This is a genomic window from Acidovorax sp. Root402 (genome assembly GCF_001425125.1).
GTDB classification, from domain to species: domain Bacteria; phylum Pseudomonadota; class Gammaproteobacteria; order Burkholderiales; family Burkholderiaceae_C; genus Acidovorax; species Acidovorax delafieldii.
In genome coordinates this window covers 113,127-168,666 of sequence record NZ_LMDQ01000019.1, presented here as the reverse complement: position 1 = coordinate 168,666, position 55,540 = coordinate 113,127, and the positions used below count along the sequence as shown (strand labels likewise).

The 55,540-nt window shown below is 66.1% G+C and carries 53 protein-coding genes (1 of these 53 running past the window's edge); 18 read left to right on the top strand and 35 right to left on the bottom strand.

The window, feature by feature from the left end:
- Together trkA and ASC83_RS23235 are read right to left on the bottom strand one after the other, a co-directional pair.
- Positions 1-1,127: the 5' portion of a Trk system potassium transporter TrkA gene (gene trkA, locus ASC83_RS23240; protein ID WP_056068090.1), read on the bottom strand. It extends 337 nt beyond the left edge of the window; only the first 1,127 of its 1,464 coding nucleotides appear in the window; it begins with the start codon at positions 1,125-1,127; the stop codon falls past the left edge of the window.
- Between the two features lie 60 nt (positions 1,128-1,187).
- Positions 1,188-2,468 carry a glutamate-5-semialdehyde dehydrogenase gene (locus ASC83_RS23235; protein WP_056068089.1) on the bottom strand — a complete coding sequence of 427 codons (1,281 nt, stop codon included), beginning with the start codon at positions 2,466-2,468 and terminating at the stop codon, positions 1,188-1,190.
- A gap of 46 nt (positions 2,469-2,514) precedes the next feature.
- Between ASC83_RS23235 and ASC83_RS23230 the strand changes: the two genes are divergently transcribed.
- A complete protein-coding gene (locus ASC83_RS23230) occupies positions 2,515-2,853 on the top strand; it encodes a hypothetical protein (RefSeq protein ID WP_082522581.1) in 339 nt (112 codons plus the stop codon).
- Between the two features lie 377 nt (positions 2,854-3,230).
- Here the strand turns inward: ASC83_RS23230 and ASC83_RS23225 are convergent, their stop codons facing one another.
- Positions 3,231-4,625: an FAD-binding oxidoreductase gene (locus tag ASC83_RS23225; protein WP_235509451.1), complete on the bottom strand. Its 1,395-nt coding sequence runs from the start codon at positions 4,623-4,625 to the stop codon at positions 3,231-3,233.
- On the bottom strand, positions 4,598-5,653 hold the full coding sequence (holA, locus tag ASC83_RS23220) for a DNA polymerase III subunit delta (protein ID WP_056068083.1): 1,056 nt from the start codon (positions 5,651-5,653) through the stop codon (positions 4,598-4,600). The genes ASC83_RS23225 and holA overlap by 28 nt, the downstream gene beginning before the upstream one ends.
- 187 nt (positions 5,654-5,840) lie before the next feature.
- On the opposite strand from holA, the gene rocF reads away from it, so the two are divergent.
- The gene (gene rocF, locus ASC83_RS23215; protein ID WP_056068081.1) at positions 5,841-6,818 is read left to right on the top strand and encodes an arginase; all 978 of its coding nucleotides are present in this window, start codon (positions 5,841-5,843) and stop codon (positions 6,816-6,818) included.
- A 127-nt stretch (positions 6,819-6,945) separates the two neighbouring features.
- Here rocF and lptE read toward each other — a convergent pair whose 3' ends face one another.
- The 6 genes from lptE to ASC83_RS23185 all read right to left on the bottom strand — a co-directional run bounded on the left by lptE (position 6,946) and on the right by ASC83_RS23185 (position 13,044).
- On the bottom strand, positions 6,946-7,443 hold the full coding sequence (gene lptE / locus ASC83_RS23210; RefSeq protein ID WP_056068079.1) for an LPS assembly lipoprotein LptE: 498 nt from the start codon (positions 7,441-7,443) through the stop codon (positions 6,946-6,948).
- A 4-nt stretch (positions 7,444-7,447) separates the two neighbouring features.
- Positions 7,448-10,141 carry a leucine--tRNA ligase gene (gene leuS / locus ASC83_RS23205; protein ID WP_056068077.1) on the bottom strand — a complete coding sequence of 898 codons (2,694 nt, stop codon included), beginning with the start codon at positions 10,139-10,141 and terminating at the stop codon, positions 7,448-7,450.
- A 99-nt stretch (positions 10,142-10,240) separates the two neighbouring features.
- A complete protein-coding gene (locus ASC83_RS23200; protein WP_056068075.1) occupies positions 10,241-10,693 on the bottom strand; it encodes a biopolymer transporter ExbD in 453 nt (150 codons plus the stop codon).
- A gap of 82 nt (positions 10,694-10,775) precedes the next feature.
- A complete protein-coding gene (locus ASC83_RS23195) occupies positions 10,776-11,564 on the bottom strand; it encodes a MotA/TolQ/ExbB proton channel family protein (RefSeq protein WP_082522579.1) in 789 nt (262 codons plus the stop codon).
- Between the two features lie 13 nt (positions 11,565-11,577).
- Complete coding sequence (dapB, locus tag ASC83_RS23190; protein ID WP_082522578.1) at positions 11,578-12,417, bottom strand: 4-hydroxy-tetrahydrodipicolinate reductase; 840 nt, start codon at positions 12,415-12,417, stop codon at positions 11,578-11,580.
- A gap of 63 nt (positions 12,418-12,480) precedes the next feature.
- Positions 12,481-13,044: an outer membrane protein assembly factor BamE gene (locus ASC83_RS23185; protein WP_056068072.1), complete on the bottom strand. Its 564-nt coding sequence runs from the start codon at positions 13,042-13,044 to the stop codon at positions 12,481-12,483.
- Positions 13,045-13,133: 89 nt separating this feature from the next.
- Here ASC83_RS23185 and fur point away from each other — a divergent pair, with 89 nt between their 5' ends.
- Positions 13,134-13,550: a ferric iron uptake transcriptional regulator gene (fur, locus tag ASC83_RS23180; RefSeq protein WP_056068069.1), complete on the top strand. Its 417-nt coding sequence runs from the start codon at positions 13,134-13,136 to the stop codon at positions 13,548-13,550.
- A gap of 118 nt (positions 13,551-13,668) precedes the next feature.
- On the opposite strand, the gene hprK is transcribed toward fur, so the two are convergent.
- From hprK to ASC83_RS23160, 4 genes are all read right to left on the bottom strand, one after another.
- The gene (gene hprK / locus ASC83_RS23175; RefSeq protein WP_056068067.1) at positions 13,669-14,625 is read right to left on the bottom strand and encodes an HPr(Ser) kinase/phosphatase; all 957 of its coding nucleotides are present in this window, start codon (positions 14,623-14,625) and stop codon (positions 13,669-13,671) included.
- Between the two features lie 44 nt (positions 14,626-14,669).
- The gene (locus tag ASC83_RS23170) at positions 14,670-15,137 is read right to left on the bottom strand and encodes a PTS sugar transporter subunit IIA (RefSeq protein ID WP_056068066.1); all 468 of its coding nucleotides are present in this window, start codon (positions 15,135-15,137) and stop codon (positions 14,670-14,672) included.
- Between the two features lie 113 nt (positions 15,138-15,250).
- A complete protein-coding gene (hpf, locus tag ASC83_RS23165) occupies positions 15,251-15,586 on the bottom strand; it encodes a ribosome hibernation-promoting factor, HPF/YfiA family (RefSeq protein WP_015016131.1) in 336 nt (111 codons plus the stop codon).
- A gap of 243 nt (positions 15,587-15,829) precedes the next feature.
- A complete protein-coding gene (locus tag ASC83_RS23160) occupies positions 15,830-17,059 on the bottom strand; it encodes an MFS transporter (protein ID WP_056068064.1) in 1,230 nt (409 codons plus the stop codon).
- A 220-nt stretch (positions 17,060-17,279) separates the two neighbouring features.
- Between ASC83_RS23160 and ASC83_RS23155 the strand changes: the two genes are divergently transcribed.
- On the top strand, positions 17,280-18,203 hold the full coding sequence (locus ASC83_RS23155; protein ID WP_056068061.1) for a phosphoribosylaminoimidazolesuccinocarboxamide synthase: 924 nt from the start codon (positions 17,280-17,282) through the stop codon (positions 18,201-18,203).
- Between the two features lie 43 nt (positions 18,204-18,246).
- Here the strand turns inward: ASC83_RS23155 and ASC83_RS23150 are convergent, their stop codons facing one another.
- Together ASC83_RS23150 and trxA are read right to left on the bottom strand one after the other, a co-directional pair.
- Positions 18,247-19,110, bottom strand: a complete 864-nt coding sequence (locus ASC83_RS23150; protein ID WP_369817022.1) for an META domain-containing protein — start codon at positions 19,108-19,110, stop codon at positions 18,247-18,249.
- Between the two features lie 20 nt (positions 19,111-19,130).
- Positions 19,131-20,039: a thioredoxin gene (gene trxA, locus ASC83_RS23145; protein ID WP_056068060.1), complete on the bottom strand. Its 909-nt coding sequence runs from the start codon at positions 20,037-20,039 to the stop codon at positions 19,131-19,133.
- A gap of 156 nt (positions 20,040-20,195) precedes the next feature.
- Between trxA and purE the strand changes: the two genes are divergently transcribed.
- From purE to ASC83_RS23125, 4 genes are all read left to right on the top strand, one after another.
- Positions 20,196-20,690, top strand: coding sequence for a 5-(carboxyamino)imidazole ribonucleotide mutase (purE, locus tag ASC83_RS23140; RefSeq protein ID WP_055395445.1), 495 nt, complete (start codon positions 20,196-20,198; stop codon positions 20,688-20,690).
- Positions 20,687-21,856 carry a 5-(carboxyamino)imidazole ribonucleotide synthase gene (locus ASC83_RS23135; protein WP_056068058.1) on the top strand — a complete coding sequence of 390 codons (1,170 nt, stop codon included), beginning with the start codon at positions 20,687-20,689 and terminating at the stop codon, positions 21,854-21,856. The genes purE and ASC83_RS23135 overlap by 4 nt, the downstream gene beginning before the upstream one ends.
- Before the next feature lie 14 nt (positions 21,857-21,870).
- Positions 21,871-22,887, top strand: a complete 1,017-nt coding sequence (locus ASC83_RS23130; RefSeq protein ID WP_056068056.1) for an L-threonylcarbamoyladenylate synthase — start codon at positions 21,871-21,873, stop codon at positions 22,885-22,887.
- A 75-nt stretch (positions 22,888-22,962) separates the two neighbouring features.
- Positions 22,963-23,916, top strand: a complete 954-nt coding sequence (locus ASC83_RS23125) for an SGNH/GDSL hydrolase family protein (RefSeq protein ID WP_056068055.1) — start codon at positions 22,963-22,965, stop codon at positions 23,914-23,916.
- A gap of 85 nt (positions 23,917-24,001) precedes the next feature.
- Here ASC83_RS23125 and ASC83_RS23120 read toward each other — a convergent pair whose 3' ends face one another.
- The 5 genes from ASC83_RS23120 to dacB form a co-directional block, all read right to left on the bottom strand.
- The gene (locus ASC83_RS23120; RefSeq protein ID WP_056068053.1) at positions 24,002-24,688 is read right to left on the bottom strand and encodes an OmpW family protein; all 687 of its coding nucleotides are present in this window, start codon (positions 24,686-24,688) and stop codon (positions 24,002-24,004) included.
- 25 nt (positions 24,689-24,713) lie between these two features.
- Positions 24,714-25,856, bottom strand: coding sequence for an SGNH/GDSL hydrolase family protein (locus ASC83_RS23115; protein ID WP_056068051.1), 1,143 nt, complete (start codon positions 25,854-25,856; stop codon positions 24,714-24,716).
- 163 nt (positions 25,857-26,019) lie between these two features.
- Complete coding sequence (locus ASC83_RS23110) at positions 26,020-27,318, bottom strand: lipase family protein (RefSeq protein ID WP_056068049.1); 1,299 nt, start codon at positions 27,316-27,318, stop codon at positions 26,020-26,022.
- Between the two features lie 133 nt (positions 27,319-27,451).
- Complete coding sequence (locus tag ASC83_RS23105; protein WP_056068048.1) at positions 27,452-27,721, bottom strand: SemiSWEET transporter; 270 nt, start codon at positions 27,719-27,721, stop codon at positions 27,452-27,454.
- A 31-nt stretch (positions 27,722-27,752) separates the two neighbouring features.
- Positions 27,753-29,228, bottom strand: coding sequence for a D-alanyl-D-alanine carboxypeptidase/D-alanyl-D-alanine-endopeptidase (dacB, locus tag ASC83_RS23100; RefSeq protein WP_056068046.1), 1,476 nt, complete (start codon positions 29,226-29,228; stop codon positions 27,753-27,755).
- A 78-nt stretch (positions 29,229-29,306) separates the two neighbouring features.
- On the opposite strand from dacB, the gene ASC83_RS23095 reads away from it, so the two are divergent.
- From ASC83_RS23095 to corA, 5 genes are all read left to right on the top strand, one after another.
- Positions 29,307-30,287, top strand: coding sequence for a DMT family transporter (locus ASC83_RS23095; protein ID WP_056068044.1), 981 nt, complete (start codon positions 29,307-29,309; stop codon positions 30,285-30,287).
- A gap of 46 nt (positions 30,288-30,333) precedes the next feature.
- Positions 30,334-31,047 (top strand): tRNA (adenosine(37)-N6)-threonylcarbamoyltransferase complex dimerization subunit type 1 TsaB, encoded by a 714-nt coding sequence (gene tsaB / locus ASC83_RS23090; RefSeq protein ID WP_056068042.1) that lies wholly within the window; start codon positions 30,334-30,336, stop codon positions 31,045-31,047.
- Between the two features lie 22 nt (positions 31,048-31,069).
- On the top strand, positions 31,070-31,570 hold the full coding sequence (gene rimI / locus ASC83_RS23085) for a ribosomal protein S18-alanine N-acetyltransferase (RefSeq protein WP_056068154.1): 501 nt from the start codon (positions 31,070-31,072) through the stop codon (positions 31,568-31,570).
- Between the two features lie 54 nt (positions 31,571-31,624).
- Positions 31,625-32,413, top strand: a complete 789-nt coding sequence (locus ASC83_RS23080; protein WP_056068040.1) for a uracil-DNA glycosylase family protein — start codon at positions 31,625-31,627, stop codon at positions 32,411-32,413.
- Between the two features lie 221 nt (positions 32,414-32,634).
- On the top strand, positions 32,635-33,621 hold the full coding sequence (corA, locus tag ASC83_RS23075; RefSeq protein WP_015016148.1) for a magnesium/cobalt transporter CorA: 987 nt from the start codon (positions 32,635-32,637) through the stop codon (positions 33,619-33,621).
- A 202-nt stretch (positions 33,622-33,823) separates the two neighbouring features.
- Here the strand turns inward: corA and ASC83_RS23070 are convergent, their stop codons facing one another.
- From ASC83_RS23070 to ASC83_RS23035, 8 genes are all read right to left on the bottom strand, one after another.
- Positions 33,824-34,576: a 5'-methylthioadenosine/adenosylhomocysteine nucleosidase gene (locus tag ASC83_RS23070; RefSeq protein WP_056068038.1), complete on the bottom strand. Its 753-nt coding sequence runs from the start codon at positions 34,574-34,576 to the stop codon at positions 33,824-33,826.
- 118 nt (positions 34,577-34,694) lie between these two features.
- A complete protein-coding gene (locus ASC83_RS23065; RefSeq protein ID WP_056068036.1) occupies positions 34,695-36,374 on the bottom strand; it encodes a long-chain-fatty-acid--CoA ligase in 1,680 nt (559 codons plus the stop codon).
- Positions 36,375-36,468: 94 nt separating this feature from the next.
- Positions 36,469-37,881 carry a Re/Si-specific NAD(P)(+) transhydrogenase subunit beta gene (gene pntB / locus ASC83_RS23060; protein WP_056068035.1) on the bottom strand — a complete coding sequence of 471 codons (1,413 nt, stop codon included), beginning with the start codon at positions 37,879-37,881 and terminating at the stop codon, positions 36,469-36,471.
- Between the two features lie 35 nt (positions 37,882-37,916).
- Positions 37,917-39,515 carry a Re/Si-specific NAD(P)(+) transhydrogenase subunit alpha gene (locus ASC83_RS23055; protein WP_056068033.1) on the bottom strand — a complete coding sequence of 533 codons (1,599 nt, stop codon included), beginning with the start codon at positions 39,513-39,515 and terminating at the stop codon, positions 37,917-37,919.
- A gap of 63 nt (positions 39,516-39,578) precedes the next feature.
- Positions 39,579-40,313: a hypothetical protein gene (locus ASC83_RS23050; RefSeq protein WP_056068032.1), complete on the bottom strand. Its 735-nt coding sequence runs from the start codon at positions 40,311-40,313 to the stop codon at positions 39,579-39,581.
- Between the two features lie 317 nt (positions 40,314-40,630).
- Positions 40,631-41,695, bottom strand: a complete 1,065-nt coding sequence (gene fba, locus ASC83_RS23045) for a class II fructose-bisphosphate aldolase (protein WP_056068030.1) — start codon at positions 41,693-41,695, stop codon at positions 40,631-40,633.
- A gap of 91 nt (positions 41,696-41,786) precedes the next feature.
- Positions 41,787-43,178: a histidine kinase dimerization/phospho-acceptor domain-containing protein gene (locus tag ASC83_RS23040; protein ID WP_056068028.1), complete on the bottom strand. Its 1,392-nt coding sequence runs from the start codon at positions 43,176-43,178 to the stop codon at positions 41,787-41,789.
- Entirely contained in the window at positions 43,175-43,879 is a 705-nt protein-coding gene (locus ASC83_RS23035) for a response regulator transcription factor (protein ID WP_056068151.1), read from the bottom strand. Before ASC83_RS23035 ends, ASC83_RS23040 begins: the two co-directional genes overlap by 4 nt.
- Before the next feature lie 92 nt (positions 43,880-43,971).
- Here ASC83_RS23035 and ASC83_RS23030 point away from each other — a divergent pair, with 92 nt between their 5' ends.
- Entirely contained in the window at positions 43,972-44,733 is a 762-nt protein-coding gene (locus tag ASC83_RS23030; protein WP_082522577.1) for a phosphatase PAP2 family protein, read from the top strand.
- Positions 44,726-45,289, top strand: coding sequence for a phosphatase PAP2 family protein (locus tag ASC83_RS23025; protein ID WP_056068027.1), 564 nt, complete (start codon positions 44,726-44,728; stop codon positions 45,287-45,289). The genes ASC83_RS23030 and ASC83_RS23025 overlap by 8 nt, the downstream gene beginning before the upstream one ends.
- Positions 45,290-45,362: 73 nt before the next feature.
- Here the strand turns inward: ASC83_RS23025 and pyk are convergent, their stop codons facing one another.
- The 5 genes from pyk to speD form a co-directional block, all read right to left on the bottom strand.
- Positions 45,363-46,799, bottom strand: coding sequence for a pyruvate kinase (pyk, locus tag ASC83_RS23020; protein ID WP_056068145.1), 1,437 nt, complete (start codon positions 46,797-46,799; stop codon positions 45,363-45,365).
- A gap of 108 nt (positions 46,800-46,907) precedes the next feature.
- A complete protein-coding gene (locus ASC83_RS23015) occupies positions 46,908-47,705 on the bottom strand; it encodes a type II CAAX prenyl endopeptidase Rce1 family protein (protein ID WP_235509450.1) in 798 nt (265 codons plus the stop codon).
- A 2-nt stretch (positions 47,706-47,707) separates the two neighbouring features.
- Positions 47,708-49,105 carry an aminopeptidase P N-terminal domain-containing protein gene (locus ASC83_RS23010; RefSeq protein WP_056068025.1) on the bottom strand — a complete coding sequence of 466 codons (1,398 nt, stop codon included), beginning with the start codon at positions 49,103-49,105 and terminating at the stop codon, positions 47,708-47,710.
- Positions 49,102-49,878, bottom strand: a complete 777-nt coding sequence (locus ASC83_RS23005; protein ID WP_056068023.1) for a nucleotidyltransferase family protein — start codon at positions 49,876-49,878, stop codon at positions 49,102-49,104. Before ASC83_RS23005 ends, ASC83_RS23010 begins: the two co-directional genes overlap by 4 nt.
- Positions 49,875-50,264, bottom strand: coding sequence for an adenosylmethionine decarboxylase (gene speD / locus ASC83_RS23000; RefSeq protein WP_056068022.1), 390 nt, complete (start codon positions 50,262-50,264; stop codon positions 49,875-49,877). Before speD ends, ASC83_RS23005 begins: the two co-directional genes overlap by 4 nt.
- A gap of 123 nt (positions 50,265-50,387) precedes the next feature.
- Here speD and tkt point away from each other — a divergent pair, with 123 nt between their 5' ends.
- On the top strand, positions 50,388-52,469 hold the full coding sequence (gene tkt, locus ASC83_RS22995) for a transketolase (RefSeq protein WP_056068020.1): 2,082 nt from the start codon (positions 50,388-50,390) through the stop codon (positions 52,467-52,469).
- A gap of 88 nt (positions 52,470-52,557) precedes the next feature.
- Positions 52,558-53,556: a type I glyceraldehyde-3-phosphate dehydrogenase gene (gap, locus tag ASC83_RS22990; protein ID WP_056068017.1), complete on the top strand. Its 999-nt coding sequence runs from the start codon at positions 52,558-52,560 to the stop codon at positions 53,554-53,556.
- Between the two features lie 112 nt (positions 53,557-53,668).
- Here the strand turns inward: gap and ASC83_RS22985 are convergent, their stop codons facing one another.
- Positions 53,669-54,772 (bottom strand): mechanosensitive ion channel family protein, encoded by a 1,104-nt coding sequence (locus ASC83_RS22985; RefSeq protein WP_056068015.1) that lies wholly within the window; start codon positions 54,770-54,772, stop codon positions 53,669-53,671.
- Positions 54,773-55,145: 373 nt separating this feature from the next.
- Here ASC83_RS22985 and ASC83_RS22980 point away from each other — a divergent pair, with 373 nt between their 5' ends.
- Positions 55,146-55,523, top strand: a complete 378-nt coding sequence (locus ASC83_RS22980) for a DUF4398 domain-containing protein (protein ID WP_056068013.1) — start codon at positions 55,146-55,148, stop codon at positions 55,521-55,523.
- The last annotated feature ends 17 nt before the right edge of the window (positions 55,524-55,540 follow it).

Here is a 55,540-nt window from a genome sequence, read left to right as displayed (position 1 = left end):
TGGCGCACATAGGCCAGCAGCTCACCCAGCATGGCCTGCGCGGGCGACAGCGCGATATCGATCTGCGTTCCGTGCATCAGGTCGGCATAACTGCGCCGGTTGATGAGGGCCAGCACCCGGCTTGCGCCCATGCGCTTGGCCAGCAGGCACGACATGATGTTGTCCTCGTCGTCGTCGGTGAGCGCGAGGAACAGGTCCACCTCCTCGATGCCTTCGTCACCCAGCAGGTCTTCGTCGGTGGTGTCGCCCTGCAGCACCAGCACCTCAGGCGGCAGGGCCGACGCCAGCTCCACGCAGCGGTCCGCGTGGTCCTCGATGATCTTGATATGAAAACGCCCGCCCGCCTGGCTGAGCTGCCGCGCCAGCCGCAGACCCAGCCGGCCGCCGCCCGCAATCATGATGCGGCGCACAGGCTGGAGCTGCTGGGATGCCGGGCGGTGCAGAGCGGCCAGCACGTTGGCGATGTGCTCGTGCGCGGCCAGCACGAACACCTCGTCCCCCGGCTCGACGCGCGTGCGGCCGTCGCAGGCGATAAAGCGGTCAGGCTCGTCGGGGAAGCGCCGGTAGATGGCCACCATGCGCATCGCCAGCTCCGGCGCACTCTCGCGCAGCGCGCCGATGGAGTGCCCCACCATCGGAGCCCCCGCACGCGCCCGCACCGACACCAGGCATGCGCGACCTCCGGCAAATTCGCGCACCTGCATGGCCTCGGGGTACTCGATGAGCTTGCCGATATAGCGGGTCAGCGATTCTTCGGGGCAGATGATGCGGTCCACCGCAAACCCCTCGGGGCCCACCAGCCGCTCATGGGCCTCGAAGCCTGTGGTCCGCACCCGCGCAATGCGCTTGGGGATGTTGAACAGCAGCTGCGCGATCTTGCAGCACACCAGGTTGGTCTCGTCCTGCGCGGCGCAGGCAATCAGCAGGTCGGTGTCCTCGGCCCCCGCCTCGGCCAGCACGGCAGGCTCGATGCCGTTGCCCACCACCCCGCGCAGATCAAACCGCGACTCCAGGTCGCGCAGGCGCGCGGCGTCGGTGTCGATGACGGTGATGTCGTTGCGCTCGGACACCAGGCTGTCTGCCACGCTCTGGCCCACGCGGCCGGCGCCGAGGATGATGATTTTCATATGAAATAGGCCGCAAGCGCTAGTCGAACATGCGCCAGCAGCTATTGTTTCAGGAGCACATCAGGCCCGCACCTCACCTTCGCCCAGCACCACGTACTTGAGCGAAGTGAGGCCTTCGATGCCCACCGGGCCCCGCGCATGGAACTTGTCGGTGCTGATGCCGATTTCGGCGCCCAGGCCGTACTCGAAGCCGTCGGCAAACCGCGTGCTGGCGTTCACCATCACGCTGGCCGAATCCACCTCGCGCAGGAACTGCTGGGCATGCATGTGGTCGCGCGTCAGGATGGCATCGGTGTGGTGGCTGGAATAGTGGTTGATGTGCGCAATGGCCTCATCCACGCCCGCCACCACCTTCACGCTGATGATGGGGGCTAGGTATTCCTCGCTCCAGTCCTGCTCGGTGGCGGGCACCAGATTGGCACCTGGCACCGACTGCAAAATCGCCAGCGACTCGGGGCAACCCCGCATCTCCACGCCCTTGGCGGCGTACACCGCGCCGATCTGGGGCAGAAAATCTGCCGCCACGCCACGCGCCACCAGCAGGCCTTCGCTCGCGTTGCAGGGGCTGTACTTGTTGGTCTTGGCGTTGTCAGCCACCTTGACGGCCATCGCGATGTCGCAGGGGTCGTCCACATAGGTGTGGCAGTTGCCATCCAGGTGCTTGATGACGGGCACCTTGGCATCGCGGCTGATGCGCTCGATCAGGCCCTTGCCGCCGCGCGGGATGATCACGTCCACAAACTGCGGCATGGCGATCAGCTGGCCCACGGCCTCGCGGTCGGTGGTCTGCACCAGTTGCACCGCGTCTTGCGGCAGACCCGCCTCGGCCAGCGCCTGCTGCACCAGCTTGGCCAGCGCCTTGTTCGAGTCAATCGCCTCGGAGCCGCCGCGCAAGATGCAGGCGTTGCCGCTCTTGATCGACAACGACGCGGCTTCGATGGTGACGTTGGGACGGCTCTCGTAGATCATGCCGAACACGCCAATCGGCACCCGCATCTGCCCGACGCGAATGCCGCTGGGCTGCTGCTTCATGCCCAGGATCTCGCCAATGATGTCGGGCATAGCGGCCAGCTGCTCGCAGCCCTCGGCACAAGTCTCCAGCACCTTGGGGGTGAGCTTGAGCCGGTCCACCATCGGGCCCGCCAGCCCATTGGCCACGGCGCGTTCCAGGTCTTTGGCATTGTCGACCTGCAGCGCAGCCACGTTCTCGCGCAGCAACCGGGCCAGCGCCTTGAGCGCTTTGTTTTTGATAGCTGCTGGCGCTTTGGCCATCAGCGCAGAGGCCGTTTTTGCCTGGAGACCGAGGGAGTGCGTATATTCAGCGACGTTGAGGGCGTTCATCCGGCGATTTTGCCGCACTTGGTATCGGCCCGGTGGGCGCGGGCCCATGGCTGCTTTACCCTCGGGCCTGTCACTCTCCATCGACCCGCCCGGCTACGCCATGACCGACACCGCCCACACCCAGCTCACCACCTTCACCCAGGCCCTGCAAGCCTTTGAACGCGGCGACCACACCGCCGCCACCCTCAGCACCCTGGCCCGCCAGCAAACCACCCTACTCGCCGCCCTGCCCCCGCGCTACAGCGATGTGCTGCTGAACCTGCTGGACCGACTGGAATCGAGCGCGCTGTTTTCGGAAGAAAGCTGCTCGTTCAGCCAAAAGGATCTGGTGGCGAACTTGACGATGTGGGCTGAAAAAGCACAGGGCACATTGAACGCTGGCTGACCACTCCGGGGCCGAGCAACGCGACGGCCCGAGTGGCTGTTCGTTTCCCATCCCCTCTGTATGCGCCGAGGAGCGCAGCGGCCAGCGGGTCAGGGCTCGCGACTGTCTGAGCGCAGCGAGTTTGAGCGAGACCCCGCTGGACGCGAGCACCGCAGGTTGCCCGAAGCGAAGCGCAGGGACGCAGACAGTTGGGGCCGCCTTTCTTTTGGGTACTTTTCTTTGGCGAAGCAAAGAAAAGTACCTCGCCCGCCGGGGCGACAACCCGGCTCCCGCCGTGCGCACAGGCATGCCACCAAATCAGCGAGCAAGCCCCGACAACCACTCCTAATTTAATAGCTTTCAGTGCTTATCTCACAGGCACTAGAAGCCAAAAATAATCAAACCTCCGCCCGCCCCAACCACTTCTCCCGCGCAATATAAGCCCGCACCCCCAGCCCCATGAACGGCTGCGGCGGCATGCGCGTCGGCCCACCCAAGGCCAAGGCATGCGCCAGCAACGGGTGGTCCTGCCCCAGCGCCAAATCCGCTGCCAGAGCCCCCAGGGCCGTGAACTTCACCACCCCCGCCCCATTGCACCCAGCCACCCCATGCACCTGCGGGGCCAGCCGCCCCCAGCGCGGTGCGCCATTGCGGGTGATGGCGATCGAGCCTTCCCAGAAATGCTCCAACGCCACATCGGCCAGCTGCGGAAAACGCGCCGCAAACACGGCCGCATGCTCGCGCCGCAGGCGCTCGCGCACCGCAGGGCTGACGCGGAACTGCGGCGCATATTCAAAGCCCTGGCGCACCAGAATGCGGTGGTCGTCCGTGTAGCGCAACGTGGCCCCCGTGACGGCGCTGGCGGGCGTCACGCCCCAGCCCTCGGGCGCGCCCAGGCGGCTGCGCTGCTCGGGCGTGAGCGGGGCTGTGAGCGAGCCAAAGGTGACCAGCGGAAACGTCTCCGCTCCCCAGGCGCTGCCGAACAGCCCCAGCTGCTGCGCAAACCCATTGGCCGCCAGCAACAGTTGCGGCGCACGCACACGGCCCTGCGGGGTGTGCGCCACCACCTTGCTGCCTGACAGGTCCAGCCGCTGCACCGGCGTTTGCTCGTGCAGGGAGACGTTGGCAGGCAGCACATCGGCCAAGCCCCGGCACAGCGCGGCGGGGTTGAGCAGCACGGTGCCTGGCGTGTAGAGCCCGGCGGCAAAGTAGCTGGTGCCCAGGCGCGCGGCCAGGGCGTTGCGGTCCAGCAGCTCGTGCGCAGCCCCCAGGGCGCGCAGCTCATCCACATGGTGCTGCAGCGTGCGCTCGGCGGCGGGCGAGACGGCGCAGTGGTACTTGCCTGCGCGGCGCCATTGGCAGTCGATGCGGTGCTGCGCCACCAGCAGTTCCAGGTCGTTCATGCCCGCCGTGAGCAACGCCTGGTAGTGCGCGGCCTGGCGCAGTTCTTCGAGCGAGCTGCCGATGTTGTGCGGCACATCAATAGCAAAGCCCGAGTTGCGGCCCGAGGCGTTGTTGCCCACGGTGCCTGCGTCCACCACCACGATGTGGGCGTGGGGGCGCAGCTCGGCCAGGCGGCGCGCGGCGGCCAGGCCCGCAAAGCCCGCGCCCAGCACCAGCCAGTCGGCCAGCACATCGCCCTGCAACGCAGGGCGCGGCGTGCGCGGGGGCAGGATGGCGGACCAGCCGTTGGAGGAGTCGTCGTTGGGGAGGCGCAGGGGCCGAGAACCCTGCGAGGGCCGCAGGGTGGCATCCACATGCGCCATCACCGCGCCGCGCTGGTCAGGCGGCACAGCTGCAAGGCCAGGCGCTGCAGGGCCTGCCAGCCGTCTTGCGGCCAGTCGGGCTGCTTGAGGCCTTTGACAATGCCATCCACCGTGTGGGCCGACTGCAGCAGGCGAGCCAAAGCGGCGTCGCTGGCCTTGGGCAGGATGCGTTCAAACAGCCGCTCCTTGGGGCCCCAGATGCGGTTCTCGCGCAGCGCCATGGGCAAGGGGCGCCCGGCGTTCATCGCGTCTTTCACGCGCTTGAGGGCGCGGATGTCTTCGGCCAGCGCCCAGTGCACCAGCACCTCGGCCTCACCCTCGGCCTGCAGGCCGTCGAGCATGCGCTGCACGCGGGCCGTCTGCCCGGCCAGCACCGATTCGGACAGCTTGAACACGTCATAGCGCGCCACGTTGAGCACGGCGGCTTCGACCTGCGCCTGCGTCAGCTCGCCTGCCGGGTGCAGCAGGGCCAGCTTCTGGATTTCCTGGTGCGCGGCCAGCAGGTTGCCTTCCACACGATCGGCAAAAAACTGCAGGGTGCGCTGGCCTTCCTCCCCCGCGACCACACGCTGGCCCTGCGCGGCCAGGCGCGCTGCGATCCACTGCGGCAGTTGGCCGCGCTCGATGGGGTCGATCTGAATCGACGTGCCGTTACCCTCCAGCGCGGCAAACCAGGCACCGGTTTTGGTGGCTTTATCGAGGCGCGGCAGCATGACCATGGTGAGGGTGCTGTCGTTACCCCGGGCCGATTCGGCGATCTGCTGCAGCGCCACGCTGCCGTCCTTGCCGGGCTTGCCCGACGGAATGCGGATCTCGACGATCTGCTTGTCGGCAAACAGGCTGAGTGACCCGCCGGCCGCCAGCACCGCACTCCAGTCGAAGTGGGCACCGGCCACGGTGTAGCTGCTGCGCTCGGTGTAGCCCTGGGTGCGGGCGGTGGCGCGGATGGCGTCGGCCGCCTCTTGCTGGAGCAAGGGCTCATCGCCATGCAGGACATAAAGCGGCGACAGGCCCCGTTGAAGATGCTGAGAGAGTTGGGCCAGGGCGACTTGCATGCGGCAAAGTTTATCGCCTGGGCAGGCCCGGCATTGCGCAAATTGCCAGCGTATGCCCTCACAGTGCACAAGAGAGGTCACGAACCGATCAGCTACGGCGCTGTTCATTGGCGCCCAAAGCCCTGAGAATTCCCCCGGGCGCCCGCGCCCTTCCCGCTCACTGCCATACCCAGAAAGTCAGACCGCCATGCCCCCCACCGCCCTGCGCAGCGCCCAGCCCACCAGCCTGATCGGCGCCCCCACCGACATCGGCGCCGGCGCGCGCGGCGCCTCCATGGGGCCCGAGGCCTTGCGTGTGGCCGGCCTGCAGGCGGCGCTGGAGTCCCACGGGCTGCAGGTGTTTGACCGGGGCAACCTGAGTGGCCCCGCCAACCCGTGGCAGCCACCCGTAGACGGCTACCGCCACCTGCCCGAGGTGGTGGAATGGAACCAGCGCGTGTTCGACGCCGTGTATGCAGAACTGCAGTTGGGCCACCTGCCCATCCTGCTGGGCGGCGACCACTGCCTGGGCCTGGGCAGCATCAGCGCCGTGGCCCGCCATTGCGCGGAGGTGGGAAAAAAACTGCGGGTGCTGTGGCTCGATGCCCATGCCGACTTCAACACCAGTGCACTGACCCCCAGCGGCAATGTGCATGGCATGCCCGTGGCCTGCCTGTGCGGGTTTGGCCCCGAGGCGCTGACCGGGCTGGCCCGCATGCCGGGCGGTGGCCCGGCGCTGCACCCTTCACAGATCCGGCAGATCGGCATCCGCAGCGTGGACGCGGGCGAAAAGCGTTTTGTGCACGAGCAGGGCCTGGAGGTGTTCGACATGCGCTACATCGACGAGGTGGGCATGCGCCAGACCATGCAGCAGGCGCTGGCCGGGCTGGATGCACACACCCACCTGCATGTGAGCTTTGATGTGGACTTTCTGGACCCCGACATCGCGCCCGGCGTTGGCACCACGGTGCCCGGTGGCCCCACTTACCGCGAGGCGCAGTTGTGCATGGAGATGATTGCCGACAGCGGGCGCCTGGCCTCGCTGGACATTGTGGAGCTCAACCCCGCGCTCGATGTGCGCAACCGCACGGCCGTGCTGGCGGTGGACCTGGTGGAGTCGCTGTTTGGCAAGAGCACGCTCATGCGCGTGCCCTCGCACGGCCAGGGGCCGACGCTGAGCGCCTGAGCGCGAACATTCTTAGAGCAGCTCACAAAACTCAGTGAAGCGGCCATGGCCAGGCGTTCCGCCGCAGGCAGTACGACTAGTACGACAAGGCGAGGCAACAACGCCAGGGGAGTTCTGTGAGCTGCTCTTAGCGCTTGGCCGCCGCGAGCCGGCGCATGAGCTGCTGCACCAGGTCGGTCCGCATGTCGCGGTAGAGCAGCGCCTCTTCGGCCTCCTTGGCCAGCGCAATGGTTTCGTTGTAGCTGATGTCGCGCTGCTGCAGCAGCTCGGTGTCCGGGATCAGCTCCACGCCGGTGGGCGTGCGCAGGCGGAACTTGATGCGCAGGCGCAGCTGCAGTTCGCGCACCTGTCCCGACGCGTTGAGGCCCACCACCACACGCTCCTGCTGCTCCTGCAGCAGATCGAAGATGGCCTCTGCCGTCGGCATGCTGGCCGGGTCGCGCAGCAGTTTGAGCTGGCTGCCCGATCCGTCGAGTGTGCGCTGCAGCTCACGCGCCAGCGGCGAGCTGGCAGGGGCCGCGATGTAGAGCGAGCCAAACCCGAACTCCGGCACGCCACGCAGCCGGAATCCGCAGGCAGACAACAGGGCCACCGGGGCCAGACTGAGCAGTGTGCGTTTGTTCATGGGGTCAGACCACCACGTTCACCAGGCGACCTGGCACCACGATCACGCGTTTCGGATGAGCACCTGCGGCCTGGGCCACAAAGGCCTCGCTGGCCAGCGCAATGCGCTCGATCTCGGCCTTGTCGGCCTGGGCGGGTACATGGATGGATCCGCGCAGCTTGCCGTTGACCTGCAGCATGAGTTCGATCTCGTCCTGCACCAGCGCACCGGCATCCACCTGCGGCCAGGGCGCATCGAGCAGGTCGCCCAGCGCACCGGCGTAGCCCAGGCCCGTCCACAGGCTGTGGGCGATGTGGGGTGTGGCGGGGTACAGGCAGCGCAGCAGGATGCCAAAGCCTTCGATCAGCGCCACCTGGGCACCGGCCGAGTCCATGGCCTTGAAATCTTCGAGCGCGTTGATCATCTTCATCGCGCCGGAGACCACGGTGTTGTACTGCATGCGCTGGTAGTCGTAGTCCACCTGCTTGAGCACGTTGTGGATCTCCAGGCGCAGGGCCTTGGCGTCCTTGCCAAACTGCACGTCCTGCAGGCTGCTGGCACCGGCCACGCTGGCCATGGCAGCCTCGCGGTCGATGGCCGAGAGCTTGAGGCCGAAGTTCCACACGCGGCGCAGGAAGCGGTAGCTGCCTTCCACCGCAGCGTCGTTCCACTCCAGCGTGGCTTCGGGCGGCGCGGTGAACATGGTGTACAGGCGGGCCGTGTCGGCGCCGTACTTCTCGATCAGGTCCTGCGGGTCCACGCCGTTGTTCTTGGACTTGGACATGGTGCCCACGCCCTCGTAGTCGATGGGCGTGCCCACGGGCAACATGCCGTCGCCGCTGGTGGCTTCGTTCTTGAGCTTGGCACCGATGATCTTGCCGCCTTCATCGAGCACATGCTCCACGTCGTGCGGCCAGAAGTAGTCCTTGCCGCCCTTGGCAGTGCGGCGGCTGTAGATGTGGTTGAGCACCATGCCCTGCGTGAGCAGCTTGGTAAAGGGCTCATCGACCTTGACCAGGCCCAGGTCGCGCATGACCTTGGTCCAGAAGCGGGCGTACAGCAGGTGCAGGATGGCGTGTTCGATACCACCGATGTACTGGTCCATCGGCATCCAGTAGTCGGCACCACAGGCCACCATGGCGTCCGCATTCTTGGGGTCGCAGTACCGCATGAAGTACCACGAGCTGTCCACGAACGTGTCCATGGTGTCAGTCTCGCGGCGGGCAGCCTTGCCACACACGGGGCAGGTCACGCCCGCGTGGAAGCCTTCGTGCTTGTGCAGCGGGTTGCCCGAGCCGTCGGGGATGCAGTCTTGCGGCAGCACCACGGGCAGGTCTTTTTCGGGCACGGGTACGGCGCCGTGCTCGTCGCAGTGGATGATCGGGATCGGCGTGCCCCAGTAGCGCTGGCGGCTCACGCCCCAGTCGCGCAGTCGCCAGGTGGTCTTCTTCTCGCCCAGGCCATTTTGCTCCAGTGCATGGGCCACGGCGTTCACGGCTTCCTTGTACGACAGGCCGCTGAAGCTGTCGGAGTTGATGGTGACGCCGCGCTGCTTGTCGCCGTACCAGTCGTTCCACTGGTGGTAGTCAAAGTGTTCGCCATCGACCAGCACAACCTGCTTGATCTCGATGCCGTACTTGAGGGCGAACGCGAAGTCGCGCTCATCATGGGCGGGCACGCCCATCACGGCGCCGTCGCCATAGCCCATCAGCACGTAGTTGCCGACCCAGACCTGCACCTTTTCGTCGGTGAGCGGGTGGGTGACGAACAGGCCCGTGGGCACGCCCTTCTTCTCTTGCGTGGCCAACTCGGCCTCGGTGGTGCCGCCGCTCTTGCACTCTTCGATGAAGGCTTGGAGCGCAGGGTTGGTCTTGGCGGCATGGGCGGCCAGCGGGTGCTCGGGCGCCACGGCGCAGAAGGTCACACCCATGATGGTGTCGGCGCGCGTGGTGAACACGTACATCTTGCCGTCGCCGATCAGCGCGCCGTCATCACCCCGGATGTCGTGCGGGAAGGCGAAGCGCACGCCTTCGCTCTTGCCGATCCAGTTCTCCTGCATCAGCTTCACGCGCTCGGGCCAGCCGGGCAGCTTGTCGCCCGTCACAAAGCCCAGCAGCTCTTCGGCGTAGTCGGTGATCTTGAGGTAGTAGCCAGGGATTTCGCGCTTTTCCACGGTGGCACCGGTGCGCCAGCCCTTGCCGTCAATCACCTGCTCGTTGGCCAGCACGGTCTGGTCCACCGGGTCCCAGTTCACGACCTGGGTCTTGCGGTAGGCAATGCCCTTTTCCAGCATCTTCAAAAACAGCCACTGGTTCCACTTGTAGTACTCGGGGTCGCAGGTGGCCACCTCGCGGCTCCAGTCGATGGCCAGGCCCATGGCCTGCATCTGCTTTTTCATGTACGCGATGTTTTCGTACGTCCACTTGGCCGGTGGCACGCCGTTCTTCAGCGCCGCGTTTTCGGCGGGCAGGCCGAACGCGTCCCAGCCCATGGGCATCAAGACGTTGTGGCCGTTCATGCGCAGGTAGCGCGTGAGCATGTCGTTGATGGTGTAGTTGCGCACGTGGCCCATGTGCAGCTTGCCGCTGGGGTAGGGCAGCATGGAGCAGGCGTAGAACTTCTTCTTGCTCGTGTCTTCCGTCACGCGGTAGGCGTCGGTGGCGGTCCAGTGGTCGTGCGCCGCGCGTTCGACGTCTTGGGGAGAGTATTTGTCTTGCATGGGAGCTCGGGGGTGAGAGAAGAGTGCAGCCGCAGGGCCGCGCTGCAGGGATTTTAGGCGGTCAGGGACTGGCACCGGCGTGCCAGCAGCCGGGGCGGGTCAGCGGGACGGGGCTGGAGACGCAGGCGACACAGGATTCGCTGCAGGTTCGGCCACAAATCCGATGCGCTGCAGCCCGGCCAGGTGGGCCGCGCCCATGACTTCGACCACGCGGCCGTAGGGCACGGCAGCGTCGGCGCGCAGTTGCACCTCGGTGTCGGGGCGCTCGGCGCCAATGCGGCGCAGGCGCTCTGCCAGCGCGGTTTGCGACAGGGGCTGGTCATCCAGAAAGGCCTGGCCCGAGGCGTCGACCACCAGCGTGACAAATTGCGGGGCCGTGCCGGGCGTGGCGCCCTCGGTGCGCGGCAGGTCCAGCCGGATGGAGCTGGCCAGCAGCGGTGCCGTGAGGATGAAAATGACCACCAGCACCAGCATCACGTCCACCAGCGGCGTCATGTTGATGTCGCTCATGGGCTGCGGCCCGGTGGTACGTTCGAGTCGTCCGAAACTCATGCCCCCACGCTCCCCGCTGCGCGTGGTTCGCTGCCCCCCAAGGGGGCTGACCTGCCTTGGGGCGGCCCGGCGGCGGGTCGGCTCATGCCCCCACACTCCCCGCTGCGCGTGGTTCGCTGCCCCCAAGGGGGGCTGACCTACCTTGGGGCGGCCCGGCGGCGGGTCGGCTCGCATTGCTCAGGTCTTCTGTGGTGCCAGCCAAACTGTGGACGGGGGCCGTGTCGATGAGCAGTTCTCGCAGATCGCGCGCAAATCCTTCCAGGTCGGCCTCGATGCGGCCGATCAGGCGGCCAAACACGTTGTAGGCCAGCACGGCAGGGATGGCCACAGCCAGTCCGGCCGCCGTCATGACCAGGGCCTCGCCCACCGGCCCGGAGACGCGATCAATGGTGATCTGCCCCGCGCCTGCCATGGCGGTGAGCGCGTGGTAGATGCCCCACACGGTGCCCAGCAGCCCCACAAAAGGCGCCGTGGAGCCCACCGTGGCCAGCAGCACCTGGCCAAACTGCAGGCGTCCCAGCACATCGTGCAGGGCATCGCGCAGCACCCGCGTGAGCCGCTGCGACAGGCTGCCTGCCGTGGCCAGCGTGGACTGGGCCATGCTGTCGTGATTTGCTATCAAATTTGCAGCAACCACCAAAGGAAGCACTAGCGCATCCCGGTCAAAAGACTGCAAACGTTGCTGCGCGAGGGCCAGCGAGGGCGCCTGCCAGAACGCGGCCGTGCAGCGGGCCACGTCGGCACTGGCGCGGCGCATGAGCCGCAGCTTCCACACAATGACCACCCAGCTTGCCACCGACATGGCCAGCAAGACCAGTGCCGCACTTTGCGTCACGGCATCGCCCTGGCGCCACCAGTGGAGCGCGTCCATGGGAGTCGGCGGATCAGTGCAAGCCCAGCACGTCGAACATGTCGAACATGCCAGTCTTGTGGGCCGCCAGGAAGCGCACGGCGCGCAAGGCGCCCTGCGCGTACGTGGCGCGGCTGGAGGACTTGTGCGTGACCTCGATGCGCTCGCCGATGCCCGCAAACAGCACGGTGTGGTCGCCCACGATGTCGCCACCACGGATGGCAGCAAAGCCGATGCTGGAGGGGTCGCGCTCGCCCGTCACGCCTTCGCGGGCGTACACGGCGCAGTCCTTGAGGTCGCGGCCCAGGGCCTCGGCAATCACCTCGCCCATCTTGAGCGCGGTGCCCGAGGGTGCATCGACCTTGTGGCGGTGGTGGGCTTCGATGATTTCGATGTCGTACCCCGTGGCCATGGCCTTGGCGGCCATTTGCAGCAGCTTGAGCGTGACGTTCACACCCACGCTCATGTTGGGTGAGAACATGATGGCGGTGCGCTGTGCGTAGGCGTCGAGTTCGGCCTTTTGCGCATCGGTGAAGCCGGTGGTGCCGATGACGGCCTTCACGCCCAGCCGGCTGCACACGGCCAGGTGGGCCAGCGTGCCCTCGGGGCGGGTGAAGTCAATGAGCACCTCGGCGTTCTTCAGGCCGGCCGCCACGTCGGCCGTGATGGCCACCCCGCTGGCGTAGCCCAGAAAGGCCGTGGCGTCCGAGCCGATGGCCGGGCTGGCGGCCACATCCAGTGCACCGGCCAGCACGCAGTCGTCGCTGGCGCGGATGGCCTCGATCAGCATGCGGCCCATGCGGCCCGAAGCCCCGGCGACGGCTACACGGAGGGGGGATGCCGCGGGAGCCGCAGGCGAAGAAGTCGCGGTCATGAAAAGGTCCTGTTCATTGATAGGGCAGCCAGCGCACCGGGCTCACTGCCAGGGCCGCAAGGTTCAGCGCGCGGGCGCTTCAAGCGGCGGGTAACTGGTGGCGGCAGGCAATGCCGGCGGCGTGGCCGCTGCTGGCGCGGGGCGCTCCTTGACCGGGTACTTGGCCAGTTGCTCCGGCGTGGCTTCCAACGCCGGCACCTTGCCCTTGGCACCGTCGCGCGCACCCAGCGTGGCGACGAACTCGGTCTCGGTCGGCATTTCATCGCCTTCGGAGCGCTCCAGGGCATCGCCCTTGAAGAACACGGTCAGTTTGCGGGTCTGAATCTCTTCGCCAGGGCGTTTGAGCGTGAACACGTACTCCCAGCGGTCCGCATGGAACAGGCTGGTGACCAGCGGCGTCCCGAGAATCTCGCGCACTTGCTGGCGGCTCATGCCGGGCTGCAGGGCTTCGACCTGCTCGCGGGACACGAAATTGCCCTGCACCACGTCCACCCGGTAGGGCTTGACGATGTTGGCGATGCGGCTGCTGGCGCCATCCAGACTGCCGCAACCGGTCAGGGCAGCCATGCTGGCACCGATCAACACAACCAGGCCCAGACGGGCGCTGTAACGGGCTTGGACGGGCATGGGTAAAAGGCCAAAGGATATGATCGTCCCATTGTAGCGGCAGCCCCTCCAGACCCTGAGCCGGTTGCCCTCCCCCGAAAGAGCCAGCCATGACCAATATCGACGAACTCAAAAGCACGGGACTCAAGGCCACACTGCCCCGACTGAAGATTCTGGAGATTTTCCAGAAGGGTGCGCAGCGCCACATGACGGCCGAAGACGTGTTCCGCGTGCTGCTGGAAGAGCGCTCGGACATCGGCCTGGCCACCGTGTACCGGGTGCTCACACAATTCGAGCAGGCTGGCATCCTGATCCGCAGCAATTTCGAGAGCGGCAAGGCGGTGTACGAGCTCAACGAAGGGCAACACCACGACCACTTCATCTGCACTTCGTGTGGCAAGGTGGAAGAGTTTTACGACCCCGAGATCGAAAAGCGGCAGCATGCGGTGGCCAAGGCCAAGGGCTGGCTGGTGCAGGACCACACCATGGCGCTGTACGGACAGTGCGCCGACTGCGCTAAGAAATGACTCCCCCTGAGCCACCTTCGGCGTCTTCCCACCGAGGGGGACGCTCCCTGCGCGGCGGGGCGGCCCTAGCGCGACAGCACTGGTATGGGCCGCGCCAGTTCCGGTGGCCTGAGCGCCGCTAGCCGCCCGTATCACGCTCCATGGCACGGCGATGGCGTTCGACAAACTCTTGGTAGGTGTCGATGCCGCGCAGTTGCAGGATGGTGTTGCGCACGGCGGCCTCGACCAGCACGGCGATGTTGCGGCCGGCGACCACCTGGATCACGACCTTGAGCACCGGCACGCCCAACACGTCCTGCGTAAGCGGCTCGTAGGGCAGACGCTCGTAGTCACGCTCCAGCGTCTCCTTACGCACCAGGTGCACGATGAGCTTGAGGCGCATCTTGCGGCGCACCGCCGTCTCGCCAAAGATGGCGCGGATATCGAGCAGGCCGATGCCGCGCACTTCCAGCAGGTTTTGAAGCAGCTCGGGGCACTTGCCTTCGATGGTGGTCTGGTTGATGCGGAACAAATCCACGGCATCGTCAGCCACCAGGCCGTTGCCGCGCGAGATCAGCTCCAGGCCCAGCTCGCTCTTTCCCAGGCCCGACTCGCCGGTGATCATCACGCCCAGGCCCAGAATATCCATGAACACGCCGTGCATCGTGGTGCGGTCAGCGAAGTGCTTGGACAGGTAGGCGCGCAGCACGTCGATGACAAACGCCGACGACTCGTGCGTGGAAAACATCGGAATCTGCGCGCGCTCGCACATCGACACCAGCGCGTCGGGTGCGGTCTGGTTGTCGGCCAGCACCAGCACGGGGGGCTCCAGCGTCACGATACGGGCGATGCGGCGCTTGCAATCGTCAGGGGAGGCGTTGCTCAGGTACGCAATCTCGCGCTCGCCGAGGATCTGGACCCGGTACGGATGGATGTAGTTGAGATAGCCGACCAAATCGGCGCCGGAACGTGCGGAGCGCACGGCCACTTCGTCAAAACGGCGCTCGGACGCTCCGAGACCTGCCACCCACTCCCACTTCAGGGGGCCGCGAAATTCCTCGAAAAGAACATCGGCGCTGACAACATTGGGCTTCACGGCAGGTCAGTCAGGGTGATCAGCGCAGGCGGCGGGGAAAGCACTCAGGCCGTTTGGGTGGATTGCCAGCCCGCGATCATGCCGTGCAGTTCGGCAGCATCAGCGCAGGCCTTGAGCTTTTCGCGCAAGGCAGAGTCGCTGAGCAACTCGGCAATCTCGGAGAGGATTTCCAGGTGCTTTTGCGTGGCCGCCTCGGGCACCAGCAAAAAGATCAGCAGACCCACCGGCAACTCGTCCGGCGCATCGAACCCAATGGGATTGAGCAACTGAAACACGGCCGCCATCGGGGCCTTGAGGCCTTTGATGCGCCCATGGGGAATGGCCACGCCATGACCGAGCCCGGTGGAGCCCAGGCGTTCGCGGGCAAACAGACTGTCGGTGATCAGCGCCCGGGAGAGGCCGTGCTGGCTCTCGAACAGCAGACCCGCTTCTTCAAAAGCACGCTTCTTGCTGGTGGCGTCCACGCTCACAAGCACTTGAGCGGAGGGCAGGATGGAGGCGAGTCGGTTCATGGTCAAGGGTAACAATTATGCACATATTGGCGAAAACCCTGAGCGCGGCGCATCAGGCAACAAAAAAACCGCCCGAGAGGGGCGGCTGCTGTGCCAGGCTCAGGGCTGGCGCATCAAGCGTGCAGTTCGCGCTTGGCGGCTTCGTGGTGGTGATCTTGCAAACGGTCCTTGTGGCGGACCACCTGGCGGTCCATCTTATCGACAAGTTCGTCCACAGCCGCATACAGGTCGGCGTGGGAGCTTTCGGCAAACAGGTCGCTGCCCTTGACGTGGATGTTGCATTCCGCTCGCTGTCTCTTTTCCTTTTCCTTTTGCTTCTCTACCGTCAGCAGTACCTTGACATCGACAACTTGGTCAAAATGGCGGGTGATCCGGTCCAGCTTGGTGGTGACGTAGTTGCGCAAGGCGGGAGTAACTTCGAGGTGGTGACCGCTGATCGTCAAGTTCATAAATAAGTCTCCTGTGGCTCTCGGTGGAAAAACGCCGTCCTGGATCAGAGGAGCGGCTCGGCGAACTTGGATGCATCTGTTGTTGACGTCGTGGGTTCACTATGCCCCTGCCCTCCCTGAAATGCAATCCCATACCGCCGCAGGCCGCTGGGTTATGCCCGGCAAGGTGCCAAGCACCCGAAAAGCGCGCACAATGGGCGGATTGAAGGGGCTGGCCAAAGTGCAGCGCAAACCCTTCCCTTGTCACCGTGCCGACGGCGCCGCGCCATGCAGCGTGAGGCGCCCCACCACCAGCATAGACAGCAGGCTGGCGCCGATGCCCACCAGCGCAGCCACCCAGTAGTTCTGTACCAGCCCCTGCGCATCGCGGCTGATCAGCACCCCTCCCACAAAAGACGCAACACCCATCGCCGCCGATTGCACGGAGGCGTTCAGCGTCATGAAGGTCCCCCGCAAAGGCGCGTGCGCCGCAGAGGCAATGATGGCCATGCCGGGAATCATGCGGCCACTGACAAAAGTGAACATCAGCGTGGACACCATCAACACGCCCCACAGCGGCAACCCCTGCACCAGCGTGATACCCAGGATGCAGGGAAGGCCTGCGAGGGCCAGCCACCGGAAGGTGGGCACCTTGCCATGCCGGTCGGTCATGCGCCCGAACAGCCGTGCCGTGAACAAGGTCACCACCCCGCCACACAGGTACACCACCGGCACCTGATCGGCGCGCACACCCGCATTGGTCTGCATGTAAATGGTGATGTAGGGAATCACCGTAAAACCTGTAAACATCAGCAACGCCGAGAAAAGAAATGCCCACCGGTGGTTGCCATCCGCCAGGACCTGGGTGATACCGCTCAACACAGACCGCCCGTTGGCAGCCTGCACATGGCCCGCCATGGTCGGTAGCGTGCGGGCCGCCTGCACGGCCAGCACTCCCACCATGGCGGCAATGCCAATGAACGGCAGGTTCCAGCCCCCGTACTGCGCGAGGATCAGCCCCAGGGGCACGCCAGCCACCGTGGACACAGAAAACGACGTCATCACGATGCCCATGGCACGCCCTCGCCGCTCAAAGGGCACCACGTCCGCCACGATGGTCTGCGACAAGGCCGACAGCACGCCGCCAAAAGTCCCCGCGAGAATGCGTGCCACCATCAGCGTGCCGTACGTGGGCGCGAGGCCACAGGCCAGCGTCGCCAGCCCAAACAGGCCATAGAGCACCAGCAGAAGCCGCTTGCGACCGAAGCGATCGATGTAAGTCGAAGCCAGCAGGCCTGACGCCCCCGCCGACAGCGTGTAGGCAGACACCAGCAAACCAAACTGCGCGTCGGTGATCTCAAACAGCTGCGTGAGCTGCGGGCCCAGCGGCATCATGATCATGAAATCCAGGATGTGGGTGAACTGGATGCCTGCCAGCGTCAGCAGCAGCCACAGTTCGCGGTGGGGAGAAAGCTCAGGCGTAGAAGAAGACACAGCAGACGGCCGCAGGGGCCCAGGCAGGTTCAGGGCCGCCCAGTGTGCCGCATGCCCGCCCGGGACACACCCTTCTCGGCGCATTCCCCGCGGAAACCGCAGCCCTTCAGAGCGGCGCGTAAAATCCACCGGTTGCGCCTAGGCCTCCCCTGCCGCGCGCCCCTTTCCCCTACGTTCTTCGGACTGCCCGCAGCGGACACCCACCGCCCACACCGACACCATGACCCAGCCCAGCTCCACCGCCCTGCACACTTCGGCCCTGACTTCGCTGCCCCTGCTGGCACGCGGCAAGGTGCGTGACAACTACGCCGTGGGCGATGACCGCATCCTGATGGTGGCCAGCGACCGCCTGTCGGCCTTCGACGTCATCATGGGCGAGCCTATCCCCGGCAAGGGCGAGCTGCTCACCCAAATGGCCCTGTTCTGGTTCGACAAGCTCGGCCACATCTGCCCCAATCACCTCACAGGCGACGCACCCGAGAGCGTGGTCAGCCCCGAGGAAGCCCCTCAAATCCGTGGCCGCTCGATGCTGGTGAAGCGCCTCCAACCCATCCCGGTCGAAGCCGTGGTGCGCGGCTACCTGGCTGGCAGCGGCTGGAAGGAATACCAGGAATCGCGCTCGGTCTGTGGCGTGCCCCTGCCCGACGGCCTGACCAACGCCGCCAAGCTGCCCGAACCCATCTACACGCCCGCCGCCAAGGCCGCCATGGGCGAGCACGATGAGAACATCACCTTCGAGCGCACGGTGGAGATGATTGGCCTGGACCTGGCCACCCGCATCCGCGATCTGAGCATTGCCATCTACAAGGCCGCGGCCGACATCGCGCTCACCAAGGGCATGATCATTGCCGACACGAAATTCGAGTTTGGCCTGGCCCCTGACGGCATGCTGGTGCTGATGGACGAGGTGCTGACCCCCGACAGCTCCCGCTACTGGCCAGTGGAGGGCTACGCTGAAGCCCTGGCCAAGGGGGAGAACCCGCCCAGCTACGACAAGCAGTTTGTGCGCGACTGGCTGGAGCAGGCCCAGGTCAACGGCAAGCCCTGGGACAAGACCCCCCCATCGCCCCGCCTGCCCCAGGCGGTGATTGAAAAGACGGCGGCCAAGTACCGTGAGGCCCTGGAGCGGCTGACATCGGCATAAATCTGCTGTGGGAGTGGCACCGGCCAAAAGCCCCTTTGGAAGCCTAGCCCGGCAGCGTTTCGACGGCTTCAAAACGCAGCAATTGCTCGCCTTCGGCCCCCCGCAGCAGGAGCTGCGTGCCGACCTGGCGAAAGCCCCGCACCGCCAGCAGCGCCTCAAAATACTGGGTCTCTAGCCCACTGCTTTGCAGGCACAAGCTGATGTTGGACACGAGCTGTCCCATGCGAAGGTGTCCGCTCTGAGGTTGCAACTCATAGTCGGCGAGAAAGCGGTTGCAGCCGCCCGAGCCTGCCACCCGCGGCTCATCTGCCTGGAAAACCAGATGGGGCACCGACACACCATCGGCAGGGCGGGATAGGGCCTCCCCAGCCATTTCGACGAGCCGCCAATGGGTCAGCAGCAGGGGCACGGACGCCTCCACAGTGGCAGCCAGCGGCAGCAGACGCTGCATTTGAACATCAACATGGCGGTACGCCGCGTCCTGCGGCACGGGGTAGCGCCTGTCGCTGGCCAGAAGCAATCGCCCCTCCAAGGTGACGGTGGTTCGCACCTCATAACGCCCCTTGGGCACAAACCGCGCAGAGGGGTAGGGAATCCACAGCGCGTAAGGGGGCTGACCTGCAGGTTGGCGGCGCTGCCGCCCCAAAACGACGGGCGGCTGGTCTGGCTGGGTCACATCCAGCAAAGTGGCCTCAAAAACAGCCTCGGGCGGCAGCATGACACGCTCTCGCGAAAGCGCCACCCCCGTAACCACGGCGTCTGGAGCAGGGGGACGCGTCACGCAACCAGTCACCCCCAGTATCCACACCACAACGCCGCCATAGAGCCCGCGACGTAGGCAGCCTAGACGTGACCCATTGCGCCAGGGTGGCAATTGGATGGAGAGCGCCTGCGTCGCGCCGTTCACCACTGCAACCTCTTGAGCCCTCAGCTCAGCACCACACTCGACAACCGCCGGCGGTAGGTGGCCACCACCGGGTCTTCGGGGGGGATCTGGCCCTCGGCTACCTTGGGCTTGGGCGCCTCGATCAGTTCGAGGATGGCGACGTAGGTCTTTCGGGCGATCTCTTCGCTCCACGCCTTATCGCGCATGAGGATTTCGAGCAGCTCGTCCATGGCGTCGGTCCAGCGCTGCTGGGTGATGAGCCAGCGGGCGCGGGCATAGCGGGTGTCGAAATCACGCTTGTTCGCGGCGATTTTTGCCTCAAATCCGGCCTCAGCGCTAGCGTCATATGCGCCAGACGCTACAAAATCAAGAGCATCCATCCAGGTCTTGAGTGCCCCCAGCTTGCGCGACATGGCGGCCTTGGCAATCACGGGAGCAAAAGCCACCTTGGCATCGTCCTCGCGCCCCAGCTGCAGCAGCAGCTTGACGTAGTCAAAGCGCGCGTCATCGTTGGCGGGGTCGGTCACGACGGCATGCTGCAGCTTCTCCAATGCGGTGCCGGTATCGCCTCCGGCGAGAGCTTCCTGCGCCTCTTCTTCCTCGGCCTCTGCCACCATCTCCTCAGCGGTGGGGACGTGCTTGTCGAGGAAGGCGCGCACCTGGCCTTCGGGCAAGGCGCCCATGAAACCATCGACAGGCTGCCCGTTCATCAGCAGCACGCAGGTAGGAATGCTGCGGATACCGAACATGCCCGCCAGCTGCTGTTCCTGGTCGGAGTCGATCTTGGCGAGCTTGAAGCGGCCCGCGTATTCCGTCTCCAGCTTCTCCAGCACCGGCCCCAGGGACTTGCAGGGGCCACACCATGGCGCCCAGAAGTCCACCAGCACGGGCACGTTCATCGAGGCGGCAACCACCTCGGCTTCAAAGTTCTCTACGGTGACGTCAATCATGATGGTGTAGGGCCCGGGGCCTATGGAGCGGTTTGCGCGCTATTTTGGCCCATCGAAACAGCCCCACACCCGCCAGGGAGGCGCAAAAAGTAAAATCGCGGGTTCTACCTACAGCGGCTGGGCAGGCAAGGCCTGCCGGCCAGCACCTTCCACACCATGAAACCCATCCAGATCGGCGTGGTCATGGGTTCCAGCAGCGACTGGGACACCATGCAGCATGCAGTGCAAATCCTTGAACAGTTCGGCATCGCGCACGAGGCCCGCGTGGTGTCGGCCCACCGCATGCCCGACGACATGTTTGCCTACGCGGAGGCCGCCGCCGGCCGGGGGCTGAAGGCCATCATCGCCGGGGCCGGCGGTGCTGCCCACCTGCCCGGCATGATCGCCGCCAAGACCACCGTGCCCGTGCTGGGCGTGCCCGTGGCCAGCCGCCACCTGCAGGGTGTGGATTCGCTGCACTCCATCGTACAAATGCCCAAAGGCATCCCCGTGGCGACGTTTGCCATCGGCACCGCCGGTGCGGCCAATGCCGCCCTGTTTGCTGTGGCCCTGCTGGCCAATGAGAGCCCCGAGCTGCGCCAGCGCCTGGAAGCCTTCCGAGCCGAGCAGACGGAAGTGGCCCGCAACATGACCCTGCCGCCCGCCGCATGAGCGCCGCCACGCAACCCTTGCTCCCCGGATCGACGTTGGGTGTTCTGGGTGGCGGCCAGCTGGGCCGCATGTTTGTCCACCAGGCCCAGGCCATGGGCTACTTCACGGCTGTGCTCGATGCCGACCCCACCAGCCCTGCCGGGCTGGTGAGCCACCACCACATCCAGACAGGTTACGAAGACCCGCAGGGCCTGGCCGAGCTGGCCCGCCTGTCGGATGCGGTGACCACCGAGTTCGAGAACGTACCCGCCGCTGCACTGGCCACCCTGGCCTCGCAACGCCCCGTGTCGCCCGCCGCCAGCGCCGTGTCGGTGGCGCAGGACCGTGCACGCGAGAAGGCGCACTTTGTGGCCTGCGGTGTGCCCTGCGCGCCCTTTGCCGTGATCGAAACCGCAGAGCAACTGGCCGCCGTATACCCCCACCTTTTGCCCGGCATCCTCAAGACGGCCCGCATGGGCTACGACGGCAAGGGCCAGGTGCGCGTGAAGACGCCCGCCGATCTGGCCCCCGCCTGGGATTCGGTTGGCCAAGTGGCCTGCGTGCTGGAGAAGATGCTGCCGCTGCAGCTGGAATGCTCCGTCATCGTGGCGCGTGGTGCCGATGGGACGATGGTGCACCTGCCGGTGCAGCGCAACCTGCACCGCGACGGCATCCTGGCCGTGACCGAGGTTTATGAAGGAAATCTGCCGCAAGCGCTAGTGGATCAAGCGGTAGCCGCTGCAAAATCTGTAGCAGAAGGCCTGCAGTATGTGGGCGTGCTGTGTGTGGAGTTCTTCGTGCTGCAGGACGGCAGCCTCGTGGTCAACGAGATCGCCCCTCGCCCGCACAACAGCGGTCACTACAGCCAGAATGCCTGCGATGTGTCGCAGTTCGAGCTGCAGGTGCGCACCATGGCCCGCCTGCCGCTGACGCAGCCGCGCCAGCACAGCGCCGCCGTCATGCTGAACCTGCTCGGCGACCTGTGGTTTGCCCACGGCGACGCGGCGCAGACCCCGCCCTGGGCCCAGGTACTGGCCCTGCCCGGCACCCACCTGCACCTGTATGGCAAGCGCGACGCCAAGCGCGACCGCAAGATGGGGCACCTGAACATCACCGCCGCCACCCCCGAGGCTGCGCGCGCCACAGCCCTGCAGGCTGCAGCGCTGCTGGGCATCGAGCCCTTCTGAGCCAGGCTGTTTCCATGATTCTCGACGGCAACGCCCCCCAGGCCATCGCCACCGCTGCACGCGCAGTGCGCAGCGGCGCCCTGCTGGGGCTCCCCACCGAAACGGTGTATGGCCTCGCAGCCGATGCCAGCAGCGATACCGCCGTGGCGCAGATCTTCGCGGCCAAGGGGCGGCCCAGCGACCACCCGCTGATCGTGCACGTGGCCAATGCCGAGGGCATTGCGCATTTCGCCAGTGAAGTGCCCGGCTTTGCACAAAAGCTCGTGGATGCCTTCTGGCCCGGCCCACTCACGCTCATACTGCCGCGCTTGCCCGGCGTAGCCACCGCCGCCACCGGCGGGCAGGACAGTGTGGGATTGCGCTGCCCCGCACACCCCGTGGCCCACGCCCTGCTGGTGGCCTGCGCGGCCGCTGGCGACAGCAATGAGGCTGGCGGCCCTCCCGTGTGGGGCGTTGCAGCCCCCAGTGCCAACCGTTTTGGCCGCGTGAGCCCCACCACCGCCCAGCATGTGCAGGACGAGCTGGGCGACGACCTGCTGGTGCTGGACGGCGGGCCCTGCGATGTAGGCATTGAAAGCACCATCGTGGACTGCACGCGTGGTGTGCCCGTGCTGCTGCGGCCCGGCGCCATCACCCGGGCGCAGATTGCGGCCGCTTGCGGCATGGCCCCGCTGTCCAAGGAAGACCTCCCCACGGCCACACCCCGCGCCTCGGGCACGCTGGAGGCTCACTATGCTCCTAGCGCCAAGGTGCGGCTGATGGACGCGAAGGCGCTGCAGACCAGCCTGGACCTGCTGGGTACCGATGCCGCCCACATTGCGATCTATGCCCGCGCTGCGTTGCGCAGTCGGTCCTCCAAGCTGGTCATGCGGCGCATGCCCGATGACGCGGCTGCCACAGCGCAGCAGCTGTTCGCCGTGCTGCGCAGTTTTGACGACGAAGGCGTGAAGCTGATCTGGATCGAGACCCCGCCCGCCAGCCCCGATTGGGAAGGCGTGCGCGACCGCCTGCAGCGCGCATCCGCCGCCTGAGCCTGCGCGATGGCGCCGCTTTACATCCGTTGACTTTGCGTCGTTAAACTACCCCCCACTTTTCTGGAGAAATACATGGCAGCAAATTGGATGCGCCGCACCATCATGGTCGCCGCATGTGCGTCGGCCGCGTTGCTCGCGGCCTGCGGTTCCAGCACCACCGAATCGGCCATCACGCCCCAGCGCTTCATTGCGTTCGGCGACGCCATGAACGATGTGGGGCAAAACGGCTCGCGTTACACCGTCAATGACGGCAGCGTCAACAACTGGACCCTGCAGGTGGTGGCCAACTACGGCAAGTCGCTCGCCCCGGTCTCTGCAGGCGGCCTGAGCTACGCCACTGGCAATGCCCGCGTCAGCGCCAAGCCCGATGCGGCCGGCAATGCCAGCACCCGCACCGTCACCGAACAGATCGACGCCTTCCTGGCTAGCGGCAGCTTTGCAGCCACTGATGTGGTGATGGTGAGCGGCGGTGTCAGCGACGTGATCGCCGGCATGGCCGCTGTGAACGCAGGCACCCAGACCCAGGACGCCATGGTGGCCGCCGCCCGCAAGGCTGGGGAGGACCTGGCTGCCCAGGTGCGCCGCCTGGTGACGGCGGGCGCCAAGTATGTGGTGGTGACCGGCACCTACGACCTGAGCAAGACCCCCTGGGCCAAGACCATTGGCCGCGAAGCCCTGCTGAGCAACGCCAGCAGCCGCTTCAACGAAGGCCTGCTGGTGGGCATCGTGGACCTGGGCGCCAACGTGCTGTACGTGGACTCGGCCTACTACGTGAACCTGTACACCAGCGTGCCTGGCAACTATGGTTTCAACAACTCCACGGCGGCAGTGTGCACGTCGGTGGATGCGACCAACGGTATCGGCATTGGCGCAGGCCAGGTCAACTCGGCCCTGTGCACGTCCTCCACGCTGCTGTCGGGTGCCAATGCCACCTCGTTCGTGTTTGCTGACACCGTGTACCTCACGCCGTCCGCCCAGCGCCAGTTTGGCACCTACGCCTACGACCGCCTGCGCGCACGCTGGTAAGCCGGCGCGCTCCGCGCTCCACCCAGCAAAAAAGCCGCCCAGTGGGCGGCTTTTTTGTGGGCCATCGATCTACCCCGGATGAAGGTCAGAACCGATACACCACGCCCAGCGCCACCACATTGGGGTTGAGCTTGACGTCGATGGTCTGGCCCGTGGACAGGGTGTTGCGGGTCTTCACAAAGGTCTTGTAGTACGCCACGTCCAGCGACCACTGGTCGTTGAGCGCAATGCTCACCCCCACCTGAGGCGTGAGGCCAAACCGCGATTCAGCGCTCAGCGTGGTGGGACGGGAGGGACTGCCACCGGTGAGCCCTGTCAGCGCTGCGGTGCCGCGCTCCTTGAAGAACTTGGCGTAGGTCACGCCCAGGCCCACGTAGGGGCGCACCCGGGCATTGGCCTCCAGAAATCGGTACTGCGCGAACACGGTCATGGGCAGCACCTTGACCTCGCCGATCTTGCCCACGCCGCCGATGGCTCCGGCGCCCATGATGTTGTGCTTGAAAGGCAGTGCCAGGGGCACGTCCACCGCCCAGTGGTCGGTGAGCATGTAGGTGATGCCGCCAGCCAGCTGCGTGTCGGCATGAACGTCCACCTTGGTGCCCGTGAAGCTGGGCGCGGACAGGTCGCCACTGGTGACCTGGGGCGCGATTTGCGTGGCGCCCGCGCGCACCAGCCAGCTGCCAGCGGTCTGGGCCTGCGCGCCGCCGGACAGGGTGAGCGCCAGTGCGGCCACAACGCCAGCCAGGGAAGGGGTGATGGTTTTGTTTTGCATGGTGTATGAACCCTTCAACTGCCGATTACAGCCAGCCCGCGCGGGCCAGCGAACGCGATACCAGCTGGCTGACCAGCTGGTGGCCATACGGCGTGGGGTGGAAGCTGTCGGAGAACGCATAGGTCTTCCACCAGTCCGCCCCGCCCGTGGCGCCTGCGGGCGGCGTCTGTGCCGACAAAGCTGCCGCCGTGCACGTGGGGAAGGTATAGGTGGGCAGGCCGTCAGCACCTTGGCCGGTGATGGGGCACGCGGTGTTCTTGGCATTGGTCAGCCCGAACTGCGCGGGGTTGGCCACCTGGTCGTTGAACGAGGTGTAGAAGTCCACCACCACCACCTTGCTGTTGCCCGCAAAACGTTTGGCCAGCTGGGCGTTGAAGGCTTCGAGCCAGGCCTTGAGCAGGCCCTGCACCTGCGCGCTCGCGGCGGCGCCGGCCGACGCCGTGATGCCACCGAGCACCTGCTGCAGGCGCGGCGTCTTGTCGATGGCGGGCATGTTGAGCACCGCCACACGCTGCGCGCCCTTGCTCAAGGCATTGGCTTCGATCGCGTCGTGGAACTTGTCAGCCAGCGCCACCATGTAGGCGCCGCCCACCTGGGCCTGGCCCGTAGCACCGCCCGCCAGGCCGGCGTTCACCGTGGCCGCTGGCAGCAAGGTGGACAGCAGTGCGCCGAAAGCCTTGCCGCCATCCTTGGAGGCCGACAGGTAGGCACCGATGAGGTCCGCAGCGTCGTTGCCACCGCCGTCGATCAGCAACAGGTCCCCCGCGCTGAAGCCGTCGGCCCCTGCATCGGTCAGTTGCTTGACGATGGAGACAGGCGACGCGGGGGCCGTGAAGTTGTTGATGCGCCCGCCGCCAATGGCGTAGTTGGTACAACCCGCCGCTGTGTGGAACGCGCTGCCAGTGGACACATAGCGGGGGCAGAGCGTGTTTGCGTAGCTGCTGGCCACCAGCTCGGGCCAGATGGGTGTGGACGCCGGGCCTGTGGGGGCACTGCCCTGCACCGTGAACTTGAAGCCAAACGTGCCGCTGTCGGCAATGCTGTCACCCATGACCTTGACGGTCTTGATGGGCGCCACCGGCGAGGTGTCGGCACCGCCGCCCCCACACGCCAGCAGCAGCGATGCTGCCGCCAGAGAAACCCACAAAGCCTTGCGCTGAAAAACCATCGGTATCACTCCTGTTATCGTAAAAATAGAACGACCGTGCTATTCGTGGCAAATCATATTCGCCAGCGCAAAAAAGCCCCACCGGGTAAACACCGGTGGGGCTTAGGGGTGGGGTTCTAAAAGCCTGCGAACCCTTTGGGGCTTCACGCAGGCATCACGGCTGTCATTTGACGGTGTCGAACACGGCCTTGGCCTGCGCATGGCAGAACGGCGGCTCGTAGGTGCCGTGGTAGCTGCCGTAGTAGGTGGCAAAGGCTGCCGAGTTAGGGTCGGTGGGCGCCTTGCCGCCAGGGCCGTAGGTGGCCTGGATGGCAGCGTCCACATCGACTGTGTTGACGTTCGTCACACCCCGGCTGTCAAAGTCGGCTTTCATGACGACCATGTGAACGGCCGGCGGCACGGTGGGGTCGCCAGCACCGCCACACAGCATCACACGCGCCTTGGGGGTCCAGCCGAGCAGGTCATTCTTTTTGGCGGCCAGGTACAGCGGGTGGGTGGTGCTGGTCTGGGAGCCGGTGATGAACGCCGACTGGAACAGCGCGTCACGCGCCTGGTTGGGTGTGCCCGAGGGCAGCGTGCCCGTGGTCACCAGGGTGGTGTAGTTGAGCGTGGGGTTGGGCAGCAGGTTCTCGATGTAGCCGGAGTACGGCGCCTTGAACACATCCTTCACGTCGGTATAGACGTTGCCATAGACCTTCTGCCAGGCCGTGACGAGGTAGGGCACAAAGAACTGCACGCCCGCGATCGCGTCCGGAATGCGCAGCGAGCCCGACAGGTTGTAGGGGCCTGCCAGGTGCGCGCCTGCGACCACATTGAATTCGTTGCCGTAGTCCCGCTCGGCTGCGCGCTGCGCTGCCATGGACGAGTGGCCGCCCTGCGAGTACCCGGTGAACATCACCTTGCCAGACAGCGTGGCCCCCACCGTGCCTGCCGCATTGCGTGCAGCACGCACCGAGTCGATGACCGAGGTGGCTTCCGAGTCGGCATGCAGGTAGGGGTGATAGCTGTAGCCCGACTTGGCAAAGCCCAGGTAGTCGGTGGCTACCACGGCATAGCCCTGCGCGGCGTACATGGCCGCCAGCAGGAAGGTTTCGCTGTCCTGCGGGTTGGCCAGGGTGCGGGGCTTTTGCACATCGGTGCCCTTGGCATAGGCCACCAGCGGGGCTGCGGTGGTGCAGCTGCCGGCTGGCACCAGCATCACGCCCGAGGCGTTGGTGTTTTCGCCGCTCTTGGCACCCACGGTCGCATAGTTCAGCGACACCACCTTCACATCGCACTTGGCCTTGCCACTGATCGCCTGCAGGCCGCTGCTGGCCGTGGCCGCGTCGATCTGCGCTACGGTGAGCGTCGTGAGCGTGGCGGGGGGGTCGATCAGTGCGCCGCGCGCCGGGTCGTCAGAGCCACCGCAGGCGACAAGCAGGACCGCTGCAGCGGCCACACAGGTAAGGCGGAAATAGGTCATGGATGGATACCTCGGTCAGTGAAGAACGACGCATCGTGCGCGCACCTGCGCTGCAGCATCCATAGGGGATAACGCGGGAGGACGGGCGCCGCCAGACACCTAGGCGACAGCGCGCGCAGGCCTGTTAGACCAGTCAGTCGGGACGTCGCACGCCGTACAAAACCTTCATGCCCAGGATGGTGCCCGCGAGGGCCAGGGTGATGGCATTGGCCACCACGATGGGCCAGGCCGCCAGCGCCAGGCCGTAGGCCAGCCACAGCGCGACCCCCACGGTAAAGACGCTGTACATGCCCAACGAGATACCGCTCACGTCCCGCGTGCGAAAGGTGTGCAGGGCCTGCGGCACAAAGCTGCAGGTGGTCAGGCAGGCGGCCACGTAGCCGATCAGTTCATGGAGTTGCATGGTGGGGAAAACGCAGGGCAGCAGCGATTATTCACTGCTCACGCGCCGTCCAGTCGATGAGGCTGTCGAGCACGGGCCGCGCTGCCCCTGCATTGGCGTGGTTGACCACCGCCACCAGCACATAGCGGCGCCCGCTGGCGGCATGCACATAGCCTGCCACAGCCATCACGTCGCGCAGGCTGCCCGTCTTGAGGTGGGCGGTGCCAGCGCGGCTCTGGCTGCGGCGCAGCGTGCCGTCCACCCCCGTGATCGGCAGCGACGCCACCAGCTCGGGCATCACGGGCGATACCCAGGCCACCTGCAGCATGCGGGCCAGTGCCTGTGCGGTCAGGCGTGCGTCGCGGCTGAGCCCGGCGCCGTTGTCCACCTGCGGCAGGTCGGCATCGCCCATGCGGGCCTGCCACCACTGGCGCAGCACCTCGCGGGCGCCGTCGAATGTGGCCACGCCATTTTTTTGCAGCGCCAGGGTCAGAAAGACCTGCTGCGCCATCACGTTGTTGCTGTACTTGTTCACGTCGCGCACTACCTCGGCCAGTGCAGGGGACGGGACCACAAACGCGGGCTTGAGGCCCGGGGGCACCTTGCCGTCGCGCACGCTGCCCGTGAGCTTGCCGCCCAGATCGCGCCACATGCCCTCTACCGCCCGCGCCGCAAAGCCACGCGGGTCGGCCGCCGCCACCGGCCACACCCGCTCGCCACACGCAGCGGGGTACACGCCCTGGAAAGACACCTTGGAGGGGTCCGACAGCTCCGCTCGCAACGCTGTGCGCCAGTCGCCACAGTCGGCGCCCGGCGCCGCCAGCGCCACGGTGGGCTGGCGCTGCACTCCAGCCAGAGGCGGGTCGTACTGGATGCGCGCCAGACCGGCGGCCGCATCGGGCACAAAGGTCATCACCGACGATTTGTAATTGAGCAGCAGGGCGTCGGGTGAGGCGTTGTAGGGCCGCAGCGGCTCGCCATCAAACCGTGCCGGGTCCTGGTCCTGCACGTCGAACGCCGTGCGGTCCAGCACGATATCGCCCACGATGACCTGGATGCCCTGGCCCTGCAGCCGCCGCATCAGCAGCCACAACCGCTCCATGACCAGCTTGGGGTCGCCCTGGCCCTGGATGTAGACATTGCCCCGCAGGCTGCCGTCCTGCACCGTGCCTTGCACATACACCGGCGTGTTCCATACATAGGCAGGGCCCAGCTGCTCCAGCGCCGCATAGGTGGTCACCAGTTTCATCACCGACGCGGGGTTCACAGGCACCTGGGCACGGTGTGCAAGGCGCGGGCTGGCCTTGCCGGCAGCTTGCGCGTCCACCACCACCACTGACAGGGACTCGCGCGGCAGCTTGGCGCGCGCCAGGGTGGCCTCCACCTCGGGCGGCAGCGAGCCAGCAGGCGGCCCGCCCGTCTGCGCCCCCGCCAGGCCCGCCCCGCCTGCAGCCACTAGCCACGCAGCCCCACAACCCACCACACCACGCAGCACACGGCGGCGCCAAAGAGCAGAAACAGACAACATGGCGGGGAGTCTAGCGCCCGCGCACCCGCACCAGGCCCCGCGCCAGCACGGCATGCGGCGGGCGCCGATAATCGCGCGATGCGTTTTTCTCCCCGCACCATCGGCCTGCTGGCGGCCGTGGTCACCGTCACCATCTGGACGGGCTTCATCATCATCGCCCGCGCCTCGGCCCAGCGCACGCTCACCCCGTTCGACATCGCACTGCTGCGCATCGTGGGCGCCAGCCTGGTGCTGCTGCCCTGGGGCTGGTGGATGGTGCGACGGCGCCAGACGGCATTGGGGGCCTCGGCACCGCCGTCCAGCCTGGCGGGCATCTCCCCCTTGCCCTTGCGCACCACGGCGCTGCTGGGCAGCTTTGGCGGGCTGCTGTACGCACTGCTGGCCTATTCAGGGTTCTTCCATGCACCGGCCACCCATGCGGCGGTGCTCATGCCGGGCAGCTTGCCGCTGTGGACGGCGCTGCTGGCCGCCTGGTTGCTGCGCGACCACATCACGCCGCTGCGCGCTGCAGGCCTGGCGCTGATCGTGGCGGGCGACCTGCTGGTGGGTGGGCGCAGTCTGCTGGCGGCGTTTTCGGGCGGGGACGTCTGGAAGGGCGACCTGCTCTTCATGCTGGCCGCGTCGTCCTGGGCCACCTACAGCGTGCTGGCGCGGCGCCACGCGGTCGATGCGGTGCAGGCCACCATCGCCATCACCGCGTTTGCCTGCGTGGTGTACCTGCCCAGCTATGCGCTGCTGGTCTGGCTGGGCGCGGTCACCAGCCACCTGGCCCAGGCGCCATGGAGCGAGATCGCGTTTCAGATGCTGTTCCAGGGTGGTGGCTCCGTGGTGGTCTCCGGTATTGGCTTCACGCGCATGATCCAGCACTACGGCCCCGTACGCTCGACCATGATCACGGCGCTGGTGCCCGGTCTGTCTGCCATGGGGGCGGTGATTTTCCTGGACGAGCCGATGCACTGGAATCTGGTGGCCGGCCTGCTGCTGGTCACCACCGGTATCCTCCTGGGCGTGCTGCGCAAGAGCCCGGCACCTTCCACCCCAGCCACAGCCACCTCCTGAGCGCCTGCTCACCGACCGCGCCACCCAAGATCTTCCGACCCTGCCCATGAATCTGCTCGCCTTTGACACCAGCACCGACACCCTCTCCATCGCCGTGCAGCATGGCGATGGGGTCTGGCAGCACCAGGGGCCGGGGGGCGCACAGGCCTCGGCGACGCTGATCCCCGCCGTGCGTGCGCTAATGGCGCAGGCGGGCCTGACTTTCGACATGCTGGATGCGGTGGTATTCGGGCGCGGCCCCGGCTCTTTCACCGGACTGCGAACCGCCTGCGCCGTGGCCCAGGGGCTGGCCTTTGGCGCCAAGGGCGGTCAGGGCGTGCCGGTATTGCCCGTGGACACCCTGCTGGCCGTGGCTGAGGAAGCACGCCAGCAACACGGCTGTACCCACGTGGTGGCGGTGCTGGATGCCCGCATGGACGAGGTCTACCACGCGCGCTGCGAATGGTTGCCCGCCGAAGCCCGCTGGCGCGCAGACGAAGACTTTGGCCTGGGGGCGCCCGAGTCGGTGCAGCCGCCAGATGGCTGGACGGTAGCCGGCAATGCCCGCGCAGCCTATGGCGACCGGCTGGCACCGACCGCCACGCACGTCACCGCTTTGCCCACCGCCACGGCCCTGCTGCGCCTGGCGCCGGCGCTGATTGCAGCGGGCCATGCCGTGGCCGCTGGTGACGCCCTGCCGCGCTATATCCGCGATAAAGTGGCGCAAACCACCGCTGAACGCGCCGCACTGCGCGCCGCCCAGGCGGCTGTGACGCCCTGAAAAAAGGGTGAACGAATCCAGCATGAGCGCACTGCCTACCTCCTCCACATCGCCGTCCGATGCCAGCCAAAACCGCCCCGAGGCGCGTTTTGAGGCCCTGACCCTGGCCCGGCTAGATGCCGTGCTGGCCGTGGAGCAGCGCGCCTATTCGCACCCCTGGACGCGTGGCAACTTCACCGACGCCATGGCGTCTGGCTACGAGACGCAGCTCCTGATGGCGGACGACCATCTGCTGGGCTACTTTGTGGCCATGATGGGGGTGGATGAGGTGCACCTGCTCAACATCACCGTCACCCCCGAATACCAGCGCCAGGGCTGGGCCCGCGTGCTGCTGGACGCCCTGGCCTTGTGGTCACGCGGGCGCGGTGCACAATGGCTGTGGCTGGAGGTGCGGGCGAGCAACCTGCGCGCCCAGCAGATCTACCAGACCCACGGATTCCGCCGCGTGGGCGACCGCAAGCGTTACTACCCCGCAGCACACGGACAGCGCGAAGATGCCGTGGTCATGAGCCTGGCGCTCTGACCGCGCACCGCACCCCGTACCTGCTGAACCACCGATGGCCTGTTTTCTTTCCGTATGAGCCTCCACCTCGATGCGCGCCAGCGCGCCATGCTGCAAGAAATGGGCGTCACCGTGTGGGGCCCATCCCCCGCCCAGGAGGCCAGCGCCCAGCCCCCGGCAACCGCTTCTGCAGCTCCTGCGGCCGTGGCAGCACCTGCCATGGCGCCGCCGCGCGCACAACCACAGACACCGTCCCCTGCGCTCGCCGAGCGCCCCCAAGCGCCGCCGGCCCACACCACCAGCCGCAGCGCACCGCCGGCTCCGACTCCTGCACCTGCCACCACAGGCGCGGCCGCGCCCGCCCTGCGGCTGCACCCACCCCAGACGCTCTACCCCACCGCCGACCCGGCGCAAACGCCTGCCGGGTTGGGCCGGGGCTGGCTCATCGTGGCCGAGAGCTTGACCCCCGCCGAGCCCCTGGGTGGCGATGCGGGCCGCTTGCTCGACAACATGCTGCGGGCCATGCAATTGCACCGGCACCCGCGCGTGTTCCTGGCCGCGCTGGAGCGGTCTGCGCCCGGCACGGAAGCCAGCGCCGATATCCCGGCCACCCTTGCCGACACCGTGGCCCACCTGCAGCCCGCCATGGTGCTGGTGCTGGGCCATGTGGCGGCACGCGCGGCGCTGGGCCGCACCGAGCCCCTGGGCCGCCTGCGCGCAGGTCCGCATGTGCTGGCCGGGTGCCCGGCGGTGGTGACCTACGACCCCGCCTTTTTGCTGCGCTCGCAGGACAACAAGGCCGCCGCCTGGGCCGACCTGTGCCGGGCGCTGGCCATGGTGCGCAGTGCCGAGGCCGAGGGCTGAGAGCCTGTTGGCAGGGCCCCAGCCCCCTTCCATGCTCCCTCCGGACCGGCGAGATCATCGCCCGGTGCCATAATCCGCCGCTTGCCTAATTTTTACGGAGACAGCTCCTTGGAAACCTACCCGAGTTGGTAGCTTTCAGCTCCCGGCGCATTTGACTGCTGTGGGGTTGAAAGCACCCCTATCCCCACACCGCAGACGCCAAAAAACAAGGGAGTGAGCCCATGCTCAACATCTTTACGCTCGCCAATGGCCGGCTGTTCCAGGAAGAAATCGAGTCCCTGGAAGAGCTGACCAAGTTCCAGCCGATCTGGGTGGACCTGGAAGCCCCCACGCTCGAAGAGAAGCGCTGGATCAAGCAGCACTACGGCCTGTCCATCCCCGAGGATGCGATGGACGAGGACATCGAGGAATCCGCCCGCTTCTACGAGGAAGACAACGGCGAGCTGCACATCCGCAGCGACTTCTTGATCGATGACGACGAAGACCCCCGTTCGGTGCGCGTGGCCTTCATCCTGAACCAGCACAACACCAACCTGAAAAGCCGGGGCGTGCTGTTCTCCATCCACGATGAAGACGTGCCCGTGTTCCGCCTGCTGCGCATGCGCGCGCGCCGCGCGCCCGGCCTCATCGAAGATGCCAAGGAAGTGCTGCTCAAGCTGTTCGACGCCGACGCCGAGTATTCGGCCGACACGCTGGAGAACATCTACGACGAGCTGGAGGCCGTGAGCAAACAGGTGCTGGCGGGCGATGTGACCGACACCCGCGCCGGCGAGGTGCTGGCCGCCATCGCGCGCCAGGAAGACTTGAACGGCCGCATCCGCCGCAACGTGATGGACACGCGCCGCGCCGTGAGCTTCATGATGCGCTCGAAGATGCTCAACTCCGAGCAGTTCGAGGAAGCCCGCCAGATCCTGCGCGACATCGAGTCGCTGGACAACCACACGGCGTTCCTGTTCGACAAGATCAACTTCTTGATGGACGCCACGGTCGGTTTCATCAACATCAACCAGAACAAGATCATCAAGATCTTCTCGGTGGCCAGCGTTGCCTTGCTGCCGCCCACGCTGATCGCCAGCGTGTACGGCATGAACTTCAAGTTCATGCCCGAACTGGACTGGTCGCTGGGCTACCCGTATGCGCTGGGACTGATGCTGGCGAGCGCGCTCGGGCCCATGTGGTACTTCCGCAAACGGGGCTGGTTGAAGTAGCCCCCTATGGCGCTGCGCGCCTTCCCCCCGAGGGGGGACGCCTCCAGCGGCCCGGCAAAGCCGGTTCCGCGGTGGCGCTGGTAGATACATAGCGCCGGTTGCAACGCATCGTATCGAACGTCAAATGGGATGCGGTGGAGTCCTCTTTAGAGGGAAAATCTGCCGCAAGCGCTAGTGCAACATGCCTTAGTCGCTATCAATTTCATAGTTTTTGTAAGAACGACAGCACCATGTGCTCGGCGTACCGGCTGGCCACGGTCTGCACGAATTGGGCGAAGTCGCCGTGTGCGTCGTCGTCGGCGCGGTCGGAGATGGTGCGCACCGCGGCAAAGGGCAGGCTGTAGTCATGGCACACCTGGGCGACGGCGGCACCCTCCATCTCCACGGCCAGCACATCGTGCCCGGCCGCGCGCAGGGCGGTGCACAGGCGCTCGGACTCTTGGGCGGTGGCCACAAAACGATCGCCGCTGGCAACCAGGCCCTGGTGCGCCTGGTGGGCACCTCCATGGAAATTTTTCAAGCCCCAGAGACCGCTTGCGCTAGCGACGCATAGGTTGGCAGCTTCCAAAAGCATAGCAGTCAGTACCGGATCGCACGCCAGGCGGGTGCGTGCGTAGCCCGGCAGCTCCCACCGAGGGAACAGCGGCGAGGCATCCATATCGTGCTGCACGTAGTCTTGCGCCACCACCACATCGCCCCGGTGCACCCCATCGCCGACACCACCCGCGACGCCCGTGAAGACGATGCGCGCCACCCCAAAATGTTCGATCAAGGCCGTGGCCGTGGTGGCAGCGGCCACCTTGCCGATGCCCGACAGCGCCAGCACCACCGGGCGGTCGTGCAGCTCTCCGCGCCAGAACGCGCGGCCTGCGTGCATCAGCCGCTGCGGGTGCGCCAGCTGTTGCACCAGCGAGCTCTGTTCTTCGGGCAGCGCACTCAGGATGGCAGTGCTCATGCAAAGGTCCTTGGGGTCATGTCATGGGGCCACAAAACACCCGCGCCACCCTGGGCAGCGCGGTCGCAAAAAAGGCGGCCGAAGCCGCCTGGGGATTGTGACGTGCCAGCAGGCCGCGTCACTTCTTGTCGCGCAGTTCGCGGCGCAGGATTTTGCCCACGGGGGTCTTGGGCAGCTCGGTGCGGAACTCGATCACCTTGGGCTGCTTGTAACCCGTGAGCTCGTGGCGGCAGAACTCCTTGACCTGCGCTTCGGTGAGCGCCGGGTCCTTCTTCACGATCACGAGCTTCACGGCCTCGCCGGTCTTTTCGTCGGGCACGCCCACCACGGCGCATTCGAGCACGCCCGGGCAGTTGGCCACCACTTCTTCGACCTCGTTGGGGTACACGTTGAAGCCGCTGACCAGCACCATGTCCTTCTTGCGGTCCACGATCTTGAAGAAGCCGCGCGCATCCATCACGCCGATATCGCCCGACTTGAAGTAACCGTCTTCGGTCATGACCTTGGCGGTTTCATCGGGACGTTGCCAGTAGCCGGCCATCACCTGAGGGCCCTTGATGGCGATTTCGCCCGGCTCGCCCAGCGTGGTGACCTCACGGCCTTCATCGTCCAGTAGCTTCATGGAGGTGCTGGGCAGCGGCACGCCGATGGTGCCGGTGTATTCGGTGCTGGTGGTGGGGTTGCAGCTGGCCGAAGGACTGGTCTCCGACAGGCCATAGCCTTCACAGATAGGGCAGCCTGTCTTTTCGAGCCAGAGCTTGGCCACAGCGCCCTGCACCGCCATGCCGCCGCCCACCGAGACCTTGAGGTTCTTCCAGTTGACGGTGTTGAAGTCGGGGTGGTTGGCCAAGCCGTTGAACAGCGTGTTGACGGCCGGGAAGCTGTGGAAGGTGTGCTTGGACAGCTCCTTGAGCACCGCAGGCAGGTCGCGCGGGTTGGGAATCAGGATGGTCTTGCCGCCCGTGCGCATGCTAAGCATCATGTTCACGGTGAACGCGAAGATGTGGTACAGCGGCAGCGCGCAGATGCTGGTGGGCTGCTCGCCCGCCGGCACCTTCTTCATCACGGGCTCGTTCCAGGCCTCGGACTGCAACACGTTGGCGATCACGTTGCGGTGCAGCAGGACGGCGCCCTTGCTCACGCCCGTGGTGCCGCCGGTGTACTGCAGCAGCGCGATGTCGTCGGGCTTGATGTCGGGCTTCTTAAGGGTGCCGCGCGTGCCTTGGGCCACGGCGTCATTGAAGCGCACCGCACCCGGCAGGTTGTAGGCGGGCACCATCTTCTTGACGTTGCGCACCACGTAGTTGACCAAGGTCCCTTTGAGCAGACCGAGCTGGTCACCCATGGCGCACAGCACCACGTGCTTGACGGGCGTGTGCGCGATGCACTGCTCCAGCGTGGTGGCAAAGTTCTCGATGATGACTATGGCCTTGGCGCCCGAGTCCTTGAGCTGGTGCTCCAGCTCGCGCGGCGTGTACAGCGGGTTCACGTTGACGACCACGAAGCCCGCGCGCAGCACGGCCGCCACGGTCACGGGGTACTGGGGCACGTTGGGCATCATGATGGCCACGCGGTCGCCCTTGACCAGCCCCAGGCCCTGGAGATAGGCAGCAAACGCACTGGAGAGCGAATCGGTCTGGGCGTAGGTCACGTCCTTGCCCATGAAGCTGTAGGCCACGCGGTTGGCGTACTTCTTGAACGCCTCGTCCATCAGCGCCACAAGGGAGCTGTACTGCGTGGTGTCGATGTCTGCGGGAACACCTTGTGGATAGGCGGCCAGCCACGGGCGGTCGGTCATTGGGATTGTCTCCTGGTAGGTTTTATGGGGGTCCTGCAAGCACGCCGATGTTTTTCAGCACGATCGTGCTTTTATTGTGGAGGAATTATGCCCGTCAGCTCTTGAGCGCGGTCAGTACCTCATCCAGCATTTTCTTGGCATCGCCAAACAGCATGCGGTTGTTGTCCTTGTAGAACAAGGGGTTGTCCACTCCGGCATAGCCCGAGGCCATCGAGCGCTTCATCACGATGGAGGTCTTGGCCTTCCACACTTCGAGCACCGGCATGCCAGCGATGGGGCTGGACGGATCGTCCAGCGCGCTGGGGTTCACGATGTCGTTGGCGCCAATGACCATGGCCACGTCGGCATCGGGGAAGTCCTCGTTGATCTCGTCCATCTCCATCACGATGTCGTAGGGCACCTTGGCCTCGGCCAGCAGCACGTTCATGTGGCCGGGCATGCGGCCCGCCACGGGGTGGATGGCAAAGCGCACATCCACGCTCTTCTCGCGCAGGGTCTTGGTGATCTCGTACACCGTGTGCTGCGCTTGGGCTACGGCCATGCCGTAACCGGGCACGATGATGACGCTCTTGGCGTCGCGCAGCAGCTCGGCCGTCTCAGCGGAGCTGACGGGTACGGCCTCGCCCTGCGGCTCGGCAGCTTCGCCCTTTTTGGCGGGCGTGCCCGCGCCCGAACCAAAGCCCCCCGCAATCACGCTGATGAAATTGCGGTTCATCGCATTGCACATGATGTAGGACAGGATGGCGCCCGAAGAACCCACGAGCGCGCCGGTCACGATGAGCAGGTCGTTGGACAGCATGAAGCCCGTGGCCGCCGCCGCCCAGCCCGAGTAGCTGTTGAGCATGGACACCACCACCGGCATGTCGGCACCACCAATGGCCATGACCATGTGGATACCGAACAGCAGCGCAATCACCGTCATCACCATGAGCGGCACCATGCCTTGCTCGACGGTCTCGGCGCGCAGGAACTCACGGCCAAACCAGATCACGATCAGCAGCGCGGCCAGGTTGAGCCAGTGGCGGCCGGGCAGCAGCAGCGGCTTGCCGCCGATCTTCCCGTTGAGCTTGCCAAAGGCAATCAGCGAGCCGCTGAACGTGACGGCACCAATCAGGATGCCCACATAAATCTCCACCTCGTGGATGATCTTCTCGGCACCCTGCAGCTGAATCGAGGTATCGACATAGCTGGCAAACCCCACCAGGCAAGCCGCAAGGCCCACCAGGCTGTGCATGAGCGCGACCAGTTCGGGCATCTGGGTCATCTTGACGACCTTGGCCGCATACAGGCCGATGCCGCCGCCAATGACCAGAGCGCCGACAATCCAGGCCACACCTGCGGGGCTCACGCGCGGGCCGAATACCGTGGCCAGCACGGCCAGCGCCATGCCGACCATGCCGAACAGGTTGCCCCGGCGCGAGGTTTCAGGGTTGGAGAGCCCACCCAGGCTCAGGATGAACAAAATGGCCGCGCCCAGGTAGGCCACGGTAGCGAGACTTTGGGACATGTTCTGTGCTCCTCGTTGTTCTTGTCGTTATCGGATTACTTGCGGAACATGGCGAGCATGCGGCGCGTGACCGCAAAGCCGCCGAACATGTTGATGGCCGTGAGCACCAGGGCCGCAAAGGCCAGCCACAGGATCAGCCCGTCCGGGCGCCCGTTGACGCCCGCATCGGGCGGCGCAATCTGCACCAGCGCGCCGATGGCGATGATGCTGGAGATGGCGTTGGTCACGCTCATCAGCGGCGTGTGCAGTGCGGGTGTAACGTTCCAAACCACCATGTAGCCGATGAAGCAAGCCAGCACGAACACCGTGAAGTGCCCCAGGAAGGCCACGGGCGCGTAGGCACCGATGGCCCAGAACAGCACAGCCAGCACGGCAAAAACGATGGTCAGCGTCTTGGCGGACATGGGTGCGCCTGTGCCGTGGCTCGATTTCTTCTCGGCCACCGGGGCTGCCGCCTTGGGCGCGGGTGCCGGCGCCTGCTTGAGCGGCGGCGCAGGCCAAGTGATCGAGCCTTCCTTGACCACAGTGAGGCCGCGGATCGCGTCGTCCTCCATATTGACCACGGCCACGCCGTCCTTGGCCTTGCACAGCTCTTCCGTGAGGCGCAACAGGTTGGTGGCGTACAGCGTGGACGACTGCTTGGCCAGGCGCGAGGCCAGGTCGGTGTAGCCGACGATGGTCACACCATGGCGCACCACGGCCTGGCCGGGCACGGTCAGCTCGCAGTTGCCGCCCTGCTCGGCCGCCATGTCCACGATCACGCTGCCGGGCTTCATGCTCTGCACCATCTCGGCGGTGATGAGCTTGGGCGCGGGCTTGCCCGGGATCAGCGCGGTGGTGATGATGATGTCGGCGTCCCTAGCCTGCTCGGTGTACATCTTGCGCTGCGCAGCCTGAAAGCCCTCGCTCATGACCTTGGCATAGCCGCCGCCGCCCGAGCCTTCTTCCTCGTAGTCCACCTTGACGAACTCGCCGCCCAGTGACTTGACCTGGTCGGCCACCTCGGCACGGGTGTCATTGGCGCGCACGATGGCGCCCAGGTTGGCTGCGGTGCCAATGGCGGCAAGACCGGCCACGCCAGCGCCAGCAATGAACACCTTGGCGGGCGGCACTTTGCCTGCGGCCGTGATCTGGCCGTTGAAGAAGCGGCCGAAGGCATTGGCCGCCTCGATGACGGCGCGGTAGCCGCTGACGCCAGCGGTAGAAGTGAGCGCGTCCATCTTCTGGGCGCGCGAAAGCGTGCGCGGCAGGCAGTCGATGGCCAGCACCGTCGCCTTGCGGGCCGACAGCTGCTGCATCAGTTCGGGGTTCTGAGCGGGCCAGATGAAGTCGATGAGCGTCGCGCCCTCGCGCATCAGCGCCACTTCGTCGCTGCTGGGCGGGCGGACCTTGAAAACGATATCGGATGCAGCCCACAGTGCGGCAGCGTCGCCCACGATCTCGGCGCCCGCAGCGCGGTAGGCGTCGTCACTGAAGTTGGCGGCATCCCCAGCTCCAGACTCCACCGTGACAGTGAAGCCCAGCTTGATCAGCTTCTCCACCACATCGGGCACGGTGGCCACGCGCTTTTCACCGGGAAAGATTTCCCTTGGCACGCCGATACGCTGCGGCTGCGGGACGGGGCTTGTCTGCATCAGAGGTCTCCTCGAGTTTCGTAATCGTTATGCAAGGCCGCCAGGCAGGGGAGGACTGGCGCGCTAGGGTTTGGATGTGGGCGCAGGGAACGGGAAGGGCGGAATGGCCAGGTGGCCGTCCACCATGCCGGAGCTCAGGCGCACGGCCTGGGCCAGGTCACGCCCCCATTGCAGCGCGGGTCTTCCCGCCACAAGGAACTCCTCGTTATTGCGCGTAGCCGGACGCAATAGCCGCTGGTCCACCAAGGCATCGACCTTCACCCAGGCACCCGCCTCCGTCACGTAGCGATAGCTCAGATAGGTATAGGGCTGGGTCAGAGTGATCTGGCGGGTGCTGAGCCACTCGACAAGGTCCGGCCGGTTCTTGTCCAGCCACTGGGAACTGCTTCCCCACCGCTTGAGGCGCAGACAGTCTGCGCGCACGGGGCTGCCTGCAGCGCCATCCTCCACGGTGACGTCCTGCTGGGTGGGGCAATAACCGATGCCCTGCGGAGAACCACTCAGGTCTCCTGCGCGGTTGGTCTGCACGCGCAACACGGCCAGCCAGTCTCCCTGCGCATTCCGCAAGCCCACATCGCGGGTCTGGAGCGCAATACGTCCTCCGGAGCCTGCAATGGCTTCCTCGGAGGTACCCAGGTCCTGCCAGGCCCCCGGCGGCAGTACAAGGCGGGCACGCCCGACTGGATATTCGGACTTGGGAGGAACGGTCAGGGGCGCGCACGCCACCGTGAACACCGTCACAGCCAACACAGGCAACACAGGCAACAGCCGCCGGAACTTTGAAATGGTCAGAGTCATAGAGAAAGGTTCATACGAATTCGCCTTCAATCATCCCACGGCACCCAAGTCCGTCCCTCGACGGCTTCTGCCATGCAACAACCAGCGCGGTGTAGCTGGTGAAAAATGTGTTGAAAGCGCCCTGGTATCGGACACTTCTTGCGGCGCTGCCGGTGGGCAAGCTGACCACGAGCTTACATGAAGAAAATCTTGTCGCTGTCGCCTTTGTCTGCAGTAGAGGGAACTCCCCAGTCTCCCCCCGCAAACAGGCAAAAAAAAGCCTGGCAGCACAAAGCAGCCAGGCTGGGCAGCGGCCCCGCAGGGCCTGGTGCCAACGATCAGTTCACCACTTGGGCCAGCGCACCCGAGGCGTACTGGGCGGCCACGGCCTGCAGGCTAAGGCCCTTGATCTTGCTGCCCTGGCCTTCGCAGCCGAACTCCAGGTAACGCTGCTTGCACACCTGCTTGGCAGCTTCGCGGGCAGGCTTGAGCCATTCGCGGGCGTCGAACTTGTCGGGGTTCTCAGCCAGGAACTTGCGCACCGCGCCGGTCATGGCCAGGCGGATGTCGGTGTCGATGTTGATCTTGCGCACGCCGTGCTTGATGGCTTCCTGGATTTCCTCGACGGGCACGCCGTAGGTTTCCTTCATCTTGCCGCCGTACTGGTTGATGATGGCCAGCAACTCGGCGGGCACCGACGAGGAGCCATGCATTACCAGGTGGGTGTTGGGGATGCGCTGGTGGATTTCCTTCACGCGGCTGATGGCCAGGATGTCGCCCGTGGGCTTGCGGCTGAACTTGTAGGCGCCGTGGCTGGTGCCGATGGCAATGGCCAGGGCGTCCAGTTGCGTGGCCTTGACGAACACGGCGGCTTCTTCAGGGTCGGTCAGCATCTGGCTGTGGTCGAGCTTGCCTTCAGCGCCAATACCGTCTTCTTCACCGGCTTCGCCGGTTTCCAGGTTGCCCAGGCAGCCCAGTTCGCCTTCGACCGTGACGCCCACCTTGTGCGCCATGTCCACCACCTTGCGGGTCACTTCCACGTTGTACTCGAAGGAGGAAGGCGTCTTGCCGTCTTCCATCAGCGAGCCGTCCATCATCACCGAGCCAAAGCCCAGGTCGATGGCACCCTGGCAAATCTTGGGCGAGGTGCCGTGGTCCTGGTGCATCACCAGCGGGATGTGGGGGAAGGCCTCGACCGCCGCCTGGATCAGGTGCTTGATGAAGGGCTCGCCCGCGTACTTGCGTGCGCCAGCACTGGCCTGCAGGATGACGGGAGCGCCCACTTCGTCCGCAGCAGCCATCACGGCCTGCACCTGCTCCAGGTTGTTGACGTTGAAGGCAGGGATGCCATAGCTGTTGGCAGCGGCATGGTCGAGCAGTTCGCGCATCGAAACGAGGGGCATGGTCGTGGGGTCCGTGGTGGGTTGATGAAGGAGGGGGCGAGGCGCTATAGCGCCCGGCAATGCGGTGGTAACCGCTTGGTAACTCGCAATTTTAACCGGGGGCCGACACGGAGGGCGATGGCAAATCCAACCGGTAGCAGGTGGTAAAGGGCGCCGGTGCAGGGGCTGCGCCAAAGTGCCCCCCGTGAATGTCCGCCACGCGGCGCAGGATTTCGTGCCCCAGATGCAGGCTGTCCACCGGCACCGCCGCCGCACGGCCCGGTGCGCCGCCGGCCTGCGGGCGCGCCCCGTCATCACACACCTGCAGCCACACGCCACCAGCGTCCGCCATGCCCAGCTGGACGGCGATCTGAGTGCCTTCCGGCGTGTGCTTGAGCGCGTTTTCCACCAGATTGCGCACTGCGATGTCCAGCAACACCGCATGGCCGGGCACGGTGAGCGCGGGCGGGGCCGACAGGGCTAGGTCGTCGCCGCGTTTCCACGCCGTCTGGGCATAGTCGGCGCACACCGACCGCGCCAGGGCGCTCAGGTCCACCGGCGCCTTGGCTTCGTGCAGCTCTGCCCGGCTGGCGCGGGCCAGGGCCAGCAGCTGGTTGAGAACGTGACCCGCACGCAGAGCATCCTGGCCGATGCGCGCCAGCGACTGGGCCCGGGCCTCTTCCGTCAGCTCCCCCGCCAGGGCGCTGGCCTGCAGCGCGATGGAGGACAGCGGGGTGCGCAATTCATGGGCCACCTCATTGGCCAGGCGGCGCTCGCGCACCATGGCGACCTGCTGGCGGTCCAGCAAGGTATTGATCGATGCCACGACCGACTCGAACTCGCTCCAGGCATGGCGCGATGCCAGCCGCTGGGTACTGGTCGGGTCCAGCGCTGCCACGTCGGCCGACAGCGCGTACAAAGGCCGCAAGCCGCGCCACAGCGCGAGCCCCAGAGCCAGAGACACCACAGGCAGCAACCACAGACCGGGCTCGATGAGCTGTCCGGCAATGTCATCCGCCAGCTCGTCCCGCTCGCGCAGCTCCAGCATCACCATGATCTTGCGGGTGCGCTCCGCATCCCATTGCGAGAAGCTGCGCCAGGCCACCTTGTCCGGGCCCAGCGTGAGGTCGGCAAACCCCTCGGCATCGCTGAAAGGCGGCTCGGGCACCGAACCCGTGAGGGATAGCACCCGCCCCTGCGCATCCCACTGCACCACGCTGATGGTCTGCTGGTAGTCGTGCGACTTGAGCCAGGGCGTGGGGGTGCGCTCGGTACGCTGCGGGCCTTGCATCGCCTCGGTGGCCCGCAGGTTGAGCAGCAGCGCGGCCACGCTGGCCAGGTGCCCGTCGGTCAGCTCGTCGGCCTCATGCACACCGGTCTGGTAGCCAATGAAGACGAAGCTGCCCCAGACAATGGCCAGTGCCCCCAGCGACCATAGCAACAGTTGCCGGGTCAGCGATGGGCGACGCGCTGGCGCCGGGCGAGGAGCGGTGGGTGCGTTCACGGGGGTTTCTCCTGCGGCATGAAGTAACCCACCCCGCGCATGGTCTGGATACAGGCACTGCCCAGCTTGCGGCGCAAGTGGTGGATGTGGACCTCGACCGCATTGCTCTCCACAGCGGCATCCCAGCTGTACAGGCGTTCCTCGATCTGCTGGCGCGACAGCACCCGACCCCGCGCCTCCAGCAGCACCAACAACACGGAAAACTCGCGCGGAGACATTTCCACGGGTTTGCCTTGCTGGCGCACCGTGCGGGTCGCTGGATCCAGCTCGATATCGCCCAGACGGATGGTGGGCGACGTCCGTCCCGCCGCGCGCCGCAGTAGCGCCCGCAAACGCGCGTCCAACTCATCCACATCAAAGGGTTTGGTCAAGTAGTCATCGGCGCCCTGGTCCAGCCCAGCGATGCGCTGGTGCACCTGGTCACGCGCCGTGACGATGAGGACAGGCGTAGCGGGGTCCGGCAGAGCTGCCGATGCAGCCCCGGTGGCGGGCGGGCTCAGGCGCAGACGCCGTAGCAGTTCGCTACCGTCACCGTCCACCAACCCCAGGTCCAGCAGCACAGCGTCAAAACGCTCGGCGCGCAGGGCACTCCAGGCACTGGCGACGCCGTCACTGACATCCACCGCATAGCCGCGTTGCTGCAGATTGCTGCGCAGGCCACTGGCTATGCCCGCATCGTCTTCGACCACGAGTATTCGCATGCAGGCATTGTCGCAGCCCATCGGACAGGGGCGGGACAAGGGCGGCACCGGCTTTAAGACGGCGTTAAGTACGCCCGCCTATCTTCCGGCACATGCAGCCTTCGCCCGTCGCGCCGTCCACCGCGCCCATCACACCCCACGCCCCCTCCCACCGCCACACGCTGCTCTTATGGACCCTGGGCGCTCTGGCCTGCGTGGTGGCCTGGGATGCCGCAGGGCAGGACCTGGCGTTTGCGCAGGTGTTTGGATCGTCCAACGGGTTTCCTATGCGGGACCAGTGGTTTTTCGTACAGGTGCTGCATGAAGGCGCCCGCCGTCTGGGCTGGCTGCTGGTGCTCCTGCTGGCGCTGAGCGTGTGGTGGCCACGCGGCTTTCTGCGCAAGCTGGACGCCAGCGAACGCCTGCAGATGGCCGTGAGCGCTCTGCTCTCGCTGGCCGTGGTCAGCATCACCAAGAACCTCAGCGCCACCAGTTGCCCGTGGGACCTCGCACAGTTTGGCGGCGTAGCGCGCCATGTGTCGCACTGGGCGCTGGGCGTGCTCGATGGCGGTAGCGGCCGCTGTTTTCCGGCGGGCCATGCGTCGGCCGGATTCGCCTTTTTGGGAGGCTACTTCGCATTGCGCCACAAGGTACCGTCGGCCGCACGCTGGTGGTTGGCGGGTGCGTTGCTGGCGGGATTCGTCTTGGGTGCAGCCCAGCAGGTGCGGGGCGCTCATTTCATGAGCCACACACTGTGGACGGGCTGGCTGTGCTGGGTCACCGGCTGGCTTTGCGACCTGGCGGCCACGGCTCTGCGTCCGCGCTTCCCGCATTTCGCCAGCACCACCACGCCACCGGACAGCTCCCATGCTTGAACTCGATCTGGCCCTGTTTCAGGCCCTCAATGCCGACGCCGCGACCTTGCCTGCCGTGGTGACGGTGGCACGGTGGGTGTCACAGCAACTACCTACCGCCATGGGCGGCCTGCTGCTCGGCAGCTTTGTGCTGGGTAACGCAGCGCAGCGGCGCGCCCTGGTGCTGGCGCTCGCGTCCATGGCCCTGGCGTGGGTAGGAGTACAGCTGTTGCGACTGGCGGTGCCGGCGCCGCGGCCTGCGCAGCTGGGCATTGGCGTCCAGTGGATCGAGCACGCAGCGCGCGCAGGCTTTCCCAGCATGCATGTGGCGGGAGCCGCCGCGCTGGCGGCCAGTCTCGCCCTGCGGCCGGTTCGCGGGCTGACTTGGCTGGCCGCAGCGGTCACAGCCGCCATGGTGTGGAGCCGCGTCTGCCTGGGAGTGCACTTCCCGTCTGATGTGCTGGCGGGCCTGGTCACCGGGGGGCTGGCAGCGGCGGCCATCCACGCACTGGCCGCGCGCGCACCGCGCTGGCAAGCAGCCCTGGAGCACAAGTCGCCACAAGGCAACGCGCACTGACCGCCGCCCAGCGCCGCCGGACTCTTGCCCGGGACGCGGCCCCGCAGCGGTGAGGGTACAACCCCTCGATCGGTCAGCTGGCCACGCAGATCTTCAGCATGTTCGTGCCGCCGGGTGCGCCCATGGGCTCACCGCAGGTGATGGCGTACACGTCCCCCTTTTGCACGATGTTGCGGCTCTTGAGGTGGCGCTCGGCCTGATCCAGCGCGGTGTCGCGGTCGGCACTGGTGTCCATCAGCAAAGGGCGCACGTTGCGGTACATGGCCATCTTGCGTTGCGTGGCCACCTTGGGGGTGAGCGCATAGATGGGGATGCGGATGCTGTGCCGGCTCATCCACAGTGCCGTCGCGCCACTGTCCGTCATGGCCACGATGGCCTTGGCGCCCAGGTGGTGGGCGGTGAACAAGGCGCCCATGGCAATGGACTGGTCGATGCGACCAAAGGTCTGGCCGGTGAAGTCGGCATCGAGCTGGTGGTCTTCCGCCGCTTCGGCCGCGGCGCAGATGGTGGCCATTTCTTCCACGGTCTCGAGCGGGTAGCGGCCTGCGGCCGTCTCGGCACTCAGCATCACGGCGTCGGTGCCATCCAGCACGGCGTTGGCCACGTCACTCACCTCGGCGCGCGTGGGCACGGGATTGGTGATCATGCTTTCCATCATCTGCGTGGCGGTGATCACGACCTTGTCCAGCTCGCGCGCCATGCGAATCATCTTCTTTTGCAGCGCGGGCACGGCCGCGTTGCCCACTTCCACCGCCAGGTCGCCACGCGCCACCATGATGCCGTCGGAGACGCGCAGGATGGCCTCCAGGTGCGGGATGGCCTCGGCGCGCTCGATCTTGGCGATCAGGCCCGGCTTGTGGCGGTACTCGGAAGCAGCCACATTACACAGCTGGCGCGCCATTTCCATGTCGGTCGCGTTCTTGGGAAAGCTCACCGCTACATAGTCGGCCTGGAAGCTCATGGCCGTGCGGATGTCTTCCATGTCCTTGGCCGTCAAGGCCGGTGCCGTAAGGCCGCCGCCCTTCTTGTTGATGCCCTTGTTGTTCGACAGCTCGCCGCCCACCTTGACGGTGGTGTGTACTTCTTCGCCCCGCACCGCATCCACGGTGAGCACGATCAGGCCATCGTTGAGCAGCAGCAGGTCACCCGCTTTCACGTCACGCGGCAGCTCCTTGTAGTCCAGCCCCACGCCTTCGATGTCGCCCAGCTCGGTGCGCGAGGCGTCGAGCACGAATTTGGCACCCGATTCCAGCTGGACCCTGCCTTCGGCAAACTTGCCCACGCGGATCTTGGGCCCCTGCAGGTCCGCCATGATGGCCACCTCGCGGCCTGCGCGCTGGGCAGCGGCACGCACGGTGGCGGCGCGGTCGATGTGGTCCTGCGCCTTGCCGTGGCTGAAGTTCAACCGCACCACGTTCACCCCCGCTCGGATCATCGCCTCCAGCAGCGCCGGATCGCTCGATGCAGGACCCAGGGTGGCAACAATCTTGGTGGCGCGGCGGGTAGGCATGGACATGTCTCTTTTCTCTCGGTCGTTGGGGATGTAATCGAGTTTCAATTCTCACACGAAGCGGTTACATGCGAGTTACCCCGTGCAGCGGCACCGTGACTCGGCCTCTCAGAGCAGCGGAGATGACAGCAGATGTGCCAGCACGTGCGCAATGACCGCTGCCTCCAGGCCGTGGCGCGCATAGAGCCAGCCCGCCACCAGACCAAAGGCCGTGTTGCCGACCAGCACGAACACCACCACAGACACGGTCAACACCCCGGCCAGCGCCTGCGCGGCAGGCAGATGCCCCACGGCAAACAACACAGCGCTGAGCACCACCGCCGCTGCCACCAGCCCCTTGCCTGGCCGCCCCTGACCACGCTGCAGCAGGCGCCAGCCCAGCCACAGCAGCAGGGTCATCACGCCCCAGCGCACCAGCAGCTCTTCGGTGATGCCGCCATACAGCAGCTTGACCGCCAATGGCATGGCACTGGCAGGATCGGAGGGCTGCAGCGCCGTGGGCGCCAGCCGGGACAGCACCCATAGCCACGCAGCGCCCGCCACACCACCGCAGACTCCGGGCAGGAGTTGGGCCCGCAGCGCGGGCCCTGCGGGTCGGCCGACCAGCCAGGAAGACATGGCGGGCGCCTGCAGGCCCACGCGAGGCGCCAGCCAGACCCCGATCGCCGCTGCCAACGCCAGGAGCACCGCCGTCTGCAACCCGCTGAGCACCAGCACAACCTCCGGTGGCAGCGGCAGCAGGGCTTCATTGGCCTTCAGGGTGGGCAGCAGCGCCCAGACCACCGCCACCACGCCGGGCATGCCCAGCAGCCACAGCGCACCGCCCAGCCGCCACTTGCCGGGTTGCGCCGGAGCGCGCGCCGCGTCTGCCCCGGCAGTGTTGTCCACGGCCATGGTTTTGCCCACGCTCAGGCGCGCATCAGCGCTTCGATCTCGTCGGCCTTCACCGGGACACCGCGCGTGATCAGCTCACAACCCGTCTCGGTGACGATGGCATCGTCTTCGATGCGAATGCCGATGTTGTGGAACTGCTCGGGCACGCCGTCGGCGGGGCGCACGTAGATGCCGGGCTCGATGGTCAGCACCATGCCGGGCCGCAGGATGCGGCTGGGGCGATTGGTGATCGTTTCGCCCGAGAGCGGGTCTTTGCGTTCGCTGGTCTGCCCCACCTCGCTGGGCTCCACATAGCTGCCGCAGTCGTGCACGTCCATGCCCAGCCAGTGGCTGGTGCGGTGCATGTAGAACTGGAAGTAGGCGCGCTTGTCGATCACGTCCTGCGCGGTGCCCACCTTGTTCTTGTCGAGCAGGCCCAGGTCCAGCATGCCCTGCGCCAGCACGGCCACCGTGGCGTCGTGCGGGTCGTTGAAGCGGGCACCCGCCTTGGTGGCAGCCACGGCCGCGTCCTGGCTGGCCAGCACCAGGTCGTACAGCGCACGCTGTGGGCCCGTGAATTTTCCGTTGGCGGGGAAGGTGCGCGTGATGTCGCTGGCGTAGCTGTCCAGCTCGCAGCCCGCGTCGATCAGCACCAGCTCGCCATCGCGCACCGGGGCTGCATCGGCCCGGTAGTGCAGCACGCAGGCGTTGGCACCGGCGGCCACGATGGAGCTGTAGGCCGGGTACTGCGAGCCCGCATCGCGGAACGCATGCAGCAGCTCGGCATCCAGGTGGTATTCACGCACATCCTCCCCGGCGCGCAGCATGCGGGCCGAGCGCTGCATGGCGCGGATGTGGGCCTGCGCACTGATGGCGCTGGCACGGCGCATGATGTCCTGCTCATGCGCGTCCTTGAACAGGCGCATCTCGTCGAGCAGCGTGCACAAATCGTTCTGCTCGGCAGGGCAGATGGCGCCGTAGCGCACGCGCCCCCGCACCACATTGAGCCAGCCCTCCACGCGCGCGGCCAGGCCGATGTGCGTGGCAAACGGGTACCAGACGCAGGCCGTGTTTTCGAGCAGGCGCGGCAGTTTGCTGTCCAGTTCGGCCATCGAATGCGCAGCGTCCACACCCAAGGCTGCGGGAGCAGCCGCGGGGCCCAGGCGGTAGCCGTCCCAGATCTCACGCTCCAGGTCCTTGGGCTGGCAGAACAGCGTGCTGCGGCCATCGTGCGCCAGCACCAGGCAGGCGCCAGGCTCGGTAAAGCCTGTCAGGTAATAGAAGTAGCTGTCGTGGCGGAACAGAAAGTCGCTGTCCCGGTTGCGCGGACGCTCCAGCGCCGTAGGAATGATGGCAATGCCGCCGGGGCCCAGCTGGGCAGCCAGGTGCGCGCGGCGCTGGGCATAGACGGAGACAGGCACGGTGGTGTTCATGGCGCGTCGTGAGAATAGGAATTGAGTTCGGCCAGCCGCTCTGGTGTGCCCACATCGGTCCAGCGGCCGGTGTAGAGCTGCGCACTGACGCGGCCATTGTCCATCGCCCGGCGCAGCAGCGGCGCCAGCGGGGCTTTGATGCCGCCCGGATTGCCAGGTGGAATGTCACACCAGGGCCCTGCAAACAGCTCGGCGCGCAGCAGGGCGATGGTGCTGTAGGTGTAACGCGGTGCGGGGTCGTCGGCGGGTAGGTTCAGCGCCAGGCCGTCGGCCGACAGGCCAAAGTCGCCACGCGGGTTGTGGGTGGGGTTGGGCACCAGCCACAGGTGGGCCAGATGGTCGCTGGCCTCGAAGGCCGCCACCGCTGCGCTGTCGAATACGAAATCGGGCGCAAACACATCGCCTGCGGCCAGCCAGAACACCGGGCCGAGCTGCGGCAATGCACGGGCGATGCCGCCAGCGGTTTCCAGCGCGCCGCCAAAGTCCACCCCTTCGTGGGAGTATGAAATTGATAGCTGCTCAGGCATATTTTTCCCGCGCTTGGAGGCAAAAACGCTGGAAAAAAACGCGCTGATCTGTCCACCCAGCCATGCGGTGTTGATCACCGCCCGCTCCACACCTGCGTCCAGCAAAGCCTGCAGGTGCCACTGCAGCAGTGGCTGGCCCTGCACCTGCAGCAGCGGCTTGGGCATGCTGTCGGTCAACGGGCGCATGCGCTCGCCACGGCCTGCGGCCAGAAGCAGGGCAGGCACCTGATGGCGGGCGGCACTCATGCCGCCACCCCGCTCACAGAGCCCCGCTGGAGCGCATGGCGCTCCACGGTGGTGGGGTCGAACAAGGCCAGCAGGGCTTCCATCAGCGCACGCGCTTTGGCCGAATGGTCGGCGCCGAAATTGCACACATACACATCCAGCGTCACGCCGCGCTGCTCGGGCCACGTGTGCACGCACAGGTGCGACTCGGCCAGCAACACCGTGGCAGTCACCCCGCCGGGGCCATGCTCGGTGGCAGGAAATTCATGGAACAACTGCCCCACAGGCTGGAGCCCAGCGGCGCGCACCGCTTCGGTACAGGCGCGACCCAGGGCGGTAGCGTCCAGCAGCCATGCGGAGGCGCAACGGCAGCCATGGAGATCGGCGGTGAGATGCAGTCCTTGCATGGGCCGCACTGTAGTGCATTGCCACCGGGCTTCCTGCTGGCAGCCTGCGAATTCAGGTGAGCGCAAGCCACCTCGGTAAAATGCCGGGTTTCCCCCGACTCACCCACCCTGAACTCTCCCCCCATGGCCAACACCCAGCAATCCCAACAGATGGCAAATGCGATCCGCGCATTGGCCATGGACGCCGTTCAACAAGCCAACTCCGGCCACCCCGGCGCCCCCATGGGCATGGCCGACATGGCCGTGGCGCTGTGGAGCCGCCACCTCAAGCACAACCCCACCAACCCCCAGTGGTTTGACCGCGACCGGTTTGTGCTGTCCAACGGCCACGGCTCGATGCTGCTGTACGCATTGCTGCACCTCACCGGCTACGACCTGCCCATCGGCGAGCTGAAGAACTTCCGCCAGTTGCACAGCAAGACCGCCGGCCACCCCGAAGTGGGCATCACCCCCGGCGTGGAAACCACCACCGGCCCGCTGGGCCAGGGCATCACCAATGCCGTGGGCTTTGCGCTGGCCGAAAAGCTGCTGGCTGCGGAGTTCAACCGCGAAGGCCATGCCGTGGTGGACCACCACACCTACGCCTTCCTGGGCGACGGCTGCCTGATGGAAGGCATCAGCCATGAAGCCGTGTCGCTGGCGGGCGCCTGGAAGCTCAATAAGCTGATCGCCCTGTACGACGACAACGGCATCAGCATCGACGGTCAGGTTGCTCCCTGGTTTGCCGACAACACCCCCCTGCGCTTCGTGGCCAGCGGCTGGAACGTGATCGGGCCCATTGATGGCCACGACGCCGACAAGGTGGCCGCAGCCATCGTCGAAGCCAAGAAGCAGACCGAGCGCCCCACGCTCATCGTGTGCAAGACACACATCGGCAAGGGCAGCCCCAACCGCGTGAACACCGCCAAGGCCCACGGCGAGCCCCTGGGCGCCGAAGAAATCAAGCTCACGCGCGAAGCACTGGGCTGGACCAGCGAGCCCTTCGTGATCCCCGAAGACGTGTACGCCGGCTGGGACGCCAAGGCCGCTGGCGCTGCCGCTGAAGCCACCTGGAACGAACGGTTTACCGCCTACAGCAAGGCTTTCCCCGAGCTGGCTGCCGAATACACCCGCCGCATGCAGGGCGACCTGCCCGCCAACTTTGCGCAAGTGGCCGTGGACACCGTGGTGGCAGCGCACACCAAGGGCGAGACTGTGGCCAGCCGCAAGGCCAGCCAGCTGGCGCTGGAAGCCTTCACCGCTGCGCTGCCCGAACTGCTGGGCGGCAGCGCCGACTTGACAGGCTCCAACCTCACCAACACCAAGAGCACACCCAATCTGCGCTTTGACATGCAGGGCAACGTGGTGCAGACCGCGCTCGAAAACGGCCAAAAGATCGGTGGCCGCCACATCAACTACGGTGTGCGCGAGTTCGGCATGGCCGCCATCATGAACGGCGTGGCACTGCACGGCGGCTTCATCCCCTACGGCGGCACCTTCCTGACCTTCAGCGACTACAGCCGCAACGCCATCCGCATGGCAGCGCTGATGAAGCAGCGCGTGATCCACGTGTTCACGCACGACTCCATCGGCCTGGGCGAAGACGGCCCCACGCACCAGTCCATCGAGCACGTGGCCAGCCTGCGCCTGATCCCGAACCTGGATGTGTGGCGCCCTGCCGACACGGCCGAAACCGCCGTGGCCTGGAGCGTAGCCCTGTCCAACCGCAACAAGCCCACCGTGCTGGCCCTGTCGCGCCAGAACCTGCCCTACGCGCCCAAGCGCGACCTGGGCGACATCTCGCGCGGCGCCTACGTGCTGAGCGAGCCTGCCGACGTGGGCCTCAAGAAGAAGCCCGTGGCCGTGATCATTGCCACCGGCTCTGAAGTGCAGCTGGCCCTGAAGGCCCAGCGCCTGCTGGCCGACAAGAAGATCGGCGTGCGCGTGGTCTCCATGCCCAGCACCACCACCTTTGACCGCGAAGATGCCAAGTACAAGAGCAGTGTGCTGCCTGCGGGCGTGCCGCGCGTGGCCGTGGAAATGGGCGTGACCGACGGCTGGTGGAAGTACGGCTGCGCCGCCGTGGTGGGCATCGACACCTACGGTGAATCGGCCCCCGCGCCTGTGCTGTTCAAGCACTTCGGCTTCACCGAAGAGAACGTGGCCGACGCAGTGCTGGTGGCCATCGGCGCGGCCCGTCTGAAGCCCGCCAAGAAGGCCCGTTAAAACGCCCTTTGCCCGCTGCGCACCGCTGCCAGCGGGCGCGCGGCGGCCAATTCATGATTTCGACTTTGCAACTTTGAAGAGGCTCCCTATGACGATCAAGATTGGTATCAACGGCTTCGGCCGCATCGGCCGCAACGTGCTGCGCTCGGCCATCCAGAACTTCAGCGACATCGAAGTCGTGGGCATCAACGACCTGCTGGAGCCCGAGTACCTCGCGTACATGCTGCAGTACGACTCGGTGCACGGCCGCTTCGACGGCACCGTGGCCGTGGAAGGCAACACCCTGATCGTCAACGGCAAGAAGATCCGCCTGACGCAAGAGCGCGACCCCGCCAACCTGAAGTGGAACGAAGTCGGCGCCGACGTGGTGATCGAATCCACCGGCCTGTTTCTGGACAAGGTCACCGCGCAGAAGCACCTGGACGCTGGCGCCAAAAAGGTCATCCTGTCGGCTCCGTCGAAAGACGACACCCCGATGTTCGTGTTCGGCGTGAACCACGACACGTACGCGGGCCAGGCCATCATCTCCAACGCATCGTGCACCACCAACTGCCTGGCCCCCGTGGCCAAGGTGCTGAACGACAAGTGGGGCATCAAGCGCGGCCTGATGACCACCGTGCACGCCGCCACCGCCACGCAAAAGACCGTGGACGGCCCTTCGAACAAGGACTGGCGCGGCGGCCGTGGCATTCTGGAAAACATCATCCCCTCCAGCACTGGCGCTGCCAAGGCCGTGGGCGTGGTGATCCCTGCGCTGAACAAGAAGCTGACCGGCATGTCCTTCCGCGTGCCCACCTCCGACGTGTCGGTGGTGGACCTGACGGTGGAGCTGGACAAGGCTGCCACCTACGAAGAAATCAAGGCCGAAATGAAGGCCCAGTCCGAAGGCGCCCTGAAGGGCGTACTGGGTTACACCGAAGACAAGGTGGTGGCCACCGACTTCCGTGGCGATACCCGCACGTCCATCTTTGACGCTGACGCCGGCATCGCGCTGGACGGCACCTTCGTGAAGGTCGTGAGCTGGTACGACAACGAATGGGGCTACTCGAACAAGTGCCTGGAAATGGTGCGCGTGGTCGCCAAGTAAGCTTTTTTGAGAAGTTGAAAAAGCGCTAGAAGCAACTACCCTGTTCAAGCCGGTCGCCTGCAAAGGCTGCCGGCTTTTTTTCGTCTGCGCGTTTGTGGTGGCTTGCCCCGCCTCAGAGCATGGCAGCGGCAGGTGCCTGCGGCGGCGCACTGGCAATGTGCACCGTGCGGGTAGGAAACGCAAATTCCACGCCCATGGCTTTGAACTCGCGCAGCAGCCCCAGGTTGATGGACTGCTGCAGGTCCATGTAAAGGTTGTAGGCCGGGTCTTCGACGATGTAGACCACCTCATAGTCCAGCGAGTTGGTGCCCAGCGCCTTGAAATGTGCGCGGTCAAAGCGCAGCTCCGGGTGCGCCTCGATGAGCTTGCGCACAACGCCTGGAATGGCCTCGGCCTGCTCGGGGGTAGTGCCATAGGCCACACCAAAGGTGAATACGATGCGCCGCCGCTCCAGCATGCGGAAGTTGCTGATGGTCTGTTTGAGCAGGTCGGTGTTGGACATCACGATCTGCTCGCCCTGCAGACTGCGGATGCGCGTGGTCTTGAGACCAATCACCTGCACGGTGCCCGACACATTGCCCACCACGATGAAGTCGCCCACCTCGAAAGGCTTGTCCACCGCAATCGCCAGCGATGCGAACAGGTCGCCCAGAATGTTCTGTACCGCCAACGCCACGGCAATACCGCCCACCCCCAGGCTGGCGATGAAGGCCGTGATGTTCACCCCCACGTTGGACAAGATGGCCAGCAGCACCACGCTCCACAGCAGCGTGCGCAGCCCCCACGACATCAGCGTGGCCGAGGCGCTGACCTGCGTCATGCCACTGGACGAGTGCCGCTCCACGTAGCGGCGTACGCCTATGCCAATCGCGCGCATGCCCCACAGGCCCATCTGCAGCGCCACGGCCACAAACCACAGCTGGCTCAGGCGGCTCTCCCAGCGGCCCGGCAGGTCGAGCAGGCTTGCGCCCACCAGCAGCGCCACCACCAGCATCAGCGTGCGGCTCGTGCCTTCCAGCACATCCACCAGGGTCAGCGCCATGCCACTGTGCGACTGCGTGGCCCACACCTTGGCGCGCCGGGTCAGCAGGTGCAGCACCACCAGGATGGTTGCGTAGGTGGCCACAGCCGCCGCCAGGGCCACACACAGGCTCCATAGCGGCACGCCCGCAAAGGTGGTCTCCTGGACCCAGGTGAAAAAGGTGGATGGCGGCATGCAGTAACTCTCCTCTTCGTTGTGTTGCGGTGATGGAGCGAGCGTGCGCAGCGCCCGCGCAGAGGCCCGGCCATGGGACGTGGCGTACGGGGGAAGGGCACCCGCAACAACACGCTGCGTGCGCGTGCTGTCATTGATCGAGACCTGGGGGAGATAAGAGTTCCCGAACGCAACAAGCCACTCTCCTTCACGCAAATGGTGGGCGCCTTGTTTGCAAGTGTTCGTAAGACATGCCCCACAGCAATACAGAGGCAGGGCCTACGCCTGCTTGCCGGGCCTGCCCCAACAATGCACCAACACCAGAACCCCCTGGTGGCCCGCCCGATACGTCGGCACGGCCTACCCAACCACCTCCAGAGGAGTCCACCACACCATGCATTCATCCGCATTGATCCGTACCGCCACAGCAGCACTCGCACTGGGCGCACTGGCCGCCTGTTCTTCCACCCCGGCGCCCACCGAACAGATGGCGGTCACCCGCACCACTGTCAACCGCGTGGCGGCTGCCCCGGCTGTGGCCACCAGCGCCCCCGTGCAGCTGCAGCAAGCACGCGAGAAGCTGATGCAGGCCGAAAAAGCGATGGCAGAGAAGGACTATGTGGCGGCACGCCGCCTGGCCGCTGAGGCCGAGGTAGATGCCCGTGTCGCTGAAACCCGCGCAGACGCGGCCAGCAATGCCGCCAACCTCGCCCAAGTGCAAGACGGTATCCGCGCACTGCAAGAAGAAATCAACCGCCGATCGCCCCGCTGAGCCAGCGCCAACCATGG

Excerpts from the sequence above, each read along its gene's own strand:
- ASC83_RS23235 (WP_056068089.1), bottom strand. The coding sequence starts at position 2,468 with ATGAACGCCCTCAACGTCGCTGAATATACGCACTCCCTCGGTCTCCAG.
- ASC83_RS23230 (WP_082522581.1), top strand. The coding sequence starts at position 2,515 with ATGGCTGCTTTACCCTCGGGCCTGTCACTCTCCATCGACCCGCCCGGC.
- holA (WP_056068083.1), bottom strand. The coding sequence starts at position 5,653 with ATGCAAGTCGCCCTGGCCCAACTCTCTCAGCATCTTCAACGGGGCCTG.
- rocF (WP_056068081.1), top strand. The coding sequence starts at position 5,841 with ATGCCCCCCACCGCCCTGCGCAGCGCCCAGCCCACCAGCCTGATCGGC.
- lptE (WP_056068079.1), bottom strand. The coding sequence starts at position 7,443 with ATGAACAAACGCACACTGCTCAGTCTGGCCCCGGTGGCCCTGTTGTCT.
- leuS (WP_056068077.1), bottom strand. The coding sequence starts at position 10,141 with ATGCAAGACAAATACTCTCCCCAAGACGTCGAACGCGCGGCGCACGAC.
- ASC83_RS23200 (WP_056068075.1), bottom strand. The coding sequence starts at position 10,693 with ATGAGTTTCGGACGACTCGAACGTACCACCGGGCCGCAGCCCATGAGC.
- ASC83_RS23195 (WP_082522579.1), bottom strand. The coding sequence starts at position 11,564 with ATGGACGCGCTCCACTGGTGGCGCCAGGGCGATGCCGTGACGCAAAGT.
- dapB (WP_082522578.1), bottom strand. The coding sequence starts at position 12,417 with ATGACCGCGACTTCTTCGCCTGCGGCTCCCGCGGCATCCCCCCTCCGT.
- ASC83_RS23185 (WP_056068072.1), bottom strand. The coding sequence starts at position 13,044 with ATGCCCGTCCAAGCCCGTTACAGCGCCCGTCTGGGCCTGGTTGTGTTG.
- fur (WP_056068069.1), top strand. The coding sequence starts at position 13,134 with ATGACCAATATCGACGAACTCAAAAGCACGGGACTCAAGGCCACACTG.
- ASC83_RS23170 (WP_056068066.1), bottom strand. The coding sequence starts at position 15,137 with ATGAACCGACTCGCCTCCATCCTGCCCTCCGCTCAAGTGCTTGTGAGC.
- hpf (WP_015016131.1), bottom strand. The coding sequence starts at position 15,586 with ATGAACTTGACGATCAGCGGTCACCACCTCGAAGTTACTCCCGCCTTG.
- ASC83_RS23155 (WP_056068061.1), top strand. The coding sequence starts at position 17,280 with ATGACCCAGCCCAGCTCCACCGCCCTGCACACTTCGGCCCTGACTTCG.
- trxA (WP_056068060.1), bottom strand. The coding sequence starts at position 20,039 with ATGATTGACGTCACCGTAGAGAACTTTGAAGCCGAGGTGGTTGCCGCC.
- purE (WP_055395445.1), top strand. The coding sequence starts at position 20,196 with ATGAAACCCATCCAGATCGGCGTGGTCATGGGTTCCAGCAGCGACTGG.
- ASC83_RS23135 (WP_056068058.1), top strand. The coding sequence starts at position 20,687 with ATGAGCGCCGCCACGCAACCCTTGCTCCCCGGATCGACGTTGGGTGTT.
- ASC83_RS23130 (WP_056068056.1), top strand. The coding sequence starts at position 21,871 with ATGATTCTCGACGGCAACGCCCCCCAGGCCATCGCCACCGCTGCACGC.
- ASC83_RS23125 (WP_056068055.1), top strand. The coding sequence starts at position 22,963 with ATGGCAGCAAATTGGATGCGCCGCACCATCATGGTCGCCGCATGTGCG.
- ASC83_RS23120 (WP_056068053.1), bottom strand. The coding sequence starts at position 24,688 with ATGCAAAACAAAACCATCACCCCTTCCCTGGCTGGCGTTGTGGCCGCA.
- ASC83_RS23115 (WP_056068051.1), bottom strand. The coding sequence starts at position 25,856 with ATGGTTTTTCAGCGCAAGGCTTTGTGGGTTTCTCTGGCGGCAGCATCG.
- ASC83_RS23110 (WP_056068049.1), bottom strand. The coding sequence starts at position 27,318 with ATGACCTATTTCCGCCTTACCTGTGTGGCCGCTGCAGCGGTCCTGCTT.
- ASC83_RS23105 (WP_056068048.1), bottom strand. The coding sequence starts at position 27,721 with ATGCAACTCCATGAACTGATCGGCTACGTGGCCGCCTGCCTGACCACC.
- dacB (WP_056068046.1), bottom strand. The coding sequence starts at position 29,228 with ATGTTGTCTGTTTCTGCTCTTTGGCGCCGCCGTGTGCTGCGTGGTGTG.
- ASC83_RS23095 (WP_056068044.1), top strand. The coding sequence starts at position 29,307 with ATGCGTTTTTCTCCCCGCACCATCGGCCTGCTGGCGGCCGTGGTCACC.
- tsaB (WP_056068042.1), top strand. The coding sequence starts at position 30,334 with ATGAATCTGCTCGCCTTTGACACCAGCACCGACACCCTCTCCATCGCC.
- rimI (WP_056068154.1), top strand. The coding sequence starts at position 31,070 with ATGAGCGCACTGCCTACCTCCTCCACATCGCCGTCCGATGCCAGCCAA.
- ASC83_RS23080 (WP_056068040.1), top strand. The coding sequence starts at position 31,625 with ATGAGCCTCCACCTCGATGCGCGCCAGCGCGCCATGCTGCAAGAAATG.
- corA (WP_015016148.1), top strand. The coding sequence starts at position 32,635 with ATGCTCAACATCTTTACGCTCGCCAATGGCCGGCTGTTCCAGGAAGAA.
- ASC83_RS23070 (WP_056068038.1), bottom strand. The coding sequence starts at position 34,576 with ATGAGCACTGCCATCCTGAGTGCGCTGCCCGAAGAACAGAGCTCGCTG.
- ASC83_RS23065 (WP_056068036.1), bottom strand. The coding sequence starts at position 36,374 with ATGACCGACCGCCCGTGGCTGGCCGCCTATCCACAAGGTGTTCCCGCA.
- pntB (WP_056068035.1), bottom strand. The coding sequence starts at position 37,881 with ATGTCCCAAAGTCTCGCTACCGTGGCCTACCTGGGCGCGGCCATTTTG.
- ASC83_RS23055 (WP_056068033.1), bottom strand. The coding sequence starts at position 39,515 with ATGCAGACAAGCCCCGTCCCGCAGCCGCAGCGTATCGGCGTGCCAAGG.
- ASC83_RS23050 (WP_056068032.1), bottom strand. The coding sequence starts at position 40,313 with ATGACTCTGACCATTTCAAAGTTCCGGCGGCTGTTGCCTGTGTTGCCT.
- fba (WP_056068030.1), bottom strand. The coding sequence starts at position 41,695 with ATGCCCCTCGTTTCGATGCGCGAACTGCTCGACCATGCCGCTGCCAAC.
- ASC83_RS23035 (WP_056068151.1), bottom strand. The coding sequence starts at position 43,879 with ATGCGAATACTCGTGGTCGAAGACGATGCGGGCATAGCCAGTGGCCTG.
- ASC83_RS23030 (WP_082522577.1), top strand. The coding sequence starts at position 43,972 with ATGCAGCCTTCGCCCGTCGCGCCGTCCACCGCGCCCATCACACCCCAC.
- ASC83_RS23025 (WP_056068027.1), top strand. The coding sequence starts at position 44,726 with ATGCTTGAACTCGATCTGGCCCTGTTTCAGGCCCTCAATGCCGACGCC.
- pyk (WP_056068145.1), bottom strand. The coding sequence starts at position 46,799 with ATGCCTACCCGCCGCGCCACCAAGATTGTTGCCACCCTGGGTCCTGCA.
- ASC83_RS23010 (WP_056068025.1), bottom strand. The coding sequence starts at position 49,105 with ATGAACACCACCGTGCCTGTCTCCGTCTATGCCCAGCGCCGCGCGCAC.
- ASC83_RS23005 (WP_056068023.1), bottom strand. The coding sequence starts at position 49,878 with ATGAGTGCCGCCCGCCATCAGGTGCCTGCCCTGCTTCTGGCCGCAGGC.
- speD (WP_056068022.1), bottom strand. The coding sequence starts at position 50,264 with ATGCAAGGACTGCATCTCACCGCCGATCTCCATGGCTGCCGTTGCGCC.
- tkt (WP_056068020.1), top strand. The coding sequence starts at position 50,388 with ATGGCCAACACCCAGCAATCCCAACAGATGGCAAATGCGATCCGCGCA.
- gap (WP_056068017.1), top strand. The coding sequence starts at position 52,558 with ATGACGATCAAGATTGGTATCAACGGCTTCGGCCGCATCGGCCGCAAC.
- ASC83_RS22985 (WP_056068015.1), bottom strand. The coding sequence starts at position 54,772 with ATGCCGCCATCCACCTTTTTCACCTGGGTCCAGGAGACCACCTTTGCG.
- ASC83_RS22980 (WP_056068013.1), top strand. The coding sequence starts at position 55,146 with ATGCATTCATCCGCATTGATCCGTACCGCCACAGCAGCACTCGCACTG.